The 54,360-nt window shown below is 69.5% G+C and carries 49 protein-coding genes, 10 pseudogenes and 1 other annotated feature (2 of these 60 only partly in view); of the genes and pseudogenes, 19 read left to right on the top strand and 40 right to left on the bottom strand.

The annotated features are described in order from the left end of the window. On the bottom strand, positions 1–68 hold the start of the coding sequence (locus ACQ86J_RS08750) for a hypothetical protein (protein WP_431270808.1). 232 nt of this gene lie to the left of the window's left edge; only the first 68 of its 300 coding nucleotides appear in the window; its start codon is at positions 66–68; its stop codon lies beyond the left edge, outside the window. A 2-nt stretch (positions 69–70) separates the two neighbouring features. Then, positions 71–286 (bottom strand): dodecin, encoded by a 216-nt coding sequence (locus ACQ86J_RS08745; RefSeq protein ID WP_431270807.1) that lies wholly within the window; start codon positions 284–286, stop codon positions 71–73. 140 nt (positions 287–426) lie between these two features. Here ACQ86J_RS08745 and glgX point away from each other — a divergent pair, with 140 nt between their 5' ends. After that, on the top strand, positions 427–2,667 hold the full coding sequence (glgX, locus tag ACQ86J_RS08740; RefSeq protein WP_431270806.1) for a glycogen debranching protein GlgX: 2,241 nt from the start codon (positions 427–429) through the stop codon (positions 2,665–2,667). A gap of 164 nt (positions 2,668–2,831) precedes the next feature. On the opposite strand, the pseudogene ACQ86J_RS08735 reads toward glgX, so the two are convergent. Beyond that, positions 2,832–3,980, bottom strand: a pseudogene (locus tag ACQ86J_RS08735) (ATP-binding protein); the annotation flags it as partial. Beyond that, on the bottom strand, positions 3,935–4,453 hold the full coding sequence (locus ACQ86J_RS08730) for a PAS domain-containing protein (RefSeq protein ID WP_431270805.1): 519 nt from the start codon (positions 4,451–4,453) through the stop codon (positions 3,935–3,937). The pseudogene ACQ86J_RS08735 and the gene ACQ86J_RS08730, both read right to left, overlap by 46 nt. A gap of 150 nt (positions 4,454–4,603) precedes the next feature. Between ACQ86J_RS08730 and ACQ86J_RS08725 the strand changes: the two genes are divergently transcribed. Next, positions 4,604–5,599, top strand: coding sequence for an MBL fold metallo-hydrolase (locus tag ACQ86J_RS08725; protein WP_431270804.1), 996 nt, complete (start codon positions 4,604–4,606; stop codon positions 5,597–5,599). A 93-nt stretch (positions 5,600–5,692) separates the two neighbouring features. After that, positions 5,693–6,667, top strand: a complete 975-nt coding sequence (locus ACQ86J_RS08720; RefSeq protein ID WP_431270803.1) for a Bug family tripartite tricarboxylate transporter substrate binding protein — start codon at positions 5,693–5,695, stop codon at positions 6,665–6,667. A 95-nt stretch (positions 6,668–6,762) separates the two neighbouring features. Here the strand turns inward: ACQ86J_RS08720 and ACQ86J_RS08715 are convergent, their stop codons facing one another. From ACQ86J_RS08715 to ACQ86J_RS08675, 9 genes and pseudogenes are all read right to left on the bottom strand, one after another. Further along, positions 6,763–7,845, bottom strand: coding sequence for a zinc-binding dehydrogenase (locus ACQ86J_RS08715; protein WP_431270802.1), 1,083 nt, complete (start codon positions 7,843–7,845; stop codon positions 6,763–6,765). 62 nt (positions 7,846–7,907) lie between these two features. Continuing rightward, positions 7,908–8,201, bottom strand: coding sequence for an FAD-dependent oxidoreductase (locus ACQ86J_RS08710; RefSeq protein ID WP_431270801.1), 294 nt, complete (start codon positions 8,199–8,201; stop codon positions 7,908–7,910). Next, positions 8,182–9,357: a glutamate synthase subunit beta gene (locus tag ACQ86J_RS08705; RefSeq protein WP_431270800.1), complete on the bottom strand. Its 1,176-nt coding sequence runs from the start codon at positions 9,355–9,357 to the stop codon at positions 8,182–8,184. The genes ACQ86J_RS08710 and ACQ86J_RS08705 overlap by 20 nt, the downstream gene beginning before the upstream one ends. 10 nt (positions 9,358–9,367) lie before the next feature. Further along, positions 9,368–12,550 (bottom strand): glutamate synthase large subunit, encoded by a 3,183-nt coding sequence (gene gltB / locus ACQ86J_RS08700; RefSeq protein ID WP_431272344.1) that lies wholly within the window; start codon positions 12,548–12,550, stop codon positions 9,368–9,370. Positions 12,551–12,737: 187 nt separating this feature from the next. Next, positions 12,738–14,012 (bottom strand): annotated as a pseudogene (locus tag ACQ86J_RS08695) (glutamate synthase large subunit); the annotation flags it as partial. Between the two features lie 225 nt (positions 14,013–14,237). After that, positions 14,238–15,428, bottom strand: coding sequence for a 3-hydroxybenzoate 6-monooxygenase (locus ACQ86J_RS08690; protein ID WP_431270799.1), 1,191 nt, complete (start codon positions 15,426–15,428; stop codon positions 14,238–14,240). An 82-nt stretch (positions 15,429–15,510) separates the two neighbouring features. Further along, positions 15,511–16,725, bottom strand: a complete 1,215-nt coding sequence (locus tag ACQ86J_RS08685) for an MFS transporter (RefSeq protein ID WP_431270798.1) — start codon at positions 16,723–16,725, stop codon at positions 15,511–15,513. Between the two features lie 107 nt (positions 16,726–16,832). Next, positions 16,833–17,174, bottom strand: coding sequence for a hypothetical protein (locus ACQ86J_RS08680; protein ID WP_431270797.1), 342 nt, complete (start codon positions 17,172–17,174; stop codon positions 16,833–16,835). A gap of 171 nt (positions 17,175–17,345) precedes the next feature. Further along, on the bottom strand, positions 17,346–18,152 hold the full coding sequence (locus ACQ86J_RS08675) for a hypothetical protein (RefSeq protein WP_431270796.1): 807 nt from the start codon (positions 18,150–18,152) through the stop codon (positions 17,346–17,348). Here ACQ86J_RS08675 and ACQ86J_RS08670 point away from each other — a divergent pair. Further along, positions 18,045–18,380 (top strand): annotated as a pseudogene (locus ACQ86J_RS08670) (PIG-L deacetylase family protein); the annotation flags it as partial. The gene ACQ86J_RS08675 and the pseudogene ACQ86J_RS08670 overlap by 108 nt on opposite strands. Positions 18,381–18,813: 433 nt before the next feature. After that, a complete protein-coding gene (locus ACQ86J_RS08665) occupies positions 18,814–19,419 on the top strand; it encodes an SAM-dependent methyltransferase (protein WP_431270795.1) in 606 nt (201 codons plus the stop codon). Here ACQ86J_RS08665 and ACQ86J_RS08660 read toward each other — a convergent pair. Next, positions 19,346–20,530 carry a glycosyltransferase gene (locus ACQ86J_RS08660; RefSeq protein WP_431270794.1) on the bottom strand — a complete coding sequence of 395 codons (1,185 nt, stop codon included), beginning with the start codon at positions 20,528–20,530 and terminating at the stop codon, positions 19,346–19,348. The genes ACQ86J_RS08665 and ACQ86J_RS08660 overlap by 74 nt on opposite strands. Before the next feature lie 160 nt (positions 20,531–20,690). Between ACQ86J_RS08660 and ACQ86J_RS08655 the strand changes: the two genes are divergently transcribed. Both ACQ86J_RS08655 and ACQ86J_RS08650 read left to right on the top strand, forming a co-directional pair. Continuing rightward, positions 20,691–21,626: a fumarylacetoacetate hydrolase family protein gene (locus ACQ86J_RS08655; RefSeq protein WP_431270793.1), complete on the top strand. Its 936-nt coding sequence runs from the start codon at positions 20,691–20,693 to the stop codon at positions 21,624–21,626. Beyond that, the gene (locus tag ACQ86J_RS08650; RefSeq protein WP_431270792.1) at positions 21,626–22,663 is read left to right on the top strand and encodes an amidohydrolase family protein; all 1,038 of its coding nucleotides are present in this window, start codon (positions 21,626–21,628) and stop codon (positions 22,661–22,663) included. The genes ACQ86J_RS08655 and ACQ86J_RS08650 overlap by 1 nt, the downstream gene beginning before the upstream one ends. A 5-nt stretch (positions 22,664–22,668) precedes the next feature. On the opposite strand, the gene ACQ86J_RS08645 is transcribed toward ACQ86J_RS08650, so the two are convergent. From ACQ86J_RS08645 to ACQ86J_RS08615, 7 genes and pseudogenes are all read right to left on the bottom strand, one after another. Then, positions 22,669–23,631 (bottom strand): Bug family tripartite tricarboxylate transporter substrate binding protein, encoded by a 963-nt coding sequence (locus tag ACQ86J_RS08645; protein WP_431270791.1) that lies wholly within the window; start codon positions 23,629–23,631, stop codon positions 22,669–22,671. Positions 23,632–23,633: 2 nt separating this feature from the next. Further along, positions 23,634–25,004: an LLM class flavin-dependent oxidoreductase gene (locus ACQ86J_RS08640; protein WP_431270790.1), complete on the bottom strand. Its 1,371-nt coding sequence runs from the start codon at positions 25,002–25,004 to the stop codon at positions 23,634–23,636. Between the two features lie 79 nt (positions 25,005–25,083). Continuing rightward, complete coding sequence (locus tag ACQ86J_RS08635) at positions 25,084–25,836, bottom strand: GntR family transcriptional regulator (RefSeq protein WP_431270789.1); 753 nt, start codon at positions 25,834–25,836, stop codon at positions 25,084–25,086. Between the two features lie 45 nt (positions 25,837–25,881). Next, positions 25,882–26,655, bottom strand: a complete 774-nt coding sequence (locus ACQ86J_RS08630; RefSeq protein WP_431270788.1) for a Bug family tripartite tricarboxylate transporter substrate binding protein — start codon at positions 26,653–26,655, stop codon at positions 25,882–25,884. A 185-nt stretch (positions 26,656–26,840) separates the two neighbouring features. Next, positions 26,841–27,566, bottom strand: coding sequence for a hypothetical protein (locus ACQ86J_RS08625; RefSeq protein WP_431272343.1), 726 nt, complete (start codon positions 27,564–27,566; stop codon positions 26,841–26,843). Then, a pseudogene (locus tag ACQ86J_RS08620) lies at positions 27,546–28,225 on the bottom strand (MmgE/PrpD family protein); the annotation flags it as partial. The gene ACQ86J_RS08625 and the pseudogene ACQ86J_RS08620, both read right to left, overlap by 21 nt. After that, positions 28,222–29,157, bottom strand: coding sequence for an NAD-dependent epimerase/dehydratase family protein (locus ACQ86J_RS08615; protein ID WP_431270787.1), 936 nt, complete (start codon positions 29,155–29,157; stop codon positions 28,222–28,224). The gene ACQ86J_RS08615 and the pseudogene ACQ86J_RS08620, both read right to left, overlap by 4 nt. 126 nt (positions 29,158–29,283) lie before the next feature. Here ACQ86J_RS08615 and ACQ86J_RS08610 point away from each other — a divergent pair. Beyond that, positions 29,284–29,865, top strand: a pseudogene (locus ACQ86J_RS08610) (diacylglycerol kinase family protein); the annotation flags it as partial. A gap of 61 nt (positions 29,866–29,926) precedes the next feature. On the opposite strand, the gene ACQ86J_RS08605 reads toward ACQ86J_RS08610, so the two are convergent. Continuing rightward, positions 29,927–31,585: an IS1595 family transposase gene (locus tag ACQ86J_RS08605; RefSeq protein ID WP_431270786.1), complete on the bottom strand. Its 1,659-nt coding sequence runs from the start codon at positions 31,583–31,585 to the stop codon at positions 29,927–29,929. Positions 31,586–31,941: 356 nt separating this feature from the next. Here ACQ86J_RS08605 and ACQ86J_RS08600 point away from each other — a divergent pair, with 356 nt between their 5' ends. From ACQ86J_RS08600 to ACQ86J_RS08590, 3 genes are all read left to right on the top strand, one after another. Continuing rightward, positions 31,942–32,322: a hypothetical protein gene (locus tag ACQ86J_RS08600; protein WP_431270785.1), complete on the top strand. Its 381-nt coding sequence runs from the start codon at positions 31,942–31,944 to the stop codon at positions 32,320–32,322. A gap of 560 nt (positions 32,323–32,882) precedes the next feature. Next, positions 32,883–33,071, top strand: coding sequence for a hypothetical protein (locus ACQ86J_RS08595; protein WP_431270784.1), 189 nt, complete (start codon positions 32,883–32,885; stop codon positions 33,069–33,071). Between the two features lie 39 nt (positions 33,072–33,110). Beyond that, positions 33,111–33,278: a hypothetical protein gene (locus tag ACQ86J_RS08590; protein ID WP_431270783.1), complete on the top strand. Its 168-nt coding sequence runs from the start codon at positions 33,111–33,113 to the stop codon at positions 33,276–33,278. 72 nt (positions 33,279–33,350) lie between these two features. Here the strand turns inward: ACQ86J_RS08590 and ACQ86J_RS08585 are convergent, their stop codons facing one another. The 5 genes and pseudogenes from ACQ86J_RS08585 to ACQ86J_RS08565 all read right to left on the bottom strand — a co-directional run bounded on the left by ACQ86J_RS08585 (position 33,351) and on the right by ACQ86J_RS08565 (position 37,773). Beyond that, the gene (locus tag ACQ86J_RS08585; RefSeq protein ID WP_431270782.1) at positions 33,351–33,512 is read right to left on the bottom strand and encodes a hypothetical protein; all 162 of its coding nucleotides are present in this window, start codon (positions 33,510–33,512) and stop codon (positions 33,351–33,353) included. Between the two features lie 688 nt (positions 33,513–34,200). After that, positions 34,201–34,446, bottom strand: coding sequence for a hypothetical protein (locus ACQ86J_RS08580; protein WP_431272342.1), 246 nt, complete (start codon positions 34,444–34,446; stop codon positions 34,201–34,203). Next, positions 34,371–34,919, bottom strand: coding sequence for a PAS domain S-box protein (locus tag ACQ86J_RS08575; protein ID WP_431270781.1), 549 nt, complete (start codon positions 34,917–34,919; stop codon positions 34,371–34,373). The genes ACQ86J_RS08580 and ACQ86J_RS08575 overlap by 76 nt, the downstream gene beginning before the upstream one ends. Positions 34,920–35,331: 412 nt before the next feature. After that, positions 35,332–35,784, bottom strand: a pseudogene (locus ACQ86J_RS08570) (PDC sensor domain-containing protein); the annotation flags it as partial. A 1,800-nt stretch (positions 35,785–37,584) separates the two neighbouring features. Next, positions 37,585–37,773, bottom strand: coding sequence for a hypothetical protein (locus ACQ86J_RS08565; protein WP_431270780.1), 189 nt, complete (start codon positions 37,771–37,773; stop codon positions 37,585–37,587). Between the two features lie 1,628 nt (positions 37,774–39,401). Between ACQ86J_RS08565 and ACQ86J_RS08560 the strand changes: the two genes are divergently transcribed. Beyond that, on the top strand, positions 39,402–39,965 hold the full coding sequence (locus ACQ86J_RS08560) for a hypothetical protein (RefSeq protein WP_431270779.1): 564 nt from the start codon (positions 39,402–39,404) through the stop codon (positions 39,963–39,965). Between the two features lie 110 nt (positions 39,966–40,075). Here ACQ86J_RS08560 and ACQ86J_RS08555 read toward each other — a convergent pair whose 3' ends face one another. The 3 genes from ACQ86J_RS08555 to ACQ86J_RS08545 all read right to left on the bottom strand — a co-directional run bounded on the left by ACQ86J_RS08555 (position 40,076) and on the right by ACQ86J_RS08545 (position 42,496). Continuing rightward, positions 40,076–40,525: a response regulator gene (locus ACQ86J_RS08555; RefSeq protein ID WP_431272341.1), complete on the bottom strand. Its 450-nt coding sequence runs from the start codon at positions 40,523–40,525 to the stop codon at positions 40,076–40,078. 340 nt (positions 40,526–40,865) lie between these two features. Next, positions 40,866–41,632 (bottom strand): IS5 family transposase gene (locus tag ACQ86J_RS08550; protein ID WP_431272340.1). Its coding sequence is split into 2 segments (ribosomal slippage): positions 40,866–41,314 and positions 41,314–41,632, totalling 768 coding nucleotides; the frame shifts between segments, so codons are not numbered across the junction. Between the two features lie 22 nt (positions 41,633–41,654). Continuing rightward, positions 41,655–42,496, bottom strand: a protein-coding gene (locus ACQ86J_RS08545) for an IS5 family transposase (protein ID WP_431270778.1) whose coding sequence is annotated in 2 segments (ribosomal slippage) — positions 41,655–42,115 and positions 42,115–42,496 — 843 coding nt in all. Because the reading frame shifts where the segments join, the coding sequence is not laid out codon by codon here. Positions 42,497–42,865: 369 nt separating this feature from the next. Here ACQ86J_RS08545 and ACQ86J_RS08540 point away from each other — a divergent pair. After that, positions 42,866–44,094 (top strand): IS3 family transposase gene (locus ACQ86J_RS08540; RefSeq protein ID WP_431270273.1). Its coding sequence is split into 2 segments (ribosomal slippage): positions 42,866–43,157 and positions 43,157–44,094, totalling 1,230 coding nucleotides; the frame shifts between segments, so codons are not numbered across the junction. Then, positions 43,150–43,266, top strand: a sequence feature (AL1L pseudoknot). It overlaps the preceding gene by 117 nt. Before the next feature lie 88 nt (positions 44,095–44,182). On the opposite strand, the gene ACQ86J_RS08535 is transcribed toward ACQ86J_RS08540, so the two are convergent. Next, positions 44,183–44,425 (bottom strand): hypothetical protein, encoded by a 243-nt coding sequence (locus tag ACQ86J_RS08535; protein ID WP_431272810.1) that lies wholly within the window; start codon positions 44,423–44,425, stop codon positions 44,183–44,185. A 47-nt stretch (positions 44,426–44,472) separates the two neighbouring features. Further along, positions 44,473–44,583: pseudogene (locus ACQ86J_RS08530) on the bottom strand (hypothetical protein); the annotation flags it as partial. Between the two features lie 232 nt (positions 44,584–44,815). On the opposite strand from ACQ86J_RS08530, the pseudogene ACQ86J_RS08525 reads away from it, so the two are divergent. Continuing rightward, a pseudogene (locus tag ACQ86J_RS08525) lies at positions 44,816–45,664 on the top strand (Bug family tripartite tricarboxylate transporter substrate binding protein); the annotation flags it as partial. A gap of 231 nt (positions 45,665–45,895) precedes the next feature. Here ACQ86J_RS08525 and ACQ86J_RS08520 read toward each other — a convergent pair. Genes ACQ86J_RS08520 through ACQ86J_RS08505 form a run of 4 tightly spaced genes read right to left on the bottom strand, consistent with a single transcriptional unit; the run spans position 45,896 to position 48,317 of the window. After that, positions 45,896–46,444 carry an SDR family NAD(P)-dependent oxidoreductase gene (locus ACQ86J_RS08520; RefSeq protein ID WP_431272339.1) on the bottom strand — a complete coding sequence of 183 codons (549 nt, stop codon included), beginning with the start codon at positions 46,442–46,444 and terminating at the stop codon, positions 45,896–45,898. Further along, on the bottom strand, positions 46,342–46,668 hold the full coding sequence (locus tag ACQ86J_RS08515; protein WP_431270777.1) for an SDR family NAD(P)-dependent oxidoreductase: 327 nt from the start codon (positions 46,666–46,668) through the stop codon (positions 46,342–46,344). The genes ACQ86J_RS08520 and ACQ86J_RS08515 overlap by 103 nt, the downstream gene beginning before the upstream one ends. Then, complete coding sequence (locus tag ACQ86J_RS08510; protein WP_431270776.1) at positions 46,665–47,345, bottom strand: cyclase family protein; 681 nt, start codon at positions 47,343–47,345, stop codon at positions 46,665–46,667. Before ACQ86J_RS08510 ends, ACQ86J_RS08515 begins: the two co-directional genes overlap by 4 nt. 3 nt (positions 47,346–47,348) lie before the next feature. Beyond that, positions 47,349–48,317 carry a tripartite tricarboxylate transporter substrate binding protein gene (locus ACQ86J_RS08505; RefSeq protein WP_431270775.1) on the bottom strand — a complete coding sequence of 323 codons (969 nt, stop codon included), beginning with the start codon at positions 48,315–48,317 and terminating at the stop codon, positions 47,349–47,351. A gap of 110 nt (positions 48,318–48,427) precedes the next feature. Between ACQ86J_RS08505 and ACQ86J_RS08500 the strand changes: the two genes are divergently transcribed. Together ACQ86J_RS08500 and ACQ86J_RS08495 are read left to right on the top strand one after the other, a co-directional pair. Continuing rightward, a complete protein-coding gene (locus ACQ86J_RS08500; protein WP_431270774.1) occupies positions 48,428–48,898 on the top strand; it encodes a hypothetical protein in 471 nt (156 codons plus the stop codon). Beyond that, positions 48,829–49,185 (top strand): DUF2161 family putative PD-(D/E)XK-type phosphodiesterase, encoded by a 357-nt coding sequence (locus ACQ86J_RS08495; protein WP_431272338.1) that lies wholly within the window; start codon positions 48,829–48,831, stop codon positions 49,183–49,185. Before ACQ86J_RS08500 ends, ACQ86J_RS08495 begins: the two co-directional genes overlap by 70 nt. 40 nt (positions 49,186–49,225) lie before the next feature. On the opposite strand, the gene ACQ86J_RS08490 is transcribed toward ACQ86J_RS08495, so the two are convergent. Beyond that, complete coding sequence (locus ACQ86J_RS08490) at positions 49,226–49,591, bottom strand: hypothetical protein (RefSeq protein WP_431270773.1); 366 nt, start codon at positions 49,589–49,591, stop codon at positions 49,226–49,228. A gap of 434 nt (positions 49,592–50,025) precedes the next feature. On the opposite strand from ACQ86J_RS08490, the gene ACQ86J_RS08485 reads away from it, so the two are divergent. Together ACQ86J_RS08485 and ACQ86J_RS08480 are read left to right on the top strand one after the other, a co-directional pair. Next, positions 50,026–51,024, top strand: coding sequence for an NtaA/DmoA family FMN-dependent monooxygenase (locus tag ACQ86J_RS08485; protein WP_431270772.1), 999 nt, complete (start codon positions 50,026–50,028; stop codon positions 51,022–51,024). After that, positions 50,990–51,283, top strand: a complete 294-nt coding sequence (locus ACQ86J_RS08480) for a hypothetical protein (RefSeq protein WP_431272809.1) — start codon at positions 50,990–50,992, stop codon at positions 51,281–51,283. The genes ACQ86J_RS08485 and ACQ86J_RS08480 overlap by 35 nt, the downstream gene beginning before the upstream one ends. A gap of 144 nt (positions 51,284–51,427) precedes the next feature. On the opposite strand, the pseudogene ACQ86J_RS08475 reads toward ACQ86J_RS08480, so the two are convergent. The 3 genes and pseudogenes from ACQ86J_RS08475 to ACQ86J_RS08465 form a co-directional block, all read right to left on the bottom strand. Next, a pseudogene (locus tag ACQ86J_RS08475) lies at positions 51,428–51,619 on the bottom strand (tripartite tricarboxylate transporter substrate-binding protein); the annotation flags it as partial. Between the two features lie 34 nt (positions 51,620–51,653). Further along, positions 51,654–52,067, bottom strand: coding sequence for a Bug family tripartite tricarboxylate transporter substrate binding protein (locus tag ACQ86J_RS08470; RefSeq protein ID WP_431272337.1), 414 nt, complete (start codon positions 52,065–52,067; stop codon positions 51,654–51,656). A gap of 223 nt (positions 52,068–52,290) precedes the next feature. Next, positions 52,291–53,634, bottom strand: coding sequence for an LLM class flavin-dependent oxidoreductase (locus ACQ86J_RS08465; protein WP_431270771.1), 1,344 nt, complete (start codon positions 53,632–53,634; stop codon positions 52,291–52,293). Positions 53,635–54,008: 374 nt separating this feature from the next. Between ACQ86J_RS08465 and ACQ86J_RS08460 the strand changes: the two are divergent. Next, positions 54,009–54,360, top strand: a pseudogene (locus tag ACQ86J_RS08460) (ABC transporter substrate-binding protein); it runs 1,234 nt beyond the window's last position.

Genomic DNA, 54,360 nt, shown 5'->3' with positions numbered 1-54,360 from the left:
CGGATGAAACCCATGGCCTGCTGCCGGTTCACCGGCAGCACGTCGTAGGAAAAGCGGGCCAGGTACATGGCTACGCCTCCTCCAGCGTGAAGCCGGCCTTCAGCGTGACCTGCATGTGGTCCACCTTGCCATCCTCGCCGACCGCACCGCGGATCTGCGTCACCTCGAACCAGCGCAGGTGGCGCAGCGTGGCGCCGGCGCGGGTGATGGCGGTCTGGATGGCATCGTCGATCCCTTGTTTCGAGGATCCGACCAGTTCCACCACCTTGTAAACATGCTCGGGCATCGCGGGGTCCTCCGGACTTCCAGGCAGCCTCCCTGAAGCGCCACGGCGGCCGGCCGGTTTCCCACGCTTCTCTGCTGCACCGCGGAAACGAAAGCGCGGCAGCTTTGTTGTCACGCGGCAAGACGTGAGGGGCCCGGGCCATGGATGCGCGTATCGAGATCGAAAAGCCGAGGGTGATGCGCCGGTCACGCATCCGGGAAGGTTCGCCTTTTCCGTTGGGCGCCACCTGGGACGGGCTGGGAGTTAATTTCGCGCTGTTCTCGGCCAATGCCACCAAGGTCGAGCTCTGCCTGTTCGACGATGCCGGGGAGCGCGAGCTGGAGCGGGTCGAACTGCCCGAATACACCGACGAGGTCTGGCACGGCTACCTGCCGGAAGCCCGGCCCGGCACTATCTACGCCTACCGTGTGCACGGCCCCTATGCGCCGGAGGAAGGCCACCGCTTCAATCCGAACAAGCTGCTGCTCGACCCCTATGCCCGCGCCATCGTCGGCGAGCTGACCTGGGGGCCGGAGCTGTTCGGCTACAAGCTCGAGACCGGCGACGACCTGACCTTCGACACCCGCGACAGCAGCGACCGCATGCCGCGCTGCCGTGTCATCGACCCCGCCTTCACCTGGGGCCGGGAGCGCAGCCCCGCGGTGCCCTGGGAGCGGACGATCTTCTACGAGACTCATGTGAAGGGCTTCACCAAGCTGCATCCCGGCCTGCCGGAGGAGATGCGCGGCACCTATGACGGCCTCGCCTCGGCCGAGGTGGTGGCCTATCTGCGCGGGCTCGGTGTGACCTCGGTCGAACTGCTGCCAATCCACAGCTTCGTCAATGACAGCATGCTGCTGGACAAGGGGCTGACCAACTATTGGGGCTACAACACCCTGAGTTTCTTCGCCCCGGCCCGGCGCTATGCCCGCAATCAGGCCTTCGCCTTCTCCGAGTTCAAGGAGATGGTGGCGCGGCTGCACGATGCCGGGCTCGAGGTGATCCTCGACGTCGTCTACAACCATACCGCCGAGGGCAACGAGAAAGGCCCGACCCTGTCCTTCAAGGGCATCGACAATGCCAGCTACTACCGGCTGCTGCCTGACACGCCGCGCTACTACATCAACGACACCGGCACCGGGAATACCTTCAACCTCTCGCACCCGCGAGTACTGCAGCTGGTCACCGACAGCCTGCGCTACTGGGCGACGGAGATGCGGGTGGACGGCTTCCGCTTCGACCTTGCCACCATCCTCGGGCGCGAGACGCATGGCTTTGACGAGGGCGGCGGCTTCCTCGACACCTGCCGGCAGGACCCGGTGCTGTCGCGCGCCAAGCTGATCGCCGAGCCATGGGACATCGGCCCCGGCGGCTACCAGGTGGGCGGCTTCCCGCCGGGCTGGGCGGAATGGAACGATCGCTTCCGCGACACCGTGCGTGCCTTCTGGAAGGGCGACGAAGGCCAGGCGGCCGAGCTCGCCGCGCGCCTGACGGCTTCCGGCGACAAGTTCAACCGCCGCGGCCGCAAGCCCTGGGCCAGCGTGAACTTCATCGCCGCGCATGACGGCTTCACGCTGAACGACCTCGTCTCCTATGACGAGAAGCACAACGAGGCGAATGGCGAGGACAACCGCGACGGCCATTCGCACAACCTGTCCTGGAACCACGGCGTCGAAGGGCCGACCGACGACCCCGAAATCCAGGCGCTGCGCGAGCGGCAGAAGCGCAACATGCTGGCGACGCTGCTGCTGGCACAGGGGACGCCGATGCTGCTGGCCGGCGATGAATTCGGCCGCACGCAGAAGGGCAACAATAACACGTATTGCCAGGACAACGAGCTCAACTGGGTGGACTGGACCGGCATCGACGAGGCGGGACAGGGGTTGGCCGCCTTCGCCCGCAAGCTCATCGCGCTGCGCCAGGGTTTCGCCGTGCTGCGCCGCGCCCGCTTCCTGACCGGGGCGCATGACGAGGGCGCCGGGGTGAAGGACGCCACCTGGCTGACGCCCGACGGCATCGAGATGGATGCCGAGCATTGGGGCGACCCGAATACCCGCTGTTTCGGGCTGCTGCTGGATGGCCGCGCCCGCGCCACCGGCGTCCGTCGCCCCGCATCCGATGCCACCCTGCTGCAGGTGGTGAACGCGCATCACGACGTGGTGGAATTCGCATTGCCGGAGCCGCCCGCCGGCCAGCGCTGGCTGCTGCTCGTCGACACCAACCGGCCGGAGCTGGACGAGCCGGAGCCCTTCGAGTTCGGCCACCCCTACATGGTCACCGGAAGGTCGCTGCTGCTGTTCGTGCTGCGGCCGGAGCGCGGCGGCGGTGCCATCCTGGCAGCGGCGCGGGCGGCCCTGCTGGCCGGCACCGCGCCACCGCCGCTGCCGGGCGCCGAGGCCTGATCCGCGAGGGGCGACGCGTCAGCGCCGCCCCGCCGCCTGCCGCGCCGCGACCAGGGCGCGGCGCAATCCTCCAGCGAATAGGGCTTCCGCAGCAGCGGCAGCCCGGCTGCGGCCACCCGGGCGGGCGCGCCGCCATAGCCGCTGTAGAGCAGGATCGGCAGGCCGGGATGCGCCTCGGCGAGTTGCTGCGCCAGCCCGAGCCCGTCCTGGCCGCCGGTCATCACCACGTCGGTGAGCACGAGGTCGACCGTGAGTCCTTCGGCCAGCGCACGGACCGCTGCCGGCGCACTGGCGAGGCGAGTGACGGTATGGCCGAGATGCCGCAGCGTCTCCGCCGTCAGCTCGGCCACCGCATCGTCGTCCTCGACCAGCAGCAGGTGCAGCGGCCCGCTCTCCTCGGCCGGCAGCGGCTGCGGCGGCACTGCCGGCGGGCCGGCCGGCAGTGTCGGCGCGGCGCGCGGCAGCAGCAGGGTAACGGTGGTGCCCTCGCCGAGCCGGCTGGACACCCGCGCAGCGCCGCCACTCTGCCGGGCGAAGCCATAGACCTGGGCCAAGCCGAGGCCAGTGCCCTGGCCGACATCCTTGGTGGAGAAGAAGGGCTCGAAGACCCGGGCCAGTACCTCGGGCGCCATGCCGGTGCCGGTGTCGCGGACCGACAGCCGGGTGAAGCTGCCGCCCAGCCGGTCCGGGTCGGTCAGCGCGTCCAATTCGACATTGCTGGCGGTCAGCCGCAGTACGCCACCCTGCGGCATGGCGTCCCGCGCATTCACGCCCAGGTTGAGCACCGCCAGTTCCAGCTCCGCCGGGTCCACCCGCGCCCACCAGAGATCCGGCGCGGCCTTGATCTCGATCGCGATATCGCCGCGCAGGGCGCGCGCCAGCAGCTCCCGCATGTCCTCGAGCCATGCGCGAAGGTCGAGCGGCTCCGGCCGCAGTGCTTGCCGCCGGGCGAAGCTCAGCAACCGCCGGGTCAGGTCGGCGCCGCGATGCGCCGCCTTCTCCATGGCATCCAGCAGCCGCTCGCGCCGTGGCGTCTCGGCGCCGCGCTTCAGCAGCGCCACGCCATTGGTGATGACGGAGAGCAGGTTGTTGAAGTCATGCGCCACTCCGCCGGTAAGCTGGCCGAGCGCTTCCAGCTTCAGCGTCTGGAACAGCCGCGCCTGGGCCGCCTCCCGTGCCCGCGCCTCCTCATCCACTTCCTGCCGCAGGGTGGCGTTCGCCGCGGCGACCGCCAACTCGGCGCGCTTGCGGTCGGTGATGTCGAGGGTCAGGCCAACCAGCCGCTGCGGCTCGCCCCGCGGATCGCCGACCATTTGGCCGCGTGCGGCCAACCAGCGCTCGCCGCCTTCGGGGGGCGGATCCGGTACTCCACCCGGTAATCCGGGCTCGACCGGTCGAGGCAATCCTGCAGCGCGGCCTCCACCCCGGCGCGGTCCTCCGGCGCGATCGCATCGACCCAGGCGGCGCGGCTTGGCACGACCCGATCGGGCTGCAGCCCGTGCAGGGCGAAGCATTCTGGCGACCAGCTGAGCGCGCCGGTGCCGAGGTCACAGTCCCAGAAGCCTACCCCAGCATGACGCTGGGCTAGGCGCATCCGCTCCTCGCTGTCGCGCAGCTGCCGGTCAAGCCTGGCCAGGATGGCGCGGTGCTCGGCCAGTTGCGCCTCCAGCGCCGCCTTGGCCGCTTCGAGGGATGCGGCACGCTGGCGCAGCGCCGCCAGGGCACGCGGCCGCGCGTGCCGCATCTCTCCGGCGTTGGCCCGTCCGCCCGGCGCTGGCTCATCCATGGCGCGGGTCTGCCTGCAACGTCCTGTCCCATCACTCATCGCGGGGTCAACGGGCCGTCGCCTGCGGCGTTCGCCAGGATACCGCGTTTTCGTTCGCTCGTTGCGGCCTCGACCGCGACGCTCCGGCTATGGCACTTCCACCGCATGGGCATGACCTTGCATCCCCGCCTGCTGAACGGGCGGACCGGCGATCCCGGCCTCTGGATCGAGGCGCGGCACCAGCCGGAGGCCATCCTGCTCGATTGCGGCGACCTCTCGACCCTGGCACCGCGGCAGCTGCTGCGGGTCGGACTGGTCGCCGTCTCGCATGCGCATATGGACCATTGGGCCGGCTTTGACCGGCTGCTGCGGCTGCTGATCGGGCGGCAACGGCGCGTCCAGGTCGTCGGGCCGGCGGGCTTCGCCGGGCGGCTGTTCCACCGGCTGCAGGCCTATACCTGGAACCTGGTCGACCGCATCCCCGCCGAGCTGGCCTTCGAGGTGACCGAGATCGCGCCCGGTGCGCATTGGGCGCGCACGCGCTTCCGACTGGCCGAGGGCTTCCGCGCCGTGCCGCTGCCGTCGCAGCCTGCCGTGGCTGATGGCACGGTGCTGCAGCTTGGGGCCTTACGGCTGCGTGCCGCGGTGCTCGACCACGGCACGCCCAGCCTTGGCTTCGCGGTCGAGGAAGCGGCGCATGTGAATGTCTGGCGCAGCCGGCTGGACGCGCGCGGCCTGCCGACCGGCCCGTGGCTGGCGGCGCTGAAGGCGGCGGTGCTGGCCGGCGCGCCGGACGGGACGCCGATCCCGCTGCCGACCGGCGCCCCGCCGCAGCCCCTCGGCGCGCTGCGCGAGCTGGTCGAGGTCACGCCGGGCGAGCGCCTCGCCTACCTGACCGATCTGGCCGATACCGCGGCGAACCGCGCCGTCGCGATCGCCCTGGCGCGGGATGCCGACATCCTGTTCATCGAGGCGCCCTTCGCCGCGGCGGATGCGGCGCATGCGCTCGACCGCCGACACCTGACCACGCGCGCCGCCGGCGAGATCGCCCGCGATGCCGGCGCGCGGCATATCGAGCCCTTCCATTTCTCGCCCCGCTACGAGGATGCCGAGGCACGATTGTTCTCCGAGGTCTTCGCCGCCGCCGGCCGCCCGCTGCCGCATTGACAGCGCGGCGCCGCGCGCCGCAGCCTGACCGGGTCCAAAAAGCCGCCGTCCCGTGCAGGACGGATCGTGGCAACGAAGACCGGGGAGGGACCCATGCACCTGCCACGCCGCGCCCTGCTGCGCGCCTCGGGCGCGCTGCTCGCCGCGCCTGCCGTCGCCCGTGCGGCCCTTCCGCAGGGGACGGTCCGCATCCTGGTCGGCTTTCCGCCCGGCGGCGGCACCGATGTCATGGGACGGGCGATCGCCGAGACGCTCCGCCGGCGCGGCAGGCTGAAGAACATCGTCATCGAGAACCGCGCTGGCGCCAGCGGCACGGTGGCCTGCGAGGCGCTGAAATACGCGACGCCCGACGGCACCACGCTGATGTTCGCTCCCAGCGCCTCGACCGTGCAGCCGGTGCTGACCTTCCGCAAGCTGCCCTTCGACCCGCGCACCGATTTTGCCCCGGTGACCATGACCGGCACGGTGCAGACCTGCTTCGTGCTGGCGCCGAGCCTGCCTTTCACCAGCTTCCTCGACTACGTCGCCTGGGTGAAGCAGGACCCGAAGCGCGGCAGCTTCGGCAGCACCGCGCTGGGCTCCTCCACGCATTTCTTCGGCCTGCAGCTCGGCGGCGCCTTCGGGGTGGAACTGGAACCGGTGGGCTATCGCGGCGCGGCGCCGGTGATCGCCGACCTGGCGGCCGGGCATATCAAGGCGGGCTGCGGCGGCGTGTCCGACTTCCTGACCCACCACAAGGATGGCGCCCTGCGGATCGTCGTCACCTCCGGCTCCAAGCGCGGGGCGACGACGCCGGACATCCCGACCATCGCCGATCTCGGCCATCCGGACCAGGCGAGCTTCGGCTTCTACGCCTTCTATGCCCCGGCCGGCACGCCGGCGGCGGTGGTGGCGGCATTGCGCGACGAGCTGGCGGAGACGACGATGGAGCCGGAGGTGAAGGCGCAGCTCCTGACGATCGGGCTGGAGCCCGAGGTCTCCACTCCGGCCGAGCTGGGCCGCATCCTCGCCGAGGATATCGAGCGCTGGCGGCCGGTGGTGGAGAAAAGCGGCTTCAAGGTGGACTGATCAACTGGATTGGCATGCCCTGGCGGCGTCGGGGCAATGCCGGTCCGGACTCCGTCAAGCAGGCCCTGAGTGTCTCCGCTCGGGACGATCGCCGGTCAGCGCCAGGGCTCGACCAGCACCTTGGCGTGACGCTCCGGGCTGGCCAGGTCCTGGAAGGCCTGGCGCACGCCGTCGAGCCCGACCCGGCCAGTGATCAGCGGCGCAACGTCGATCCGCCCGGCACCGATATGGTCAAGCGTCGCGGCGAATCCCGTCGCGGTGTAGCCCAGCACGAATTGCACGTTGAGCTGCTTCAGGATGCCGAAGAAGGGTTCGAAGCGGTCGGCTTCCATGCAGACGCCGACGATGACGATGCGGGCACCGGCCGGCGCCTGCTCGAAGATCTGCGCCATGACGCCGGGCATGCCGACGCATTCGAAGATCACCGCCGGGCGGCGCGCCGGCGACAGGCCGAGCAGCTGCGCATAGCGGCTGGCATCGTACCCGGCCGGGGTCGCCGCCTGCTCCAGCGCCGCGTAGGGCGAGGCAGCGGCGGGATCGACGACGATGTCGGCGCCCATGCGTCGTGCCAGGTCCCGCCGCGCCGGAGAGAGGTCCGAGGCGATCACCGGGCCGGTGCCCTGCAGCTTCAGCGCGGCGATCACCGCGAGCCCGATCGGGCCGCAGCCGATCACCAGCGCCACGTCGTCCGGCGTGGTGCGGGCGAAGGCCACGGCATGCACGCCGACCGCCAGCGGCTCGACCAGCGCGGCATGGTCGGGATCCATTCCGGCCGGCAGCGGCAGCAGCATGCGCTCGGCCAGCGGCAGGTATTCGGCGAAGGCGCCAGGGACATCCGGGTTGTAGCCGACACCCTGCACCGTCCTTCCGGCAATGGTCAGCGGCATCGAGGTGACGAGCGTGCCCGGCGCGAAACGGCCCTCGGTGCCCGGGCCGTTCGCCACGACCTCGCCGACGAACTCATGGCCGAAGACAATGTCGCGGTCGCGCGTCATGCCGAAGCGGCCGCCCGAGCGCTGCGACAGCTCGGCGAAGGAGTCGGCGTACTTCGCCGCGTGCAGGTCGGAGCCGCAGATGCCGCAGGCGCGGGTGCGGACCAGCACCTGGCCCTCGGCGAGGACGGGATCGGGGATCGTGTCGACGACGAAGTCGCCCTGGCGGAAGACGGCGGCGCGCATGCTGGTTCCCTCCGGTTTGACTGGAGGTTAGGCCGGGATGCGCGCCGCAGGAAACCGGCCCGTCAGCGCGGCAGCGTGCTGGTGCCCATCAGGAACTCGTCCACCGCACGGGCGCATTGCCGGCCCTCGCGGATCGCCCAGACCACCAGGGACTGGCCGCGCCGCATGTCGCCGGCGGCGAACACGCGGGGGACGGAGGTGGCATAGCCCTCGGTGTCGGCCTGCACGTTGCCGCGGCCATCCAGCGCCACCGCGGCGCTTTCCAGCAGTCCGGCGCGCTGCGGGCCGAGAAAGCCCATGGCGAGCAAGACAAGATCGGCCTTGAGGGTAAAGCCGCTATCCGCGACCTCCCGCATCTGCATCCGGCCGCCGTCGCGCACCCAGTCGACGCGCACGCAGTCGAGCGCGGCGACGCGCCCGGCCTTCCCGATGGCGCGTTTGGTCAGCACCGCCCAGTCGCGGGCGCAGCCTTCCAGGTGGGCCGGCGCGGTGCGCAGCTTGTTCGGCCAATCTCGGCCAGGACAGCGCCTTGTCCTCCCGCTCGGGCGGCTTCGGCATGATCTCGATCTGGGTGATCGAGGCGGCGCCCTGCCGCGCCGCGGTGCCGATGCAGTCCGCGCCGGTGTCGCCGCCGCCGATGACAACCACATGCTTGCCGCGTGCGGAGATGGTGCCGCGCGGCGCTGCCTGCTCCTCCGGCGCGCCGTGGACGCGGCGGTTCTGCTGCACCAGGTAGTCCATGGCGTAGTGGATGCCGTCCAGCGCGCGGCCCTCGACCTCAAGGTCGCGCGGCCATTCGGCGCCGCCCGAGAGCACCACCGCGTCGTGCTCGGCCAGCAGCGCCTCGACCGGCAGCGCGGTGCCGACCTCGACGCCGGTGCGGAACTCCACGCCCTCGGCTGCCATCTGCTCGACCCGGCGGTCGATCAGGTGCTTCTCCATCTTGAAGTCGGGGATGCCGTAGCGCAGCAGGCCGCCGATGCGCTCGTTCTTCTCGAACAGCGTCACCGCATGCCCGGCGCGCGCCAGCTGTTGCGCCGCCGCCATGCCGGCGGGACCAGAACCGACGACCGCGACGCGCTTGCCGCTGCGCCGCGGTGGCATTTGCGGCCGGATCCAGCCTTCCTGCCAGCCGCGATCGACGATGGCGCATTCGATCGACTTGATGGTGACAGGGCTGTCCTGAATGTTCAGCGTGCAGCTTGCCTCGCAGGGGGCGGGGCAGATGCGGCCGGTGAATTCCGGGAAGTTGTTGGTGGAATGCAACGTGGCGAGCGCCGTCTGCCACTGATCCCGGTAGACCAGGTCGTTCCAGTCGGGGATCATGTTGTTCACCGGACAGCCGTTGTGGCAGTACGGGATGCCGCAATCCATGCAACGCGCCGCCTGCTGGCCGAGCGTCGCCGCCGGCAGCGGCTGGACGTATTCGCGCCAGGTCTTCACCCGGGATTCCGGTGCCTCGTAGCCCCGGTCGCGCCGGTCGATCTCGAGGAACCCTGTCGGCTTGCCCATGGTCGTGTCCTTACTCGGCCGCCGCGGCCGGGGCCGCGGTCTCCGCCTGGAGGTCGATCAGCGCGCGGCGGTAGTCGGCCGGCATCACCTTCACGAACCGCGCCAGGGCGGTGTCCCAATCCTCCAGCAGCGCACGGGCGCGCGCGCTGCCGGTCAGCAGCAGGTGACGCTCCACCAGCACACGCAGCCGTTCGGCGTCGTAGCGCAGCATGTCGCCCATGCCGCTGTCCTCGGCCGAGACCGAGCGCTGGCGCGGCCGGCCGGGCGCATCCGCCGCCGCAGGCTCGGCCGGCGCGATGCCTTCCAGCGCGACCATCGACAGGTTGCAGCGGTCGCGGAAGGCGCCGTCCGGGTCGTAGACATAGGCGATGCCGCCGGACATGCCAGCGGCGAAGTTGCGCCCGGTCTCGCCCAGCACCGCCACCACGCCGCCGGTCATGTATTCGCAGCCATGGTCGCCGCAGCCCTCGACCACCGCGACGGCGCCCGAGTTGCGCACCGCGAAGCGCTCGCCGGCGACGCCCTCGAAATAGGCCTCGCCAGAGATCGCGCCGTACAGCACCGTGTTGCCGACGATGATGTTGGCGGCCGGGTCGCGCGAAAGGCCCGCCGGCGGCTTCACCGCGATGCGGCCGCCCGACAGCCCCTTGCCGACATAGTCGTTGGCGTCGCCGGTCAGCTCCAGCGTCACGCCGCGCGCCAGGAAGGCGCCGAAGGACTGGCCCGCATGGCCGGTGAAGGCGATGTGGATGGTGTCCTCCGGCAGGCCAGCATTGCCGAAGCGCCGCGCCACCTCGCCGGACAGCATGGCGCCGACGGTGCGGTGCAGGTTGCCGATCTCGCGGGTGATGCGCACCGGCATGGCGCCTTCCAGCGCCGGCATCGCCTCGGCGATCAGGCCGCGATCCATCGCGCGGTCGAGCCCGTGGTCCTGCGCCTCGGCATGGCGGATCGCCACGCCGTCGCGCGCCGGCGGCTGATACAGCAGGCGGGAGAGGTCGACGCCCTTAGCCTTCCAGTGGTCGAGCGCGGCGCGCATGTCGAGCCTATCGACCCGGCCGACCATCTCCTCGACCGTGCGGAAGCCGAGCTGCGCCATGATCTCGCGCATCTCCTCCGCGACGAAGAAGAAGAAGTTGATCACGTGCTCCGGCAGGCCGGTGAAGCGGGCGCGCAGCACCGGGTCCTGCGTGGCGACGCCGACCGGGCAGGTGTTCAGGTGGCACTTGCGCATCATGACGCAGCCGGCGGCGATCAGCGGCGCGGTGGCGAAGCCGAACTCGTCGGCGCCGAGCAGCGCGCCGATCACGACATCCCGCCCGGTGCGCAGCCCGCCATCGACCTGCACGGCGATGCGGCCGCGGAGGCCATTCAGCACCAGCGTCTGCTGCGTCTCGGCCAGGCCGATCTCCCACGGCGACCCGGCATGGGTGAGGGAGGTGAGCGGGCTCGCCCCCGTGCCGCCCTCGTAGCCCGAGATGGTCACGTGGTCGGCGCGCGCCTTGGAGACGCCGGCAGCGACCGTGCCGACGCCGATCTCGGAGACCAGCTTGACCGAGATGCGGGCGCGCTCGTTCACGTTCTTCAAATCGTGAATGAGCTGCGCCAGGTCCTCGATCGAGTAGATGTCGTGGTGCGGCGGCGGGCTGATGAGGCCCACGCCCGGCGTCGAGTGCCGCACCTTGGCGATGTTCTTGTCCACCTTGTGGCCGGGCAGCTGGCCGCCCTCGCCGGGCTTGGCGCCCTGCGCCATCTTGATCTGGATGTCGTCGGCATTGACCAGGTACTCGGTGGTCACGCCGAAGCGGCCGCTGGCCACCTGCTTGATCGCCGAGCGCATGGAATCGCCGTTCGACATCGGTTGGAAGCGGTCGGGCTCCTCGCCGCCCTCGCCGGTGTTGGAACGGCCGCCGATGCGGTTCATCGCGATCGCCAGCGTGGTATGCGCCTCGCGGCTGATCGAGCCGAAGCTCATCGCCCCGGTGGCGAAGCGGCGGACGATGTAGGCCGCCGGCTCCACCTCCTCCAGCGGCACTGGCGCCTCGGCCGGCCTGAACTCCATCAGCCCGCGCAAGGTCAGCAGCCGGCGGCTCTGGTCGTTGATGCCGGCGGCATAGGCGCGGTACTCGTCGCGCGAGTTGCCGCGCACCGCATGCTGCAGACGGGACACGCTCTCGGGCGTCCAGGCATGGTCCTCGCCGCGCAGCCGGAAGGCATAGTCGCCGCCGACATCCAGCAACTCGCGGTAGACCGGGTCGTCGCCGAAGGCGTTGCGGTGACGCTCCACGGCTTCCGCGGCAATCTCGGCGATGCCGGCGCCCTCGATCACGCTCTGCGTGCCGGTGAAATACTTCTCGACGAATCCGGTCGAAAGCCCGACCGCGTCGAAAATCTGCGCGCCGCAATAGGACTGGTAGGTGGAGATGCCCATCTTGGACATCACCTTCATCACCCCCTTGCCGATCGCCTTGAGGAAATTCTTCTGCACCTCATAGGACTTCAGCGGCAGCTTGCTGCGCTGGCGCAGCGTCTCCAGCGTCTCGAAGGCGAGGTAGGGGTTCACCGCCTCGGCGCCATAGCCCGCGAGGACGCAGAAATGGTGCACCTGGCGCGCCTCGCCGGTCTCCACCACCAGGCCGGTCTGGGTGCGCAGGCCCTGCCGGATCAGGTGGTGGTGGACCGCGGCGGTGGCCAGCGGCGCCGGGATCGGGATGCGCGCGGCGGAGACGGCGCGGTCCGAGATCACCAGGATGTTGTGGCCTTCCAGAACGGCATTGGTCGCCGCGTTGCACAGCCGCTCGACCGCCGGCGCCAGGCCCTCGGCACCCTCGGCGGCGGCCCAGGTGGCGTCCAGCGTCGCGGTGCGGAAGGCGTCGCCCGCCAGCTTGGCGATGCTGCGGATCTTCGCCAGGTCGGCATTGGTCAGCACCGGCTGCGCCACTTCCAGCCGATAATGCGTGCCGGCATGGTGGCCCAGCAGGTTCGGCCGCGGCCCGATCATGGAGACCAGCGACATCACCAGCTCCTCGCGGATCGGGTCGATCGGCGGGTTGGTGACCTGGGCGAAGTTCTGCTTGAAGTAGTTGTACAGCAGCTTCGGCCGGCGGCTCAGCACCGCCAGCGGCGTGTCGGTGCCCATCGAGCCGATCGGGTCGTCGCCCTGCGCCGCCATCGGCTCGAGGAAGAAGGCCAGGTCCTCCTGCGTATAGCCGAAGGCCTGCTGACCGCGCAGCAGCGCGGCGTCGTCGTTCGGCAGCGCCGGCTCGGCCGCGGCCGGCGCCTCCGGCAGCTTCCTCCAGCTTGAACTGGGTCGCCTTCAGCCATTCGGCATAAGGGTGCTCGGCGGACAGGCGCTGCTTGATCTCGGCATCGTCGATGATCCGCCCGGCCTCGAGGTCGAGCAGCAGCATGCGGCCCGGCTGCAGCCGCCACTTGCGGCGGATGCGCTCCTCCGGCACCGGCAGCACGCCGGCCTCCGAGGCCAGGATCACCCGGTCGTCGTCGGTGACGACGTAGCGCGCCGGGCGCAGCCCATTGCGGTCGAGTGTCGCGCCGATCTGCCGCCCATCGGTGAAGGCGATCGCCGCCGGCCCGTCCCAGGGCTCCATCAGCGCCGCGTTGTATTCGTAGAAGGCGCGGCGTTCGGGGTCCATCTGCGGGTTGCCGGCCCAGGCTTCCGGAATCAGCATCATCATCGCATGCGCCAGCGAATAGCCGCCGGCCAGCAGCACCTCGAGCGCGTTGTCGAGGCAGGCGGTGTCCGACTGGCCGTGCGGGATCAGCGGCCACATCTTGTCGAGGTCGGGGCCGAGCAGCGGCGAGGACATCCCGCCGCGCCGCGCGTACATCCAGTTGACGTTGCCGCGGACCGTGTTGATCTCGCCGTTATGGGCGAGGAACCGGTAGGGATGCGCCAGCTTCCAGGACGGGAAGGTATTGGTCGAGAAGCGCTGGTGAACCAGCGCCAGCGCGGATCTGCACAGCGGGTCGCGCAGGTCCACGTAGAAGCTGCCGACCTGCCCGGCCAGCAGCAGCCCCTTGTAGACCACCGTGCGGGTGGAGAAGGACGGCATGTAGAGATCGGCGCCGCGCGGCAGGCCGGCCTCGTCCGCCATGGTGCGGAACTTGTTCAGGGCCTGCTTGCGGATGGTCAGGATCTTGCGCTCGAAGGCGTCCTGGTCCGGGACGGCGGCGCTGGCGCCGAGGATCGCCTGGCGGATCACCGGCATCGCCTCGATCACCGCGGCGCCGAGGCCGTTGGTGTCCACCGGCACGTCGCGCCAGCCGATCAGCGTCTGGCCCTCGGCGGCGATGAAGCGTTCCAGGCTGGCCACCGCGAAGTCGCGCGCCCGGGCATCCTGCGGCAGGAAGCACATGGCCACCGCGTAGCGTCCAGGCGGCGGCAGGGTCAGGCCCTGGCCCTCGGCCCAGTGGCGCAGCAGGCGGTCCGGCATCTGGATCAGGCAGCCGGCGCCGTCGCCCATCAGCGGGTCCGCCCCGACCGCGCCGCGATGGTCGAGATTCACCAGGATCCGCAATCCTTGGGCAATAATGTCGTGCGATTTCCGGCCCTTGATGTCCGCGATGAAGCCGACGCCGCAGGCGTCGTGCTCGTTCCGCGGATCATACAGGCCTTGCTTCTCGGGCGTTCCCATACGGCTACTCTTCGGGCAATGGCGCGTTCAGGCGCGTGGAGGCAGGCGGACCGGCGTGGATCGTCAGCTTGCGGCGATCGATAACACTATCGGGAATGCCGCTGCCCGCCCATACCAAATGCCCGGGCCGCGCCATAGCCCCCTTGCGACTCGGGCCTACCCCGTCCGGTTGATCTGCCTCTCAGCCCTACCCTGTGTGGGCGAGGCGCCATGCCCGGCTACCGCTCATGCCGGATCGAGCCCGGTGCCGCCATAGAGCCAGGCAACCGTCTCGTACCAATCCTCCGAGCTCCTGGCCGACATGATGGCGTTGCGCAGCAGCGCATGCGCGCCGGCCGGGTGGTAGACATGCTCGCCCATGGCGCGCGACATCAGCTGCACCCGGGTGGTGCGCAGGACGCGTTGCGCCCGGTAGGCCTCCAGCGCCGGCGCGATGCCGCCTGCATGCGTGGCCAGCCTGTGCGACAGGCAGACCGCGTCCTCCATCGCCATGCAGGCGCCCTGGGCCATGTATTGCAGCATCGGATGCGCCGCATCGCCGAGCAGCGCGACGCGGCCATCCACCCAGCGCTCCACCGGGTCGCGGTCGCAGAGCACCCATTTCCGCCACTCGCTGCCGTGGCGGATGATTGCCTGCGCACGCGGATGGATGTGCTCGAAGCCGCGCATCACCTCCTCGAAGGAAGCCGGCTGGCCGGCCACCGGCGCGGGCGCGTCGTTGTGGTAGGTGACGACCAGGTTGAACAGCTTCCAGCCCTGCAAGGGGTAGTGGACGATGTGGCATTTCGGTCCGGCCCAGAGCGTCGCCGCGTTCCAGCGCAGCGCCTCAGGCATCCGCTCGGTCGGGATGACGGAACGGTAGGTGGTGTGGCCGGAGACGCGCGGCACGCCGTCGCCGACGACGCGCCGCCGGATCCGGGACCAAAGCCCGTCGGCACCGACCAGCGCCGCGCCCGCCAGGCGCTCGCCATGCGCCAGATGCGCCGTGACGCCGCCGCGATCCTGCGCATAGTCCACCACCTCGCTGCCGGTGCGGAGCGTGACCAGCGGGCTCTCTCGGCAGGCCTTGAGGAAGACGCCGTGCAGGTCGCCGCGATGGATCACCGCATAGGGGTTGCCGAAGCGCCGGCGGAATCCCTCGCCGAGGTCGATATGGGTGATCTCCTCGCCGGTCATCGCATCCATCAACCGGAGCTGGTCGATATAGACTGCCATGGCGCGCGCGGTGTCGCCGACGCCGAGATGGTCGAAGGCGTGGAAGGCATTGGGGCCGAGCTGGATGCCGGCGCCTATCTCGCCGAACGCCGCAGCCTTCTCCAGCACGCTGCAGCGAATGCCGCGGCGGGCGAGGCCGAGCGCGAGCGCCAAGCCGCCGATGCCGCCGCCGGCGATCAGGATGGGGGCCGGTTCCGACATCTGCGTCTTCTCCTGCGCGCGGGGAGGACCCTGGCGGCGCAGCGCGAGCCTAAACCCTCCGCTGGGATGATCCCTAAAGGGATTATTTCTGCCCGCTTGGCAGTCGTAGCGCGAGGGGCACGGCCAGCGCGCACAGCGCCGCCATGGCCCAGAAGCCGCCCGACCCGAACCGTTCATAGAGCGTGCCGGAAGCCAGCAGCAGCACCGCGGTGAACAGGCCGGTGCCGAGCGAGGCGAGCAGCGCCTGGGCGGTGCCGCCCAGCCGGTCCGGCGCCAGCCGCGCCAGCACCGCCATCGCCGCCATGTGCTGCGCCGCGAAGGTCAGCCCGTGCAGCAGTTGCATCGGCACCAGCATCGCCACCGAGGCGTCGAGCGCCATGATCGACCAGCGCAGCAGCCCCGCCGCGGCCGCAAGCGCGCAGGTGCCGCCCACCCCCAGCCAGCCCAGCAGCCTTCGCCCGAGCAGGAAGAAGACAAGCACCTCGGCCGCGACCGACAGTGACCAGAGCAGGCCGATGCTGCCTGGCCCAATCCCCGCCGCCTGCCAGCCCAGCACCGCGAAGCCGGCATAGAAGGCATGGCTGCCCTGGATCAGGCCAGAAACCAGTACCAAGCGGCGGAATTCCGGCAGGAACAGAAGCGCCCGCACCGGCCCGGTGCCGCGCGCGACCTCCGGCCGTGGGACCCGCAGCACCGCTGGCTGCGGCAGCAGCAGAGCCGCCCCGGCAGCCAGGCCGAAGCAGCCGGCATTCAGCCACAGCACGATCAGCGGCGACCCGGCCGCGGCCACGGCCAGCCCGGCCGCCGTGCTGGCTGCTATAAAGGCGGCCGCCCCGGTCCCTCGCACCAGCCCGTAATCGATGCGCCCGGGCCGTGCTTCGGCCGCCGCGCGCACCGCCAGCGCATCGGGTAGCGGCCCGACCGGGGCGGTTGCCAACGCATGGAGGACGCCAACCAGCAGCAGCATGGCGCCGCCACCGGCCAAGCCGTAGCAGAGCACGGCCAGGGCCGCGCCGAGCAGCGCCAGGGCCAGCACTTGGCGTGGCGCGCCGGTGCGGTCGGCGACCGCACCGGCCACCGGCATGGCCACCAGCCGCAGCGCCGTCCCCATCCCGAGGAGCAGCCCCACCTCGGCCGCCGAGGCACCCTGTAGCGCCAGCACCGCCGGCAGGAAGGGGCTCAGCACGCCCCAGCCGAGGAAGATCAGCGCGAAGAGCAGCAGGTAGCGCGGCAGCGCCGCCGGTCCACCCTGGTCGCCAGACGTCGCGGCCAGCCCGATGGGGCGCGTTTCAGCCATGCCTGGGAATAGCCCGCCGAAGCCGTACGGTTGCGTGCGGGTGACTGGAGGTCACGCAGGCCTGAGCGAAAGCGGCGGGGGTGCATCTTTCACGCCGCCGCTCCGTTTCACGCCGAGCCCCGCATGCCGCGCCGGCCGCCCCGAGGACCACCGCCATTTTCATGACCCGCCCGGCTGCGCCCGGCGCCGCCCTGCCCGACCTCCTGGCCGCCCTGCGCCTGCGCCTGCCCGGCATCGCCGAAGCGGCCGCGACCGAGGATGTGGAAGGCGCCTTCCCTGCTGGCTCGATCATCGCGCTCGGCGAGGCCGGGCTGCTGCGCGCGCCGCTGCGCCGGGCCCTGGGGGGCGGCGGCTGGGGGATCGAACCTGCGGGGGCGATGCCGCTCGCCAGGGCCCTGCGCCTGGTCGGCCGCGCCAGCCTGCCGCTCGGCCGGCTGTATGAGGGGCATGTGAACGCGCTGCGTCTGGTGCAGCGCCACGGCACCGCGGCGCAGGCGGCGGCGGCGGCGCACGACGCGGCGGCGGGGATGCTCTTCGCCGTCTGGAACACCGATGCGCCGGGCGAGCCGGCGCTGGCGATCCGCCCCGATGGCAGGCTGGCGGGGCGGAAGGTGCTCTGCTCAGGCGCTGGCTTCGCCACGCGGGCGCTGGTCACCGCCCGCCCGCAGGCCACGCCCGAGGCGCCCCCACGGATGCTGCTGGTGCCGCTCGCGCCGGGAGAGCGCGCCGACCTCTCCGGCTGGACCGCCCAGGGCATGCGTGCCTCGGCGACCGGCGCGGTGGATCTCACTGGCCTCGCGGTGGACCGGGACATGCTCGTTGGGCACCCGGGCGACTACCTGCGGCAGCCGGATTTCTCCGCTGGCGCCTGGCGCTTCGCCGCCGTCCAGTGCGGCGGGCTGGAAGCGGTACTGGGCGCGCTGCGCGAGCATCTCCGCCGCACTGGCCGCGGCGGCGACCCGCACCAGGCGGCTCGGCTCGGCCAAGCGGCTCTGGCGGCAGAGACGGCGCGGCTCTGGGTGCATGCCGCCGCCCTGCGGGCCGAGGCCGAGGTCGCCGCCGACGATGCCGCGACCTATGCCAACCTCGCCCGGACGGCGGTGGAGCGGGCGGCGCTCGACGTGCTGGAACTGGCGCAGCGCTCTGTCGGCCTGGCGGCCTTCCTGCGGCCAAACCCGCTGGAGCGGCTCAGCCGAGACCTCGCCACCTATCTGCGCCAGCCGGCCGCCGGACCGCGCCCTGGGCGTCGCCGCCGCCGACATCCTGGCAGCCGATGCGGTGCCGGGCGACCTGTGGGACATGCCGTGACCGCGGCGGGCATCCCGGCCGGCGCCTGGCTGCGGCGGGCGGAGCGCGACCTGCCGCTGGTCGATGACCTGGCCGCGCTGCTCGGGCCGGAGGGCGGCGCTCTGGTCGTCGCGCCGCATCCCGACGACGAGAGCCTTGGGTGTGGCGGGCTGCTGGCGGCCTGCGCCGAAGCCGGCCGGCCGGCACGTGTGGTGGTGGTCAGCGACGGCGCGGGCTCGCATCCCAACTCCCGCGCCTGGCCACGCGAAAGGCTGGTGGCGCAGCGCCAGGCCGAGGCGCGGGCAGCGGCCGGCGAGCTCGGGCTCGACCCGGCGCGCGACATCGGCTTCCTCGGCCTGCCGGATACCGCGGTGCCGCTGGCGGGGGCCGGCTTCGATGCTGCCGTGGCGGCGCTGGTGCGCGCGGCGGGCCCGGCCCCGGCAGCCTCTTCGCGCCCTGGCAGCACGATCCGCATCGCGACCACACGGCCAGCTTCGCCATCGCCGCGGCGGCGCTGCGGGACCTGCCGCGGGGCACGCGGCTCTTCGCCTATCCGGTCTGGGGCCTGGCCTTCGCGCATCCCATCCCCGGCTTCCCGCTGCCGCCCGAGCCATCCTTGCCGGCCCCGCCGCGCGGCCTGCGGCTGGATGTCGCGCGCCACCTGCCGGCCAAGCGGCGGGCGGTCGCGGCGCATGAATCGCAGGTCTCCGGCTTGGTCGAGGACGACCCGGGCGGCTTCCGCCTGCCGGCGGCCGCGCTGGACCTCGCCTTCCGTCCCTTCGAACTGTTCCTGGAAGCCGGATGACCCGCCCGACCCACTCCCTCCCGCCCGCGTATTTCGAGGCAATCTACACCCGCGACCCCGACCCCTGGGACTTCGCCGAGAGCGTCTACGAACGGGCGAAATACGACGCGACCCTCGCTGCCTTGGCCCGGCCGCATTACGGCCGGGCGCTGGAGGTCGGCTGCTCGATTGGCGTGCTGACCCGCGACCTGGCGCCGCGCTGCGGCGCGCTCCTGGCGGTCGACGCCGCCGCGGCGCCGCTGGAGGCCGCCCGCATGCGCTGCGCCGGCCTGCCGCAGGTCGCCTTCGGGCAGATGCACGTGCCGCAGGACTGGCCGGCGGCGGCGCCCTTCGACCTGATCCTGCTGTCGGAAGTGGTCTACTACCTCGACCCCTCCGATGTCGCCCGGCTCGCCGAAAGGGTGGGGGCCTCGCTGGCGCCGGGCGCGGAGGTGCTGCTGGTGCACTGGACCGGCGCAACCGACTATCCTCTGTCGGGCGATGCTGCGACGGAAATCTTCCTGCGCAGATCCGCCCCCTTCGCCCGCCCTACGCGGCAGTCGCGCGCCGAGCGCTACCGGCTGGACCGGCTGCACGCCATTCCGGCAGCCGCCGCGGGCTGAGCACGGCCCGGGCGCCACGCAGGGCGCCGAGCAGGGTCGTGGCGCGGCCGATCTCGGCGCCGACCTCCCCGGCCCGCAGCCGCCGGCGGTGGCGCAGCGGCAGGGCGCGGGCCTGCAATTCTTCCCAGGCCGACCAGAAGCGCGGAAGTCGGGTGATCTCCGCCAACGCCGCCGGCGCCAGCCCGAGCGCCAGGGCGAGCCGCACCGGATCACCCACGCGCGGCAGCCCGGCCCGCAGGCGGCGCAGCGCCCGCCGGCAGCGCAGCCGCAGCAGCGCGTCCAGCGCCGGTTCCAGGCTGTCATCCAACGGCGCCGCCTCGGCTTCGGCGAGCCGCCGCCGTAGCGTATCCGCCATGCCGCCTGCCGCCCGCCCGTCCAGCCGGCAGGACACGACGACGCGTGCCGCCGGGCAATGCCGCACCCGCATGTCGGCGCGGATCAGCGCCTCGAACAGCGCGCGGTCCTCGCCGACCGGCACGGCGGGCAGGCCGCCAACGTGGCGATAGGCGGCCAACGTCAAGGCGATGGATGCGCCGGAATGTGCCGCGTGCCGTGGCCAGGGGTCGTGCGGGTCGGGATCGACCAGCGAGGCCATCTCGTCCAGCAGCGCGGCGTAGCGGGCCTCCTGCGCCTCCCGCCGGCGCAGGCTACTCGGCAGCAGCGCCGCCTCGGCCGGGTCCGGCGCGATGGCGCCGGCCACCGCATCGGCGCCCGCCGCCAGGGCGGCGAGGTTGGCGCCAAGCCAGCCGGGCTCGGCCCGGCCATCGGCATCGGTGCTGAGCAGTGCGGCATGGCGCGGATCGGCCTCGGCCGCGAGCAGGTCGGCCGCCGCCTCCATCGCCGCGCGGCGGGCACCGCCAGCATGCGACAGGGCCAGGGGGAGCGACGCCTCCCGCACCTCGAGCCGGAAGGGCAGGCCGGGGGCCAAGGCGCGGGCGAGGGCGGCGGTGTCGTCGCGGCAGTTGTTCGCCAGCACCAGCACGGCGATGCCGTCGAGGTCGGGCTGCCGGGCGAGGGCGGCCAGGCAGTCGGGCAGGCGCGCCGCCTCGTCCCGCGCCGGGATGGCGATCGCCGCGCGCAGGCGGCGGGTACGGCGGCCTTGCGGGGCCACCGGTGGGGGAGGGTCGTGTCTGGCGGGCTGCATGGGTCGCCGTTGCAACGAGCGAAAGGCGTTGCCGTTCCCGCCCAGGGTGGTTGCCGGCGCTGCCGGATGGGTGCCCAATCCGCCCCGGGAAGAACCGGCGCTCCCGAGGGCGCCCTGGGGAAATGCCATGAAGCTGCTGTTCGTCGAGGATTTCCGGCTCTGCGTGCTGCGCGGGGAGGATGCCGCGGTCGATGTCTCCGCCGTCGTGCGGGACATCCCGCATACCGGGCCGCACGACCTGATCAACGGGCTGATCGCCCGCTTCGACGCCTACCGGCCGAAGCTGGAGGCGGCCGCCGCGGCCGGGCCGGCGATGCCGCTGGCCGGCCTGCGCATCCGCCCGCCGCTGCCGAAGCCGGGCAACATCGTCTGCATGGCGGTGAACTACATGGAGGACGGGACGCTGCCCGCCCCGGCGCCGATCAACGCTTTCCACAAGGCGCCGACCGCGATCATCGGCCCGGGTGACACCATGGTGCTGCCCGACGTGCCGGCGACGATCTTCGAGGGCGAGGCGGAGATGGCGCTGGTTATCGGTAAGCGCGCCCACCAGGTGCCGGCGGCCGAGGCGATGGACTACGTCTTCGGCTACGTGAACTTCATCGACGGCTCGGCGCGCGGGCTGAAGCCGGCCGGCAACAGCTTCTTCCAGATGAAGTCGCGCGACACCTTCGCGCCGATCGGGCCCTATCTGGTCACCAAGGACGAGATCAAGGATCCGCAGAACCTGCGGGTGCGGCTGACCAACAACAGCACCGTCATGCAGGACTTCAACACCAGCGACATGGCGCACAAGATCGCCCGCTGCATAGAATGGGTGACCTCGATCCACACGCTCGAGCCCGGCGACATCCTGGCCACCGGCACCAACCATCGCGGCCTGAATTCCTTCATGGATGGCGACCGGATCGAGCTGGAGGTCGAGGGGCTCGGCGTGCTGCGCTTCGGCGTGCGGGACGAGCTGAAGCGCACCTGGAAGCGGGAGACGCGGCTCGAACGCCAGAAGCAGGGCTTCGACACGCCGACGCCGCAGACCGGCGGCAAGTACGCGCAGGCCGAATAATGCGGACCATCCCGCAGCCGACGCGCTACGGGCGGATCTTCCCGCCCGATGCTGCCTGGCTGGCCCGGCGCCCGGCGGAGCCGGCGCTGGAGCCCGACCTGCCGATCGTCGATGCGCACCACCACCTGTGGCACCGGCCGGACCAGCGCTACCTGCTGCCGGAATTCCTCGCCGACCTCGATTGCGGCCATCGCATCGAGGCCACGGTCTTCATCCAGTGCCACGCGATGTACCGCGTGGCGGGGCCCGAGGCGATGCGCCCGGTCGGCGAGACCGAATTCGTCGCCGGCATCGCGGCGATGAGCGACAGCGGCGGCTATGGCCCGACGCGGATCGCCGCCGGCATCGTCGGCTTTGCCGACCTGACGCTGGGCGAGGCGGTGGAGCCGGTGCTCGAGGCGCATATCCGTGCCGGCGGCGGGCGGTTCCGCGGGGTGCGGCATTCCGCCGCCTGGGATGCCGAGCCCGTCATCGGCAACGGCCATCCGGCGCCCGGCCTGCTGGCGCGCGATGACTTCCGCGCCGGGCTGCGGCGGCTGACGGCGGTGGGCCTCGCCTTCGACCTCTGGGTCTTCCACACCCAGCTGGCGGAGGCGCTTGACCTGGTACGGTCCTGCCCGGACACGACCTTCATCCTCGGCCATTGCGGCGGGCCGCTGGGCTACGGCCCCTATGCCGGTCAGCGCGACGCGGTCTTCGCGCAGTGGCGGGCGGGGATGGCGGCGCTGGCGGCCTGCCCCAATGTCGTGGTCAAGCTCGGCGGCATGATGATGCGGCTGGCGGCCTATGACTACGGCACGCTGGCGATGCCGCCCAGCTCCGCCGAGCTGGCCGAGCATTGGAAGCCCTACATCCACACCTGCATCGAGCTGTTCGGCGCCGGGCGCTGCCTGTTCGAGAGCAACTTCCCCGTGGAGAAGATGGGCATCGGCTACGGCGAGATCTGGAACGCCTTCAAGCGTCTCGCGGCCGGGGCCTCAATGGACGAGAAGCAGGCGCTTTTCGCCGGGACGGCGGCGCGGGTCTACCGGCTGTAGGCGGTTCAGCGCGGCGCCTCCGTCCCGCCGCGCAGCAGGCCGTCCCAGCGGGCGACCTCCGCCAGATAATGCCGCTGCGCCTCGGCCTGCGCATTGCCGGGAATGCGCTCGGCGCCGAGATCGGTCAGGCGCTGCCGCAGCACGGGGTCGGCCAGCGCCTCGACCACCGCGGCATGGATGCGGGCCATGACCGCATCCGGCGTCGAGGCCGGCGCCATCAGCATCTGCCAGATCGAGAAGGTGGCGCCGGGCAGGCCGGCTTCCGCCACGGTCGGAACCTCGGGCATCACCGTGCTGCGCTCCGCGCTAGAGACGGCGAGGATCCGCGCGCGGTCGGCGCGCACCGCGGCGAAGCCGGCGATGCCGGAATCGAACAGCATGTCCAGAGACCCGGCCGCCAGGTCCAGCTGCGCCTGGCCGGAGCCGCGATAGGCAACCTCAGTCATCTGCACCCCGGCGGCGCGGAGAAACTGCAGCGAGACCAGCTGCAGCGCGCCGCCGCCGCCAGAGGAGCCATAGGTCAGCCGACCCGGCTGGCGGCGCGCGGCGTCGAGCAATTCCTGCATGGTGCTGTAGGGACTGGCGGGCGGCACCAGCAGCGCCATCGGCCCTTCGGTGACGGTAGTGACGGCGCGCAGCTCTGTCTCCGGGTCGTAGTCGAGCTTCGGAAAGAGCGCCTTGGTCGCGGCCTGGCCGACATTCGTGAAGAGCAGCAGACTGCCGTCCGCCGGTCCCTTCGCCACCGCCGCGGCGGCGAGGTTGCCGCCGGCCCCCGTCCGGTTCTCCACCACCGCCCGCTGCGGCAGCATCTGCGACAATCGGTCGGCCAGCAGCCGCGCGGCGACATCGGTCGAGCCGCCGGTGCCATAGGGCACCAGAATGCGAACCGGCCGGGTCGGCCAGTCCGCCTGCGCCCGCGCCGCCCAGGGGACGAGCAGGCCGAGCAGCGCGGCGCGGCGCGGCAGCATGGTCAGCGCGCGGCCAGCCGGCGCGCCTCGGCGGCGCTCGGCTTCGGCAGGCCAAGATTCCCGCGCAACGTATTGCCGCTGTAATCCCTCTGGAACAGGCCGCGCCGCTGCAGCTCCGGCACCACCAGCCGGGCGAAATCCTCGTAGGCACCGGGCATGTGGGTGGCGGCCATGACGAAGCCGTCGCAGGCGCGGCCGGCGAACCATTCCTCCATCTGGTCGGCCACCATCTTCGGCGTGCCGACGAAGGCATGGTGTTCCTTGATGGTGCCGCGGCCGGAGAAATGCACGAAGTCGGCGACGCTCGGGTTGCGCTTGCCGCTCAGCGCGATGACGCGGTCGCGGAAGCCGTGCCAGGAGAGCGAGGCCAGCTTGTCGTCGGTCAGCGGTTCCTCATAAGGCTTGCGCGCCAGGTCGTAGTTCAGCACCTCGGAGAGCAGGGTCAGCCCGTCGATCGGCCTGGGCAGGGTGTCCAGCATCGCCTTCTTCTCGCGGGCGACCGCCTCGGTCTCGCCGCAGACGACGTAGCAGGCCGGGGCGACATGCACCTGGTCGGGGTCGCGGCCCTCGGCGGCGATGGCCGCCTTGAGTTCCGCATATTGCTTCTGCCCGGCGGCGAGCGAGGGATAGACGACGAAGACCACCTCCGCCCAGCGCCCGGCGAACTGCCGGCCCCGGCCGGACTGCCCGGCCTGCAGCAGCACCGGATGGCCCTGCGGCGAGCGCGGCACGGAGAAGGGGCCGCGCGACTTGAAGTAGGTGCCCTCATGGTTCAGCCGGTGCACCTTGCCGCCGTCGGCGAAGCGGCCGCTTGCCTTGTCGAGGATCAGCGCGTCGTCGTCCCAGGCGCCCCAGTGGCCCATGACCACCTGCATGAACTCCTCCGCCCGGTCGTAGCGCAGGTCGTGCTCCAGGTGCTCGGTCTTGCCCATGTTCAGCGCCTCGCTGTCGTTCAGCGAGGTGACGATGTTCCAGGCGGAGCGGCCGCGGGTCATCAGGTCCAGCGTGGCGAAGGTGCGGGCGACGTGGAACGGCTCGTAATAGGTGGTCGAGTAGGTGGCGCCGAGGCCGAGCTTCGTCGTCGCGCAGCCCATTGCGGTGACGATGGAGATCAGGTCCATCTTCACCGCGCGCACGCCGTTCTCGACCGTGTTGCGGTAATCATTCGAATAGATATCGGGCATCGCCAGGCGGTCGTCGAAGAACGCCATGTGGAACTTGCCGTCTTCCAGCACGCGGCCGATGCGCTGGTAGTAGTCGGGGGTCAGGAAGTCGGTGGCGGAGGCCGGGTGGCGCCAGCTGGCCGGCAGGTTCGAGCAATTCTGCGCCTGCAGGAAGGCGATCATCGTCATCTGGCGCGGCTTGGCGGCCATCGGGTTTCCTCCAAGGATCTGCTGTCACGCATAGTCGTGTATACACGGGCGTGCAGTCAAGCGACGGGCCTATCCGCGGTCAGTCTGGCCCGCGTGTCCGGCGATCGGCCGGGCCGGTCGGCAGCGGGCGGGCGGAGCGGCGGCGCGAGGCGGCGCGCACATCCTCCGTCACCACCAGCATGCGGTTCTCCAGCGCGTTGCGGATGTGCAGCCGCGCAGCTTCCTCAGCCCGGGCCGCGTCGCGCGCCAGGATGGCGGCGACGATCGCCTGGTGCTCGGCCAGCGCGGTGGCGACGCGGCCGGGCGCGTTGTAGGTGGTGCGGCCCAGCAGCGGCACGAAGTTCAGCAACGCGCGCAGACTCTTCAGCAGGAAGCGGTTGTGCGCCGCGTGGTAGATGTGGTCGTGGAAGGCCTCGTTCTCGCGTGCGTGGGCGCGCGGGTCGTCGGGCAGCGCCTGCATCCCGTCCATAATGGCGCGCAGGATGCCGAGCTCGGTCGCGTCCGCATGGCGCGCCGCGAGCGCCGCCGCCGTGCCTTCGAGCGATCCCGCATGGCGTAGAACTCGGCGATCGCCCGCAGGTCGTAGACCACGACGGCGAGGCCACCACCCGCCGCGTGGTTCCAGCAGCCCTTCCGCCTGCAGCCGCCGCAGCGCCTCCCGCACCGGGGTGCGGCTGACCCGCAGCCAAGCGGAGATCTCGGTTTCCATCACCCGCTGGCCCGGCTCGATCGCGCCCTCGCGGATCGCCTCGTGCAGGCGCTCATAGGCCCATTGATTGCGCCCGCGGGAGGCGGGGCCCTCCAGATCCTCGGCCAGGTCGTCGGTGCTCATGCCGGGCTCCTAGCCTGGATCACGGCAGGGCGTCATGGCGGAGGATCATTGCGGCTCGATGCCGGCGAGCTTCACCCGCTGCCCCCACAGCGCCAGCTGCCGCTGCAGGAAAAGCCCGAACTCGGCGGCGGTCATCCGCATCGGCGCCAGGCCATGGCCGGTAAGCTTCGCCGCAAAGTCTCGGTCGGTCAGTACCCGGCCCAGCGCCGCCTCGAGCTGCGTCAGCACCGGCGGCGGCACCGCCGCCTGGGCGACCATGGAGAACCAGACGCTGGCATCGAAACCCGGCAGGCTGTTCGCCATCGGCGGCACGTTCGGCGACAGCGGGAAGGGGTGGCCGAGGCTCTGCGCCAGGGCGCGTATCCGCCCGGCTTCCGCCTGCTGCATCCCCATGCCGAAATCGGCGAAGGTGACGTCGAGCCGACCTGTGGAGACGTCCGTCAGCGCTTCCGTGCTGCCGCGATACGGCACCAGGGTCAGCTTCAGCCCGGCCATGTCGGCCAGCATCGCACCCATGATCTGGCCGCCGGCATTGCCGTAGCCGAGACCGAGATCGCGCCCGCGCGCGGCGCGCAGCCAGCCGGCGAAATCCTCGCCCGGCGCATCGGGCGGCACCGCCAGCACATAGGGCGTCTCGGCGATGGTGCCGATCGGCGCGAAGTCGCGGAGCGGGTCGTAGGGCGGGCGGCGCAGCGTGTGCGGATTGATGGCGGCGACCGAGGTGCCCATCATCAGCAGCGTGTAGCCATCGGCGGGCGCCTTCGCCACGACCTCGGCGCCGACCACACCATTGGCGCCGGGCCGGTTCTCGAGCACCACGGACTGGCCCAGGGCGCGGCCGAAGGGCTCGGCCAGCAGGCGGGCCAGGATGCTCGGTGCCGCTGCCAGGCGGGAAGGGCACGACGATGCGGATCGGCCGGTCCGGCCAGGCGGCCCGGGCCGGGCCGGCGGCGAGCAGCGCGGGCAGTGCCAGGGCGGCGCGGCGGCGGATGCGCGGAATCATCTCAGTTGCTCCCCAGGCGCCGCATGGTCTCACGCACCGGGTGCCGGTCGATCGCCAGCACCGCTTCCGCCGCCGCCTGGGCACGGTCGGGTGCCAGGTGCATCCCGGCCGCAAGGCCGTATTTCCGCAGCGCCCCGGTCCGGTCGAGCTGGCGCTCGCCGGCGCCGCTATTGACGCGCACATGGTGGCGCAGCTGGCGGCCGTCCTGCAGCTCCAGCTCGACGCCGCCGGAGAAGTAGTCGGGGTAGCCGGTCTCCGGGTCGGTCGCGCAGGTGGTGCGGTCGCAGAGCGTCAGGGTGCGCTCATCCGCCATCGCCTCGGGCCGCAACTCCGCCAAGCCGAAATGGCCAAGCCGCAGGCAGGTGGCGACGATGAAGGGGGCGCTGAACTTGGCGGCGTATTCGGTCTGCGGCCGGGCCTTGGCGGCGACCGGCTCGGCGACGATGGGCAGGGTCGGCGCCGGCAGCAGGATGCGGATGCTGCGGATGGCGTCGACATCCAGCCCTTCGGCATGCAGCGCGATGGCGGCGTCCGCCGCGCCATGGGCGAAGTGGCAGACCGGGTAGGGCTTGATGGCGGTCTCGGCCAGCTTCCAGTCGGTGCCGAGCCCGGCCGAGAGCTGCGTCAGGTCGGCATGCGGCAGTTGCGCCTGCAGATGCGACTGGAACAGGCCGAACTTGCCCTCGTAGGGCCGCGTCGGGCCGATGAAGCCGTGCCGCGCCAGCATCGCCGCGGTGATGCCGGCGACGGCGCCCCAGCCGGGATGGAAGCGCTTGGTCCAGGCGCCTTCCTCAAGGAAGACCTGGACGCCGGCGGCGGTGCTGGCGGCGATTCCTGCGCCGAGACCAGCTGCGCCGCGTCCAGCCCGAGCAGCCGGGCGGCGACGACCGTGCTGCTGAAATGTGCGATGACGCCGGTGCCATGAAAGCCGGCATGATGGAAGCCGCCTCGGGCGGCGAGGCCGACCCGAATGGCGACTTCCATTCCTGCGACATAGGCCGCCATCAGCGTCTCGCCATCGGCGTCGAGATGCTCGCCGAGCGCCAGGGCGCAGGGCAGGGTGGCAACGCTGGCATGGACGATGCTGGCGAGGTGCGTGTCGTCGAAGTCGAGCCCGTGCATCAGCACGCCATTGGCCAGCGCGGCGTCGCGCAGCGGCAGGCGTTCCGTGCGGCCGATGACGGTGCAGTCGCCGGGGCCGCCAAGCGCCACGATGCCGGCCATCGCCTTCGGGGCGAAGGGAAAGGCATTGGCGGCGAAGCCGACGCCGACGGCATCCAGCATCTGGATGCGGGCGCGCTCGCGCACCGCCTCGGGGATCGCCGCATAGCGCAGGCCGGCGGTAAATTCGGCGATGTCCGCGGCGTGGCCAGTCGGCTGGGTCATGCCGGTATCCTCTTGCCAGCGGGCTCATGCACATCGCGCCAGGCGATGTAGCGGGCGAGGCCTGCGCGCAGGTCGACCGCCGCCTTCCAGCCGATTTCCCGCCGCGCCTTCTCCGGGGAAAAGCCGAGATGCGTGCCGCCGGCCGACTTCACCGCGCGGTTGTCGGCGCGGTACTCCGGCTGCAGCCCGCTGGCGCCGCAGACCAGCAGCAGCGTCTCGACCAGCATGGCATGGGTGGTGTCGACGCCGGTGCAGAGGTTGAGCACCTGGCCGCCGCGGCCGTGCAGCATGGCCGCGATGCAGCCGGCGGCGACATCGGTGACGTGGACATAGTCGTGCACCTCCTGCCCATCGCCGACGATGACCGGCCTTTCGCCGCGCCGGATGCGGTCATGCGTCTCGGCAATGAAATTGGCGTTCACCGCGCGGGCATGCTGGCGTTCGCCATAGACCGAGGAGAAGCGCATCCCGCTGAACCCGATGCCGTGCCGCTGGGCATAGAGCAGGCCGAGTTGCTCGCCGAGCAGCTTGGTCGTGCCGTAGACCGCGGCGGCGGGGGAGACGCTGGCCATGGTGGTGGGGCATTCCTCGTCCAGCACCTCGGCTGCGGTATTGCCATAGGCGGCGACGGAGGAGGCGAAGACGACGTGGCGCGCGCCGGCGATCCGCGCCGCCTCCAGCGTGTTCACCACGCCGGTGGTGTTCACCGCGAGGCCGAGCGGCGGGTTCTGCGAGAAGGGCAGGGTTAGGAAGCCGGCCAGGGCGAAGATGGCGTCCGCGCCGGCGGTCGCGTCGATCAACTCGTTCAGCCGTAGGATGTCGCCCCGCACCAGGCGGATGCGCGGGTCGCCGACGAGATGGGCGATGGTCTCCGGCGTGCCGAGGGCGAAATTATCCAGCAGACGGACCTCCGCAGCGCCCTGGTCCAGCAATCGGTCAGCGATATGCGAACCGATGAGACTGGCCCCACCGGTGACAAGGTAGGCCTTCCCGGCGACGGTTGACGTCATCTGCATCCTCCCGCGCCGCCCGATTGGCTCGGCGGCCTCTTGCAGACCATGCTTCCATGGTGCGGCGGCGGCTGTCAACGCAGCCGCACACGCCTGTATGCAGCTGAGCCTGCCGGGCTTCGGCGGGTGGGGCGATGGTCGCGCGCGACGGCAGCTTCGGCCTTTGCCGGGTCGTCTGGCCTGGCACCGGTGGGCCCGATCGGCACGACGAGGTGGCCGGGCGGCGCGGCAGGCGCGGCGGATGGTGGTAGATGCCGTGGGGACCGCGGCGCCGCCTGGGGCCGGATCTCGCGTGCTGCTTTGCTGCAGCATGTGGCGCAGGTCGGCTTCGCCGGGCGTGAACCATTCATGACTCGGCGCCATCACCGATGGCATCCCGCAAGAGTCATCATGGAGGCGCCAAGCAGACATCCACATGCCATGCACGCGTGTCAGCAACGCCCGTGGATGATCATCGTCGTCAATCCGACTGCGGGCAACGCTCGCCGTGGGCGATTGCGGGCCGTTCTGGCAGCCCTCGCCCAACACCGGGTGGCTCCGACCGTGCTCGAGACGCACGCACCCGGCGATGCCGAGGCACTGGCTCGCAGGGCGGCGTGCAACAAGGCAATGCTTCTCGCCGCCGCCGGTGGCGACGGCACGATCGCCGAAGTGGCGCAGGGCATCCTCGACAGCCGGACGCGCCCGGCTTTCAGGTGGCGCTGTTCCAGGACCGGGGATGTGCCGGGCCATGCTCGCCGGCCTCGCCCTGCCTTTCGATCTCCTGCCGAGACTTCCTGGCATGACGCTGCACCCAGCATCGCGGTATTCGGTAGCAAACGCCACCAGAACGAAGGCTGAGATCGAGGTAGACTGAGCACGCCATTTGAGGGGTGCTGGATGTCTGCCGAAGCCGTCGCCGCCCTGCGCGCCAAGGGCGCCGAACTCGCCGCCGAGCGGGCGGCGCTGCTGCGCCGTGCAGAGGCGCTGGCAGCCGACATCGCCGCGCTTGAGCGCGCCGTCGCCATCCTCGACCCAGCGCAGGCAAGTGCTGCGACCACGGCACCCACCAGGAAGCGCCAGAAGGGCGCGTCCAGCCTGGACGGCCTCTACAGCAAGGGCGAGTTCCAGCGCGATGCGCTGGAAGGCCATCCGCACGGCCGCCGGGCCGGTCAGCGCGCACGGCATCGCCCGCGACTTGGCCGAACGGAAGGGCTTGGACCTCGGCACCTACGAAGTCCGCCGCGGCTTCGAGAAACGGGTCAGCGCCCTGCTGAGCGGCCTGAAGGCCCGCGGCGTGCTGGTGAACGGCACCGCCGACGCCGAAGGCCGCCAGACCTACACGGCGGCGGAGCTGAGGCCCCGCCGGGCGCCAGAGGAACTCGCCCGGCGGGTGATTGCCCTGCCAGTAGCCCTTCATCCAGCGGGAGACCGGGTGCGCCAGCGCCCGGCGCAGCAGGTCGCGGGTGAGCCAGCCGTTGTCCTTGCGGCGGAAGTCCTCCCGCCAGGCGAGTTCCGCCACGTACCAGTCGAGGTACTTCCCCGCCATACGGTGGTGCGTGCCCTTTTCGGCGCGCTTGATGCGGAGATGGAAGCCCTCGGCCAAGTTCGTGTTGTTCCCGTCCTCGTCCTGGTAGTGCTTGTCGTGGTCGACCTGGGTGTGCCGCCAGATAGCGCCGAGGTCGCCGTAGGCGGCATGCGCGTCGGTCAGGATGCGAGCGCCGCGCGCGACGTGCTGCCGGGCCAGGCCGATGGCCACTTCCTTGCTCTCGACCGTGGTGACGGCGGTGACGATGCGGCCGCTGCGCTGGCGGAGCGTGATGACGCAGCGACGCTTGCCCGTCTGGTTCTCCGGCTTCCGCGCGTCCTTCCGCTCGGCCTTCTTGTTCTCCTTCCGGCGGTGGCCGCCGATGTAGCAGCCGTCGATTTCGACCGTGTCCTCCAGCACGAGGTCGCGCCGCTCCACCGCAATGGCCTCGCGCAGCTTGGTCAGGAGCACGAAAGCGGTCTTCCACTGCACCCCAAGCTGGCGCGTCAGCAGCAGCGCTGCCTCGTTCTTGGCGGCGCTGGCGGCCAGCGCGATGGCCCCGAGCATCTGGCGGAAGGATAGCTTGTGGGAGGCGAAGGCCGTGCCGGAGGTGACGGTGAAGTCGCCCCGGCAGGCGGAGCAGCGGAAGCGCCGCCGGGCGGTTTCATAGAACCTCACCCCGGCGCCAACCACGCCGCAGCGCGGGCAGTGGTCAGGCTTGCCGTCCGTCCCCGGCCAGCGGGCACGGCGAAACTCGGCGTAGGCCGTGTCCTCGTGCATCCGCAGCACCTTGGCCACAGGCAGCGGGCGGGAGGCGGCGGAGAGCAGGAAGTGCTGCGCCACGGCTCAACACCCCCGCCCAGCGGCCACGGGGCAGGCTGGGCGGTATTTCCCAGCCCCCGGGCATTGTGCTCACGAGGCGGGCGGCGAGGCGGGCGATGGCAACCATGGGGGGCTCCGGACGGGCAAGCAGGCTGATGGCCTCGCGGTAGCGAGGTCAGAAAGGTCAGCGAGGGCTGCGTATCGTCCGGGTCATGACAGCCTCATACCGCACCCGGGCCGATTTGTCGATCGCAGGGGCGTGGGCGGGCGGATCGTCGTTCCGCCGAAAAGGTATGCGCTCTATGGTTGACGCCGTTTGGGGTGCTTCTCTGAACTAGACAAGGAAAGGCCCGGTTCGTAGCCGGGAGGAGAATGAGATGAGTGTTGAACTTGGCTTGGCCTTTGGAGCCGCCCTGGAGGCGCGCGACGCCAAGGCCGCGCTTACCCAGGCGAACGCCAACATCCACTATTTGAACGGAGTGGTGGACCAGCAGGCGGCCGAGAATGCGGCGCTCAAGGCCCGAATAGCGGCGCTGACCACGCAAATGGCGGTCCAGCAGGCTGACGTCGCGGGCCTCAGGGCGGTGGTGGGGACGTTCAAGCAGACCCACCCGAACAGCCATCTGCTCGCCGACACGGGGCGCCGTTTCAAGGACGGAGACGTGAAGAGCCAGGCCACCTTGGTTTACGAGAAGGCGTTCGACACGAAGGCCCGAGAACTCGGCATACAGAACCCGGAGCAGCATCGCGTGGACTGACCAGCCGCATAGAACTCCGCTGACGACGTCAGCTTCGAAATCGGAAAGCCTAAAATCCCTTCAAAGGCAGCAGCTTAGGCTTTGTTTGGTGGCGCTTGCTACCGAATACCGCAGCATCGCGGATCACGCTGCTGACCCCGGGGGTGCCGTGGCAGACGGACGGCGATGCCGCCGGTGCGGGCGGCGTGAGCATTGAGGAAGCTGGCATTATCCTGCCCATACGCGTGCCTTGATCCAGGGCAGAGGCCGCGCCATTGGCCGCGCGCTGGCCGGCAGATATTCGACGGCCTACCGGCCACTCTGACCGACACCGCTGCCCTTCGCCGCCTGTGAGGCTGCCCCAGTCACGATGGCGACCTTGCCGGTCAGACCTCCCGTGCTCGCTTCCCTCCCGATGCACGATACTGGTGAAGCATCTCGGCCCCGCCCCGCGCGGTGATGCACGGAAAGCACACGGGCCGCTGCGGTTGCGCCGCAATGCAGAAAATCAGAGCGTATATTTTCTACTTTTGGTAGAGGGACGTCTTGTAAGCCACTGCTTTGCCGATGGATGGACTCCCATGCTGATCGCCCAGGTCGTGACCAAAGCCGAATACGAGCAGGCGCTTGGCGAAATCCGCCGCCTTGTCGCCTTAGAGCCGGATCGTGGCACCCCCGTAGGGGAGCGGCTGGAAGCCTTGACCTCTCTTGCCGAGACATTCGAGGCGGAATGCCTCGTGCTGGACCTCGCCGACATCGAGGCGCGGTAGGCCGACATCGTCGCGCGGCGGCAGGCAGCGGCTTGCCCAATGGCCGAGGGCATCGTTGGCATGATTGAACGACCCAACTCGGTCCTGGTCAATCTCGATGCCCAGCATGCAGGATCGATTGATGCTGGCCGCGATCGCGCCAAGGCCGATCTGTGGACCGAGGCAAAGCGCATCTGGCTGGCGAAGTCCTGCCCGTCGAGCCAGTGATCTCATACGGGTGCTAGGCTGCCGCGGCCTCTCGCAAGCGGCGGGCCTCATAGGCGCCGGCATGACACCGTGCTAGCCGAAGGAGAGCGTGTGGACGCTCAGCTTCTCCGCTCGCTTCTCCATGTCGCCCAACACGTGCTCACCCTCCGTCGGGGCACGCCGCTCGAAGTCGCGGAGCATCGGAGCGGTGAACGGCGACACCACCTTCGTCACGAACCTGATGGCGATGTTCATGATTGCTGGGCGGGGTTCATCCCCGCATGCTGCGGCCAGCGCCCGGCTATTTGGCAAATCGCGCAAACACCGGATCCCGTCCGCCTGGGTTGGCAAGAATGTCGCCGATGCTCTCTCGCATCGGCCAAGTCGCAGCGGTAAGGGCAGCGAACCGTGGACAAGTGGGCTGACCTAGACCTGCGCGTAAGCCTGCTTACCAAGCACGAACTGACCAAGACGGTGGAGCTCGTCACCATTCTGGCGGAGCGGGTCGGGGGTGCAGACGGATGCTGACCCCGAGATTGACGTGATCAAAGAGGATGTGACCCCCGAGGCGGTGCTCCCTGAGTTCGAGACCAGCTAGGCCACCAGAATAGCTGCCGGCAATCATCGACGCGTGCCGACTTTACCCAGCGATCCTAGCCGCGACTCTATGGTGCTCAAGCGGCGCTCGCACGCCTCTCTGAAGTTGTGGTGGTCGCCGTGGATGCTTCGGCGCCGGCCAAGACTCGCGCCACCGGTACCGTGATCTTGACGGCGAGGCCGGTTGGCTCCCAGCGCCGCTCCACCGTTCCGCCAAGCTGGCCGCGTACCGTGGTGTCAACCACCCGTGTGCCAAACCCCCGACGAGCCGGCGTATCAGCGATGGGAGGCCCACCGCTTTCAGTCCAAAGCAGGCGCAGGAGCCCGTCTTCACCCGCCCTGCGGCCTATCGTCCAACGCACCTGGACCTTCCCATCGGGAGCGGAAAGCCCCCGTGCTTCGCTGCATTGGTGGCCAACTCGTGCAGCACCATGGCGAGCGGCTGCACCGCTGTCGGGGCGAGGGCGACCGCAGGCCCGTCGATGGACACCGCCAGGCCGGCTTCCGTGCCGTCGCCTACCGCGCTGTAGGCAGCCAACTCCCGCTCGACGACGGCGCGCAGGTCGGCACCTGACCAGCCACTTTCCGCCAGGAGCGAGTGGACGCGGGCGAGGCCGGCGACGCGCGTGTTTCGGCCGCCGCAAAGGCCCCCGGCTGGTCCCGCGGAGTGAGGCGCAAGACCGACTGCACAACGGCCAGGATGTTCTTCGCCCGGTGGTCCACCTCACGCACGAGGACGTCTTGTCGCGCCTCCGTCGCCTTTCGGGCGGAGATGTCGCGCATGATCAGGGTGAAGAACCGCTCGCCCGTGGCATCCCGCCAATCGGCGATTGAAAGGTCAAGCGGCAGCATAGTGGCATCTTGGCGCTTACCCTCAACTTCGCGCCCAACGCCGGTTGGCGTCCTCTCGCTGGTCTGCAAGTAGCCCGCGAGGCTGGCGTCTTGCTGGAGAGAGCCGTGGGTACAAATGAGCATCGCCACGTTCTGGCCGACGGCCTCTGAGCCGGCGTAGCCAAAGATTGCTTCGGCGGCGCGGTTGAGAGGAGAGCATCGTCCCGCCCTCATCCGTCACGACGATCGCGTCCGCTGCGGTGTCCAGGACGGCGCGAAGCCGCGCTTCTCCAACCGCTACGGCCTGCGCCCTTTCGCGGAGCGCGACATGCGCCTGCAACACCGCAGCACGCAGGCGCTCGAACTCCTGCACGCGCACTGGAGGCCCAACGGGCATGATCTCGGCGGCGCCGCCAGTCGACACGACGCGCTCCGCCTTCCGCGTCAGCCAATCGACCGGCCGGAGTACCCGCCGGCCGATCCAGACTGCGACGCCGAGCGCCAGGACCACCGCGCCCATGCCGCCGATCGCCAGCATGGCGAGCGGGCCGCGTAGGCTCGCATGGTAGGTGGACAACGGTTCGGCGACGGTGACGAACCACCCTGGCGCGCCGGGAATGCGTCGGAACGCCGTGACGATCTCGACTTCATTGCGGTTCGGGCCACGCAGTGTGCCGGCCTCTCCCTCCTGAGCGCCATCTGTCACCCATCCTCGCACTGTCTGGCCGACGTACCGCTCGGCATCGGTGGAACGGGCCACGATCCGCCCTTTCCCATCAACGAGCGATGCATAGCCGCCGTCGCGGAAGGTCTGCCCGGCCAGCATCCGTGAGATGCGGTCGGCCTCCAAGGCTGTACCGAGAATGCCGTAGACCTGCCCATTCCTGATGACCGGGACGTAGACCGGCGCGACCCACCGGCCGGTCACTCGACCGCTCAGGAGGTTGCCGATGGCTGGGAGGCGGGTTTCGACGACCTGCCGCACCAAGTCGATTGATCCGCTTTGCTGCCGGTCACCATAGTCGGCATCGGCTGGGAAAGTTGTGTGCAGCAGCAAGGAGCCGTTCGGCGCCACCAAATAGATGCGGGTGCCGAGCATGGCAGCGACTTGTCGCGCTCGCTCGTGGAACGAGGCCAGATCGCCTCCGGGGCCGAGGTCGCGGGCGGTGGCCAGAGTGGAGAGCGCGAGCGTGTGGGAGGCAATCTCCGTATCGACGGCGCTCGCAAGCGCCTTGACGGTGCCTGCAAGCCGGTCGTCGAAGGCTTGGCGATAGCTGTCGACCGCCGCCCAGACTGCGATGCCGCCGACTGCAAAGACTGGGAGGAGGGATGCAGCCACGAGTGCGACGATGTGCGCCCGAAGGCCGCCTAGTCTGGACCGCTTCCAAGAGACTGCAGGCAAGCCATTTTTCAATGATTGCATTGTATGCCAGATCATCTATCGGCGAGCTAATCATTGCAAGCGATGATGCGGTTCCGGAGCATTTGCGACCGGACTTGCCGGTGTCCTCTATTCCGGTCTGCCCGCGCGCACCGATCCGTCTGCACAAGTCACCCAGCCCATCGCCCCTGTTGGTTGATCCGGCCTCTGAACTGGCACCGGGTTGGGAGCGATCCTCAGGCGTGGCGAATCGGAGTCAGCTTTCTGCCGCCTCCGTCGTCCATGGCGCTTATGCAAGCGGTCAGACGTTCAGGAAGCCAAGACGCTCGATCTGGCAGTGCTGCCGCCACGCAACGGCTGCGGCTGAGGCCAGTCGCACAGCGAGAGCACGTCGCTTCGCCTCCGATTGCGGAACCCCTGGACGACCCAGGCCAGCGCCGTCTCGCCCGCGCTCAGCGTGTCCGTCGCAGTGCCCGCAGGAATTAGGCGAACCGAGCTACCCTTCAGGTCGGCGGTCATTTTGACCACCAGGATAAGGGCATGGTCGGACGTTGATCGGTCTACCAGTTGCTGACGCAGCAAGACAGCGAAATGGACCGCAGCGTCGCGTTCGGCCTGGTCTAGGCTTGGTACAGCGGGCGGAAGATGCCGGCGGCTGTACCCTGGGACGGGGAGAGCATCGAGGGGCATGTTTTAGGTTCCGGACTGGGGGTGTCCAAGCGACGAAGCGGCAACCCTGGGGGGGAGGACGGCCAACATTCGCTCGGTGCAGTATCCAGAAAAGTGGGCTTTTGCTTCAATAAATTAGCCGTGGGTTGCTGTGAGTTGTGGGCCGACACGACCGGGCCGGTGTCTCACGTGGGAGAGATGCCGGCTGTCACGTTACGCCGAGCGGTGATCACTGCCCTCGACGGCCCCGAGTGCCTGTCGCGCTTAGCCTCGGCTACGATGAGACCCGAAGCCCGTGCAGTTGTGGCCGAGGCCAAGATGCAACCAGAACGTGTGACGTCTGTTTTGAGCGGTGGAGATTTGGCAGGTGTCAGATGCCGCAACGGGAACGGTTCGATGTAGCATTCGCTGCTTATGGCTCGCCGACGGGCAGCGGAAGCCAACTTCTCGCAGCGAAGAAGAGCCCAACTGGTCGATCACGCGTTACACGCGACGCGGCCATTCATGCCGCGCGCAAGCTCTACGCTGGAATGACGACCTACCAAGCTGCAAAGGACATGAAGCGCGATCTAGGCTCCTACCTATCGCGGTGTTGGCCACGTGAAAGGTATCTCGACGAGATTGCCGGTCGGGGTGAGTGAACTTCGCGCCGCGCTGCACCGGCTTGCCTGCGCGAATGACGGAAGAGAGCTTTGTTGGCGCCGCATCTACGACATCCTCAGCAGCGGCTTCACCCGGCGCGCGGTAAATGGGTGGGGCCAGCGTTCACTGCCGAGCGCACAGACATCGCTTCCAAGCTTTAGTGCCTGGGCGGGATGGCGGCCGCGGCGGGTCTTCGCCCTCTGGAGATCAAATGCGCTCCTTGTTCTTCGCCCGGTCTGTGCGACTCTCCGTGACGTCGCCCCGATCACGTCGGCGATCCAGGTTGCCCGACGCGGCTGTGCGCGGGTTGAGGTCGGCATCGCCGTGCGAGCTATCGATGCGCAGCCCAAGGCGCGCGTTATGCCCGGCGCATCGAGCCCGCACCAGGAAGTCCACGTTGCGTCCGGTCTCAACGAGCCTGTCGCCAAATCAGCCGCCCGGCCCATTTGCTGTTTCGAGAAAATCATTCGATTCAACATCAACTCATCGGTTTGTCAGGTGACGCGGCGCGCTCGGTTCGGCTTCATCCGGTTCGACCCGTGTGGCAGCGGCAAGTGGCTCGTATTGCAGCACGGGCGGCTTCTTTTCGATGGTTTAAAGCGTCAGGTAGTCACGGATGCATGCGTTGGAACGGACTGCACCAACAGCGGACGACACTCCGCTCGATGCATGGTTGCGCCAAGCGCTGCATCAGTCCTTCGGTGCAGCCCTTTCCGAGCCGTTGCCGGCCGACCTGCTGGCCTTGGCCGCTGGTGAGCCACAGTCACGCGGCTCGCAGGTCGTGGGCAGGATTGAGCGATGGCTCAGTCGACCAGTGGAGATGCGCGACGGCAGATAGTTCAGCCCCGCTCTCAGCTACTCTCCGCCACGGAACGGGTAATCGGCACAGCAGTCCGGAACGCCTGTCATGAAACCGTCGAGCGGGCCAATCTCTGAAGCGGCGAGGATGTCGTCCATGGGCGTCTTTGGTGCGAGGTTCTGGCCCCCTGCCGCTTTCGAATGTGCACGCGGCTTCCGTTACGACTGGGTCAGCTGGCGTCCGGCAGACGCAACGAGGGCGATCTCAGGACAGTCACGACCGATGAGGTTGTCGATCCGCGCATTTGTAAACGCTGCCGCGAAGCAATGCAGATTTCTGCAGTCATCAGGGGTGAGGCACTGCGGTAGCGGGAACGGGAGGGCCAGGTCACGACATATGATGCGCTTCGATATCTCGGCGCATCACAAACAGTTCGCATTCTGAGACATATTCAATCATTGAGATATTTTTCTGTATATCAAATCATCCTCTCTGCGTCGCATCAGATTCGGTTCCATGACCGAAGGATTTGAGGGGCATCGCCGAACAAAATGTCTCAGGGGTGAGGCAATAGCAGCCAGGAGCGCTGCCCGACGCGAGGTGAGCAGTCGATAAAGCAGCTTCGCAACTTCCGTACAAAATTCCAAATCAAGGCAAAATTTCGTGTTGCGAGGCTCATCGTATACACTTATACGGGATCTACCGCCGAGGGGAAGTCGGCGGCCCGACTGGACGGTGAGGTCAAGCCGGGGGCGCAGCCCTTGCCGACCAGAGTCTCTGAGCGATTCTGTCAGGCCGACCATATTGCTCACGCGTTTCACGCCCCCTGCTGGCAGCTTGTCGGCAGGGGAATGAACGCGCCGCGACGCCTATTACGGCCTGCTGGTCTCGACCGGCACCGTTGTCGCTTTCAGGGGGCGTAGGGTCTTTCCACTAACTCGTTTTGCTTTGCCCTGCACGGAAGTCTTCATCGCGGCTCGCGAAGGGCTAAGCACGAGCAGTGGACATGGCATAACGCGGGCCTGTCCACCGATCCCGGCGCTCCGTGCGGCTCTTGCAGGTTCGCCTGCGCATGCGCCTGACGCCCGGGGTTCGGGATTGGGACATTTCGGCGCAACACACCGTTAAGCTCTGATGGCCTAAGTTCGCGCATGAACGGCATAGCGCCAAACACCCGCGCCTTCGCCCAGCTGGGACTGTTCAACCCGCCAAACCCTGATCGCTGATGGGCGGGGAGACCAGCGCCGCCCATCCGCTACGCCTGCCGCCAGCCGACGAGTGCGTCCCATCGCTGGTGCTCACAGCAATTCATGCGGATAAGATAGAGGCAGCCGGACAGACCCATCCGGCGCCGCCGCCTGACACCGTCGTGACTCCGCGGCTGCAGGGCATCCATGCCCAGGATCAAGGGCAAGGCTCTGCTACCCTGAACCACGACGCGCAGGCGGCCGAGATGGCCCGACTGACCCAGGCGCTCCATGACGCGAAGGAGGTGCATGCCGCAGACATTGAGCGCCTACGCGTTCAGCATGCCGCGGAAATGCAGAGGTTGGTCGAAGCTCTCTGGCAGGCGCAAGACACAGCGCGGGCTGCATCGGCGCTGCCTAAGCGAGCCAAAGAAACGCCAGCGCTGGAAGCTCGACCAACGTCCAACGTTCAGCCTAAAGCCTTGCCAGCGTGGCAGGCCCGATTCATGGGTTGGGGCGAAGTCTCATTATTCGGTCGGGCCTGCGCTGCCTTGAAGCAGATCGGCCAGCGATGGGCGGCGGCCTTCCGGGCGTGGGGTTAGAACTCAGCGTCGCAGCTTGGCAGAAGGCAAGTTCCGAACCGCCTGCCTTTGATCGCTGAGGGGCACTGTCAGCCGCGATACTCGACCCTGCTCCCTCGACGTCACTTGCGTCAACCACCAGTCCAGTTTGGCGCCCCGCCGCGCGGCCCGGCGTTCGCCACACGCCAACTCTGGCTACCCACATGCGGCATCCCCGCCGCGCCTATTCGGCGGCCGCTTGCGAAGCCGTGTGCCTTACCTCGCGCAGCGCCGTCAGGAGGGCTTGGTAGTCCACCGGCTTCTGCAATAGGACGAGGCGAACCATGGCCGCCGCCACCCTTTTGCAGCGCCTCCGCCCCGCCGGGTGGCGGCGACCCGGTGACCACCACAATGGGCAGGCCGGGCCGCTCAGCACGCAGGTCTTGGATCAGCGCTTCGCCGCCGAGGTGCGGCATATTCAGATCGGTGACGAGGACGTCGAGAGCCGGGCCCAGGCGACGGGCCGCCGCCAGCGCCGCGACGCCGTCAAAGGCCAATCCAACCTCGTGCCCGTCCGCTTCGAGTAGATCGAGTAGAGACATGGCGACCAGTGCCTCATCTTCGGCGACTAGAATCCGGAGTGGCATCATTGAATGCTCCGCGCGACAGCCCCGATCTGCACATGCCTCTGCATGCAACTCCAAGTCCCTTCTTGCCATGGGAGACACAACTCGCAAACTCGTGTCGAAATCCCATCATCTGCCAGTGACAACAATGACATCAAACAGGTGATGGGACGGAGGGTATACACGCCAGCCTCCACGTTCCGGCATGACAACCAGCGGGGTACAAAGCCGCTTCCAGCGCCGGCATGCTTCAGACAGATGTCTGAGGCAATGCGTCGGCTGGCAGCACTCCGGCCTGCGGGTGGCCTAGGCCCCGTTAGCGCCTGAGCCAGTCGGCGGTGGCGGCGAGGCAGAGCACGCCGAGGAAGGATGCGGCGGTCTTCTCGTAGCGGGTGGCGACGGCGCGCCACTCTTTCAGCCTCGCCCAGAGGCGCTCGACGCGGTTGCGGTTGACGTAGACGGGCGCCGGGCAGGCGACGGTCACCTCGTTGATCTTCGGCGGGATGGCGGGCCGCGCCCCGAGGTCCCAGAGGTGCTGGCGGAAGGCGCGGCTGCTGTAGCCTCGGTCGGCCACTACCCAGACCGGCACGCCGGGAAGGCGCGCGAGCAGCAGGATGGCATGGGGCAGTTCGTGCGCCTGGCCGGGTGCAAGAGCAAAGGCAACCGCGCGGCCTGTCCCGTCGGCGATCACGCAGGCCTTGGTGCCATAGCCGCCGCGAGAACGGCCAAGCGCCTCACCTGCGCCCCGCTGCGCCGAAGTGTCGGCTTTTTGGCCGCCCCTGCCGCCTTCTGGTGAGCGCGGATCGAGGTGCCGTCGAGGAAGGCCATGCCGAGTTCGACGCCGCGTGCCTGCGCCACGGCGAGCAGTCGCTCCCACACGCCAAGGCGCGACCAGCGAATGAAGGTCTGCGCCGCCATCCACCACGGCCCGAACGCCTCAGGCACGGCGCGCCACTTCGCCCCGTTCGTGTGCCGCCCGATGATGGCCGAGAGTGTCCGCCGCAGGTTGCTCGGCGGGACCTTCGCGTGCGGGCGGCACGCCTCCACCAGCGGCTCCAGCACAGCCCATTGCTCATCTGTCAGAGCCCATCCGGGAAGTTTGGGTTCATGCTGAGGGCTTTGTTGCCAGCCGTCGAAGCATGATGCGGATCATGGCCATGCGGACGAAGGCGGCGGCGATGCGGCAATGCCGCTCGAAGTCGCGGGCCAGCCGCCGGTTGCGGCTGATCCAGCCGATGGTGCGCTCGACGATCCAGCGCTTCGGCAGCACGACGAAGCGGTGCCTATCGCAGCGTCGCACGATCTCCATCTTCCATGTACCGGTGCGGGCGACGGCGGCGGCCATCTTCGGCCCCTGATAGCCTGCATCGCCGATGATGCGCTCGACAAAGGGGAACAGCCTGCGCGCCTGGCGCAGCAGCGGCTCGGCGCCATCGCGGTCCTGCACGTTGGCGGGATGCACGATGACCGCGAGTAGCATGCCGATGGTATCGGTCAGCAGGTGGCGCTTGCGGCCGACGACCTTCTTGCCCGCGTCGTAGCCGGACGGGTCGAGCGTAGAGCCCCCTTTTGCGCGCCCTTCGCCGTCTGGCTGTCGATGATCGCGGTCGTCGGGCTGGCCTCACGCCCGGCACCCTCGCGCACCGCGACGTAGAGCGCGTGGTGGATGCGCTCGATGGTGCCTTCCCATTCCCAGCGCGAGAAGTAATCCCAAACCGTGCTCTTCGGCGGCAGGTCCTTCGGCAGCGCGCTCCATTGGCAGCCGGCGGAGAGCACGTAGAACACCGCGTTCAACACCTCGCGCACGTCCACCTTGCGGGGCCTGCCGCCGTGCTTCGCTGGCCGGATCAGTGGCGCAACCAGCGCCCACTCGGCATCCGTCAAATCTGAGGGATAGCGCAGCCCCCGCCGGTCCGCCGCACGCCGATGTTCCGCCGTCCATGCCATCCGTCTCCTCCCGCAGATCGCCCGCAGGAACAGCGAGATCACATCCGATTCAGGCGATTCAATTCCTTTCCGGATGGGCTCTTAGATTGCTCGAAATCTTGCTCGACCTTTCCTCGACGACCACGCCCTCGCTTGGCTGAAACGCGACTGGTGTCGTACGGCGCGTGCAGATGACGCGCGGAGAAGGGAGACCGGTCTGAGCGCCGACCCGCGGATCCGGCCGCAGCCCTTGGCCGTCTTCGGCGCGACAGACCGCTGTTTCCGGTGCATGGGGCACAGGCAGCACTGGAAAGGCACAGGCCGCGAGCCGTAGAACCAGTGAACCGTCCCGGGTTTGCCGGAGGCCTCAATCGTTGAGAGGATGGGGCAATGACCAAGAAGACGTCGAACCGCTATTCGCCTGAAGTCCGGCAGCGTGCGGTGCGGATGGTGCTGGACCATGGGGGCGACCACGCCTCTCAGTGGGCCGCGATTGGGTCGATCGCGGCCAAGATCGGCTGCACGGCCGAGGCGCTGCGGAAGTGGGTGCGGCAGGCCGAGCGCGATGCGGGCCAGAGGTCCGGAGCGTCGACGGAGGAGCGAGAGCGCATCAAGGGGCTGGAGCGCGAGGTCCGCGAGCTGCGGCAGGCCAATGAGATCCTACGCAAGGCTTCGGCGTATTTTGCGATGGCGGAGCTCGACCGCCGGTCGAAGCCATGATCACCTTCATCGACGATCACCGCGAGGTCTACGGTGTCGAGCCGATCTGCAGGATGCTGCGGATCGCTCCGTCGACCTACCATGCCCATGTCGCGCAGCGTGCTGATCCGACGCGGGCCTCGCCTCGAGCTCGGCAGGACCTGGTGCTCATGGCGCAGATCCGGCGGGTGCATGCGGCCAACTTCGGGGTCTACGGCGCCCGCAAGGTCTGGCGGCAGTTAGGCCGGGATGGCACCGCGATAGCCCGCTGCACGGTGGAACGCCTGATGCGGCGGATGGGGCTCTGTGGCGTTGTCCGCGGCAAAGAGACCAGGACCACGATCGCCGACAAGGCCTCGCCTTGCCCAGCGGACAAGGTGAACCGCCAGTTCCGGGCGCCGCACCCGAACGCCCTATGGGTGTCGGATTTCACCTACGTGGCGATCTGGCAGGGCTTCGTTTATGTGGCCTTCGTCATCGATGTGTTCGCCCGCCGCATCGTCGGCTGGCGGGTGTCGAGGACGGCACATGCGGACTTCGTCCTCGATGCCCTTGAGCAGGCGCTGCACGACCGCCGGCCGCTGAAGGGCGGGCTCATTCATCACAGCGACAGGGGCAGCCAATACGTTGCGATCCGCTACACCGAGCGCCTGCTCGAGGCCGGTATTGAACCCTCCGTCGGCAGCGTCGGCGACAGCTACGACAACGCGCTCGCCGAGACCGTCATCGGCCTGTTCAAGGCCGAGGTGATCCGCCGACGCGGCCCGTGGCACAACCTGGAGGCCGTCGAGTACGCCACCCTCGAGTGGGTGGACTGGTTCAACCACCGCCGTCTCCTCGAGCCGATCGGCAACATCCCGCCCGCCGAGGCCGAGGCGCGTTACTATGCCCGCCAGCAGGAGATTGCGGTGGCGGCCTGACTCAAGCTCATCGGCCTCCGGCAAACCCGGGACGGTTCAGTCGGGCCCGCGGCCAGCCAGACGCTCACCCCCGGCGGCGGTCCCGGGATCACCCGCGCAGCGCCGCCAGCACCCGCCGCAGGGCGACCAGGCTGACCTCATCCCCGACCCGCACCCGGATGCCGTCGGGCAGCTCGATCTCGATCGCCGCAGCTTTCCGGGATGAGGGTGGCGGCGCAGGTTCCAGTTCGGGCAGCACCTCGTCCTGACGATCGGCGACGGCAACGCGGACCGGCACGAACTCCGGGGTCGGCTCGGCCGCCAGCAGGCCATCCCGGGCTGGCGCCGCCACTGGAACACCAGGCTGCGGTAGATGCCGTGTCGAGCCGCCACCTCTGCCACTTGCACACCGGGCGCATCGCATTCGGCGAGAATGCGGAGCTTGTCGGCCACGCTCCAACGGCGCCGCCGCTCCGGCCCGGTGATGATCTCAACCGTCCCGCTGCCCATAACCTTACAGCTGACCTTACGCCCGCCGTTAAGGCCGCCAGCCTCAACAGACGTCAACGGCCAGGGAAGGCGCCCGAGGCCGGACGCTTACCGTTCACCCCAACCGAGTGTGCCATCTACTTTGCCGCCGCAGGCTACGATGCAGACTAATCGGAAAACGCTTTAGGTCGGTTGATTGCTGCTGCGCGTTACAAGACGATTGCTACCGCGCAGCCACGCCGGAGGTACGAGGATGATCAGCCGACGCGTTTTGATTGGGGGTACTGCCCTTGCCCTTCCGGGTCTCTCGGCTGCCCAGAGCCAGGCCCCTGACTTCCCCACGCGCCCGGTTCGCATCGTTGTGCCTTTTGCGCCGGGCGGCGCCGTGGATCTCACCGGCCGCTTCCTGGCCGAGCGGCTCCAGACCACACTCGGGCAGAATGTGCTGGTGGAAAATCGCGGCGGGGCTGGTGGCAACCTTGGTGCCGATGTCGTCGCCAAGGGAGAAAAGGACGGATACACGCTGCTGCTCGGCTCGGCTTCGATCCTGTGCGCCAACAAGTTCCTGTACCGCCGCTCGATGCCGCTGGACCCAGCGCGTGATTTGGCGCCGGTCACGCGGGTGACCACCGGGACGGTGCTGCTGATCGTGAACTCGGACCGGCCCTGGAAGACCTTCGGCGAGCTCATCGCAGCCGCGAAGCGCGACCCAGGCAAGCTTAACATGGGCTCATCCGGCACCGGCACGGTCAGTCACCTGGCGATCGAGTCGCTGAAGCGCGCGGCGGAGGTGGACATCACCCACGTGCCCTATCGCGGCGGCGGTCCGGCCTTTCAGGACCTGTATGCGGGGAACATCGACATGATGTTCGATGTGATCCCGGCCGCGATGCCGAACGTGCGCGAGGGCAAGTTCCGTCCCTTGGCAGTCGGCAGCGCCGAGCGCATCACCTATGTCCCCGAGCTGCGCAACGTGCCGGGGATGCGCGAGCTGCTGCCGGATTCCGGCATCGATATGCAGAGCTGGTACGCGATCAACGCGCCGGCCGGTACGCCTGAGGGCCGCATCGGCCTCCTGCATCGCGCCATCACTCAGATCGTCCGGTCGGATGAATTCCGGAAGCGCATGGAGCCGATCGGCTTCACGCCGATCGCGGATGACCTCGCCCGCAGCCTTCGGCGCGTATATGCGCGAGCAGGAGCAGGTCTGGCAGAAGCTCGTGGAGATCTCTGGGGCGACACTCGACTGACGTTGGCCCGCCCCCGGTCTAGGCGCCTGTGCGCATCCCCAGGTGCTCGGCCGCCCTGGCCGGGTCACCGTGCAGGTCGGGCCTCATGGCCCGTCGGCGGGATCGTAGAGCACTCCGGCGGCAGCGAAACCGCCATCCACGTTCAGCACGTGGCCGGTGACGAAGCCGGATTCCTCGGAACACAGGAAAGCCACGGCTGCCGCGATCTCCGCCGGGGTCGCGTAGCGTTGCAAGGCCATGTGGTTGAGGAAGGCTGCCCGCTGCCTCGGGTCATGCGCGGTGCGGGCGACCTGGGTTGGGCCGGGCGCGACGCAGTTGACCAGGATACCGTGCGGCGCGAGTTCCATCGCCAGTACCTGGGTCAGGTTGATGATGCCGGCCTTGCTCGCGCCATAGGCCACCCGCCCTGTTCCCGCGAACTGGCCTGAGACCGAGGATGTGGTGACGATGCGTCCTCCCTGGGCATGCCGTACCATGGCCCGGGCCGCGGCCTGGGCGGTCACGAAGCACCCTGTGAGATTGGTACGGATTACCCGCTCGAAGGCCGCGCGCGACATCTCGAGCGCCGGCACGCGGTCGGTGATGCCGGCATTGCACACCGCCAGCCGCAGCGGGCCGAAGCGGGCCTCCACCTCGGCCAGTGCGGCGGCGGCCTGGTCCTCCTCCACCACGTCGAGTGTGAAGGGGCGGCGCGCAACCCGGTGGCCGTGATCTCCGCGGCCACGCGCTGCGCCCGGTCCGGCAGCAGGTCGGCGACCAGCACGGCCGCACCATCGCGCGCCAGGCGATGCGCGATGGCCTCGCCGATGCCGGCGCCTCCGCCGGTCACCAGGGCTACGTCACCGGCGAGCCTCATGCCGCGTCCTCCTCGATGGCAATGACCCGGGCGGGGGCACCATCGCTGTCCGGCAGCTTGACCGGCAGGGCGACCACGAGGCTGCGTGGCGCCCGCAAGGCCCCGGTGTTGCGCAGGTACTCGAACATGATCACGCCCCGCTGCAGCAGGTGGTAGTGCGTGACGTGCTCGGGCAGTGGTGGGCGCGCCTCGCCGGTCAGGAAGAACCGGATGCAGTAGTCCTGCGGGAAGTCGAACCCGATCGCCTTGATGCCGGCCTCGCGCAGCCGGATCGCGGCCTCCGCCGTCATCCATGGCGCGCGGGCCCAGAAATTGGGCGTAGCGATGTCGGCCCGCTCGTCCCAGCGGGTCTTCAGGATGGCGATGTCGCCAGGCCGGAGATGCGCCCCGGCCGCCGCGATCCGCTCGCCGGTGATGGCCGTGTTCTCCGGCACGTCGGAGAGGTCGAGGATCGCCGCGTCGCCCACCGTCATGTCGAGCGAGATGGCATCGGTGGTAAAGCCTTCCGGGTCCACGTGGCGCGGGCTGTCCATATGGGTGAAGCCGTGCACGATCCAGCCGGCCCAGGTCGCCTGTCCGGCACCCTCGGCGTGCGACTTGTGCAGCCGGCGCTCGACCGGCCAGCGGAAATGCCCGGTGGTGACCGGGGTCGAGAGGTCAATCAGGCGGCGTGTCATGGGTCAGTCCTTCCAGGGCCGGTCCCGCCAGAGAAGGCGAAGGCGCTCGGCTTCCTCCTCCACCAGGCGGGTGAAGCCGGCGCCGTCCATGCGGCGCAACGGCTGGTACAGCCGGCCAGCCTCGGCCTGCCAGGCGGGATCGTCCATGGTGGCGAGCAGCGCCGCCTCGAGCCGGGCGCGGAGGGGTGCCGGCGTGCCCGCCGGGACCGCCAGCCCGCGCACGACGCCGCCAGTCAGGTCGAAGCCCTGCTCGCGGAAGGTGGGGATGTCCGGGGCCAACGTGGTTCGCGCCGGCGCGGCCTGGGCCAGCGGGCGGACCTGACCCTGTTTCACGAGTTCCAAGCTTTCCCCGATGTTCATCGCCGCCACCGTGATGTGGCGCCCGAGCAGCGCGGTGATGGTCGGCGCCTGGCCGGCGAAGGGGACATGCACGAGTCGGGTGCCGATCAGTCGTTCGAAGCCCAGCATCAGCAGGTGGTCGTCGGAGCCGATGCCGGCGGTGCCGACCGCGACCTTGTCCGGGTTGGCACGCGCGTGGTCGGCGAGTTCGGCGAGGCCGCGCAGCGGGCTGTCGGGTGCGACGAAGAAACCGCCGGGATCGTCCACGACGCTGCCGAGGAAGGCGAAGTCCTGCCGCCGGTAGCGCGGCGTGCGCTCGATGGTGATCGTCTGCAGGCTCGGGACGATAACGACGCCGACGGTGAGGCCATCGGGTGGGGCGCCGGCCAGCGCGGTGTAGCCGATCTCGGCGCCGGCCCCCGGACGGTTCAGCACGACGAAGCGTGCTCCGGGCAAGTACCGCTCGAGATAAGGCACCATCGCTCGGGCCATCACGTCGGTGCCGCCGCCGGGCGGGAAGGGTACGATGAAGCTGATGGGCCGTTCGCCCGGCCAGCTGCCCTGCCCGAGGGCCACGAGCGGCGCGCCTGCCAAGCCAGCCGCGACTAGGCTCCGGCGGGTGATGCTGGGCATGAGCAGCCGTTCCTCCCCATTTATGATCAGCCTAGCCAGCCCGCCGCGACTCGCCTAGCCAAGAGCGTGTTGGCGCGCTGTGCTGTCGGACCACCGATCGGGAAGCCGAAATGTCGAGCACTAAACCTGGCCGCACGCTGGAGACCTCGCTCTATGCCGCGGTCAAGGCACATCTTGAGCGGCTCGGCTACGAGGCGAAGGGCGAGGTCTGCGGCTGCGACATCGTTGCCGTCCGGCCCGGTGAACCGCCCTTCCTGGTCATTACCGAGCTCAAGCTCGGACTTACGCTGGAACTGATCCTGCAAGGGGTCGACCGCCTGGCCGCGGCTGACGAGGTCTGGCTCGCGGTGCGGGCCACCCGCCGTGGACGCGACCGCGATGGCCGCGCGCACAAGCTCTGCCGGCTGCTCGGCTTCGGCCTCCTCGCGGTCGACCCGGCGCGGCGCTTGGTCGAGGTGCTAGCCGAGCCCGGCCCTACCGGCCGCGGACAAACGCCGAGCGCCGGTCTCTCCTGCTCAGCGAACACCAGCGCAGGCGCGGCGATCCGGCCGTCGGAGGCTCGTCGCGGCAGCCCGTCATGACGGCCTACCGCCAGCGCGTCCTGGACTGCGCAGGGGCACTATGCGCAGGTCCGAAGCGGCCGCGCGACCTGCGGGAGGTCGCACCTGATGCTGCTGCGATCTTGCTCAGGAACGTCTACGGCTGGTTCGAGCGGGAAGCCCGTGGCGTGTACCGACTTTCACCGGCCGGCTCGGCGGGCCTCCTCCGTTGGGCAACGGCTGAAGCCAGCAGCAGGGTCAACGCTGCGCACTCGTCATCCGCTGAAGCCGCCATCCTAGCGGCCCCGGTCGCGGCAGCAGGTAGCTGACGCCGCACCGCCGCGCGAGGCCGGCACTACTGAGACTAGCTCACCGACCGCGGTCGGGCGCGGTGCCGAGCATAAGGGCCAGCAGGCCGCCCGGTGGTACCGCAGCAAGCCGCGCCAGCCGATTGGCCTTGATCTGCGCAAGATGGTGCGGGTGGTCGTAACGGAGATGGCAACGCTGGCACCACGCCCGCAGCTTGTCCGGTGAGACGTTCTCGAGCCGGTGGTCCAGATGGGCGGCGCCGAGGATGACTGTCGAGCCTGAGGCCGGGTGCGGCTTGCCCTGCTCAGCGCCAAAGGCCTCGCAGCGGTACCCGGCGCGGGTGATCACCCAGCGGCTGATCCGTTTCCAGTTCCGGGGATAGCGGGCGCGCAAGGCGCGGCGGTAGGCCCTCGCTTCCGGGCTCATGCGCGGCGCTCCGCCGAGCGACGCGCGGCGGCTGGTGTCATGGCTGAGATCTCCTAGACCGCCCCCGGCCGTCGGTGCCCGTCACTGGCCAGAGCCCCGCCGGCAGGACCGGACGGGGTAGCGCGAGGAAATGCCGCCGAGGCGCGCGAGGATCTCCTCAGAGGTGCGCCCGTGCCAAGCCAGAAGGGCGGGACTTCCCCAGCAGTTCAGCGCGTGAGAGTCACTCGGAGTGATCTGACGATGCTGTTGACGGCGCCCCGTGTACCATGCTGCGCTCAAACACGGCGATCGCAGGCTGATAGCGAAATAGGTGCATGGCCTTGAGCGATCACATGCTGAAGCCGCTTCCCGGATAAGCTGGAGGAATAGTGCTGAACGGCATGCCTAAGCGCGAAATGCACCTTCTGGCGTACCTGAAGACAGGCCCTACGGGCATGCATGTCGGGGCTTGGCGTCATCCCGACAGCAGGCTCGACAACATCCTAGAGCCTAGCCGTTACGAGCACATCGCCCGGGTCCTCGAGGCCGGAAGGTTCGACGGCTGCTTCTTCGCCGACCTGTTCGGCCTCTACGACATCCACCAGGGCGGTTTCGACACCTACATCCAGCGTGGCGGGCAGATCAGCTTCCTCGACCCCATGGTCGTGCTGCCGCTAATGGCGCGGGTGACGGAGCATCTCGGCCTTGGCGCCACGCTCTCCACCAGCTTCCACAGCGCCTACCACTTGGCCCGCCTGCTCGGCTCGCTTGACGTGCTGAGCAAGGGCCGCGTCGCCTGGAACGTGGTGACCTCCGCCACTGACCTCGAAGCACGCAATTTCGGCATCGATGCTTTGCCGCCGAAGGACCTGCGCTACGACATCGCCGACGAGGTGCTTGAGGCCTGTTTCGCCCTTTGGGATTGCTGGGAGAACGGCGTCTTCGTCCTCGACAAGGAGCGCGGGGTTTTCGGCGACCCGGGCCGCATCCGCTACGCCAACTATGCTGGCCAGCACGTGCGCAGCCGCGGTCCGCTGTCGATCCCGCGCTCGCCGCAGGGCCGCCCGGTGATCATGCAGGCCGGCGCTTCGGAGCGCGGCCGCGATTTCGCCGCGCGCTGGGCCGAGGCGATCTTCGCCGCGCAGAACAGCCAGGCGGCCATGACCGAGTTCTACGGCGACGTGAAGGGCCGCATGGCGACGCGCGGCCGGGCGCCCGAGGAATGCCTCATCCTGCAGGGCCTGACCGTCGTGCTCGGGGAGACCGAGGCTATCGCCCGGGAAAAGGCCGACCACCTCGATTCCCTGATCGATCCCGAGATCGGCTCTCGCCGCAAGCTCCAGCGGATTGGCCGTCGACCTCGCCAGGGTCGGGAAGGAGGGTGTGGCCGAGGCGCGGGGCAACCAGGGCATGGACGGGATGCAGCAGCGGATCGAGCAGCAGATGCGGGATGAGGGCCTGACCTTCGACCAGGCGGTCCGCCGCGGCAGCCGCTTCACGCTGGTCGGCACGCCGGCTATGGTCGCCGACCGAATGCAGGCCCTGTTCGAGGCGAAGGCCTGCGACGGATTCGTGGTCGCGCCGACCGTATTCCCCGGCATCTTCGAGGAGGTCGCCGCCACCCTGGTGCCGGAGTTGCAGCGGCGCGGCGTGTTTCGCCAGGCCTACACCGGCCGCACGCTCCGCGAGAACTTGCTCGGCACCCCTGGGTGATGCCGCGCGGCTGCTTCCCGCCGCGCCACAACTATTCGCGCTCGATGCCGGCCAGCCGCACGACCTCGGCCCAGCGCGCGCGTCGGCCGCCAGCAGGCGGTCCATATCCTCCGGCGGCCCGCCGACCGGCTCGGCTCCCCAGGTCGCAAGGCGGTCGCGGATGTCGCGGCGCAGGAGCAGACGGTCGATTTCGGCGGCGATGCTGCGGCGGATCTCCATCGGCGTGCCGGCCGGCGCGGCATAGCCCAGCCAAGCCGCGGCCTCGTAGCCGGGAATGCCAGCTTCCTGCATGGTCGGCACATCTGGCAGCAGAGCGAAGCGGCGGGTGCCGCCCACTGCCAGCGGCCGCAGCGTACCGGCGCGGAAATCCTCAAGGAAGGAGGGCGCCTGTTCGATGACGCAGCTGGATGCGGCCCGCCAGCAGGTCAGTGCGGGCTGGTGCGCCGCCGCGATACTGCACCATCTCCATCTCGACGCCGCCTGCCAGCGTGCGGAACATCTCGACCGTCAGCCGCGACGCCATGCCGGATGTGGCGAAGTTCACGCTGCCCCGGCGGCTGCGGGCGAGTGCCAGGAATTCCTGCACCGTGCCAACGCCGAGCGAGGCTGGCACAACCATCACGTAGGGGATCGTCGCCACCATCGAGACGCCGACGAGGTCGCGTTCCGGGCTGTAGGGCAGCGTCTTGTAGACGAAGGGGTTCACCGCCATCGGGCCGGGGCTGCCGGCCAGAAGCGTGTAGCCGTCGGGCGGGGCCTTCGCCACCGCGTCGGCGCCGAGTATGCCGAATGCCCCGGCGCGGTTCTCGACAGCGACCGGCTGACCGAGGGGGCGGCCAGATTATCGGCAATCAGCCGCGCGATCAGGTCGGTGGCGCCGCCCGGCGCGAAGGGAACGACGACCCGCAGCGGGCGCAGCGGCCAGGCCTGCGCCCAGGCTTCGGTTGCAATCCGGCCCGGCCCGGCGGCGGCGAGTAGTGCGAGGACCGCGCGGCGCGAAGGCGACATCAGCCTGCCACCACAGGGAAGAAGCGGTTGCTTGGCCGCGCGAGGCCAAGATTTTCGCGCAGCGTGCGGCCCTCATACTCCCGGCGGAACAGGCCACGGCGGCGAAGCTCCGGCAGGACCAAGCGGATGAAGCGCTCGAGCCCGGTCGGCACGACGGGTGCGGCGATCATGAAGCCGTCGCAGGCTTGGGTCCTGAACCATTCCTCCATCACATCGGCCACCTGCAGGGCGCTGCCCTTAAACCAATTGCCCGCCATCTGCGGCAGAATACGCTTGTAGGTCTGCCGCACCGTGAGGTTCTCGGCCGCCGCCATGGCGATGATGGCGCGGCCGATGCCGGTGGGGCCGACATGTTCGGCGGCGAAGACTGGCATAGGTCCGTCCAGCGGGTATTCGGCCATCCGCGCACCGACCATCTTCGAGAGATAGTCGAGCCCGACCGCCGGCGAGACGAGGTCTTCCAGCTCCTGGAACAAGGCCTCGGCCTCGGCCTCGGTCTCGCCGGTGAAGATGGTCACGCCGCTCAGCACCTTCAGGCTGTCCGCGGTGCGGCCGTACCGCGGCAGGCGCGACTTCAGGTCGGCATAGAGCCGGCGGGCATTGTCAATCGTACCCTCGATGGCGAAGACGCAGTCGGCTGTCGCGGCCGAAAGCTCCTTTCCGGTCTCCGACTGCCCGGCCGAGAAGATCACGGGGTGGCCTTGTGGCGGCCGCGGCGCGTTCAAAGGCCCGGCCACCTGGAAATGCTTGCCGCGATGGTTCAGCGCGTGCACGCGCGATGGATCGAGAAAGCGGCCGCTTGCCTTGTCCTGCGGGAAAGCGTCGTCTGCCCAACTGTCCCACAGCCCCTTCACCACACCGGCAAATTCCGCCGCACGTTCGTAGCGATCGTCGCGCGAGACATGCGCCTCGTGCGAGAAGTTCAACGCATCACCGGGATTGGAGGTGGTGACTAGGTTCCAGCCGGCACGGCCCTTGCTGAGGTGGTCGAGTGAGGCGAAGCGGCGCGCCACCGCGAAGGGCTCGTCATAGGTCGTCGTCGTGGTGGCGACGAGGCCGATATGCTGCGTCACCATCGCCAGCGCCGAGAGCAGCGTCACCGGCTCGAAGACCCCTGGCCGGTCCGAGGGGCTCGTGGCGGCGAAGAGGTCCGGCTTGTCGAGGTTGCGCACGCCATTGCCGTCGGCGAGGAAGAGCAGGTCGAACTTGCCGGCTTCTGCAATGCGGGCGAGGCGCACGGCATTCTCGAGATTGCTTGCCGGCCGGTCCCAGGCATCGGGGTGGCGCCACTCGCCGACATGGGAGCCCTGGGCATTGGCATTGGCGGCGAGGATCATCGGCATACCGGCGGCTCTCCTAGGCGTGTCGGCCCATGGTCGCGCGATGGCGCATCGGGTGGCAACCATCGAAGTGCCGGTCGTTGGGGCTGGTCGAGCAGCAGGGACGACCGCTTCCCGTCGCTGTGTGCGGCCAGCAGACCCGCCGCCGCTGGTCGAAGCTGAAGGAATGGCTCGCCCAGAGGTAGCACTTCGGCCAAAGCACCACGGCCGGAGCAAGAAGCCCAGGTCGATGCTGACCGTTGTCAACGTCCTCGGTTCGTGGTCGCCTCGTCATATCCTAGAATTGCGTGCCTCAGCCCAGGCGACCGCAGGCATGCCCTGCCGTGGGTATCAAGTTCGCTTTTGCCGCCAGCCATCGTTTAGGAGATCCAGCCCTCATGCGACGCCGCAGCTTTCTCCAAGTCGGGCTGACTGCCTCAATTGCAGCTCCTACCATCGCGCGAGGCCAGGGCGCGAAGGTGCTCAAGTTCGTGCCGCAAGCCGACCTCGCCGTGCTGGACCCGGTCTACGCGACGGCCTACGTGACCCGCAACCATGCCTTCCTTGTCTATGACACGCTGTATGGGCTGGACGAGAACTACCAGCCACATCCGCAGATGGTGGAGGGCCATGTCGTCGAAGATGACGGCAAGCTGTGGACGCTGACCCTGCGAGACGGGCTGATGTTCCACGATGGAAGCAAGGTCCTCGCGCGCGACGCGGTGGCCAGCATCCGCCGTTGGGCAGCGC

The sequence above is a fragment of the Dankookia sp. P2 genome, from assembly GCF_050632255.1.
GTDB lineage: Bacteria > Pseudomonadota > Alphaproteobacteria > Acetobacterales > Acetobacteraceae > Paracraurococcus.
Note: the sequence above shows the minus strand (reverse complement) of the source record. Positions and strands in the feature narration are given on the sequence as shown.

What these genes read in the sequence shown, in the direction of transcription:
- ACQ86J_RS08665 (WP_431270795.1), top strand. Translation starts at nt 18,814, where the DNA reads ATGACCCGCCCGACCCACTCCCTCCCGCCCGCGTATTTCGAGGCAATC.
- ACQ86J_RS08725 (WP_431270804.1), top strand. Translation starts at nt 4,604, where the DNA reads ATGACCTTGCATCCCCGCCTGCTGAACGGGCGGACCGGCGATCCCGGC.
- ACQ86J_RS08600 (WP_431270785.1), top strand. Translation starts at nt 31,942, where the DNA reads ATGAGTGTTGAACTTGGCTTGGCCTTTGGAGCCGCCCTGGAGGCGCGC.
- ACQ86J_RS08555 (WP_431272341.1), bottom strand. Translation starts at nt 40,525, where the DNA reads ATGTCTCTACTCGATCTACTCGAAGCGGACGGGCACGAGGTTGGATTG.
- ACQ86J_RS08690 (WP_431270799.1), bottom strand. Translation starts at nt 15,428, where the DNA reads ATGTCGGAACCGGCCCCCATCCTGATCGCCGGCGGCGGCATCGGCGGC.
- ACQ86J_RS08635 (WP_431270789.1), bottom strand. Translation starts at nt 25,836, where the DNA reads ATGAGCACCGACGACCTGGCCGAGGATCTGGAGGGCCCCGCCTCCCGC.
- ACQ86J_RS08465 (WP_431270771.1), bottom strand. Translation starts at nt 53,634, where the DNA reads ATGCCGATGATCCTCGCCGCCAATGCCAATGCCCAGGGCTCCCATGTC.
- ACQ86J_RS08625 (WP_431272343.1), bottom strand. Translation starts at nt 27,566, where the DNA reads ATGCTGGCGCGGCACGGCTTCATCGGCCCGACGCGGCCCTACGAGGGC.
- ACQ86J_RS08715 (WP_431270802.1), bottom strand. Translation starts at nt 7,845, where the DNA reads ATGCGCGCCGCCGTCTTCCGCCAGGGCGACTTCGTCGTCGACACGATC.
- ACQ86J_RS08585 (WP_431270782.1), bottom strand. Translation starts at nt 33,512, where the DNA reads ATGAACATCGCCATCAGGTTCGTGACGAAGGTGGTGTCGCCGTTCACC.
- ACQ86J_RS08590 (WP_431270783.1), top strand. Translation starts at nt 33,111, where the DNA reads ATGGCCGAGGGCATCGTTGGCATGATTGAACGACCCAACTCGGTCCTG.
- ACQ86J_RS08680 (WP_431270797.1), bottom strand. Translation starts at nt 17,174, where the DNA reads ATGCCCCTCATACAGCCGGCCGAGCGGCAGGCTGGCGCGGCCGACCAG.
- ACQ86J_RS08480 (WP_431272809.1), top strand. Translation starts at nt 50,990, where the DNA reads ATGCAGCAGCGGATCGAGCAGCAGATGCGGGATGAGGGCCTGACCTTC.
- ACQ86J_RS08650 (WP_431270792.1), top strand. Translation starts at nt 21,626, where the DNA reads ATGCGGACCATCCCGCAGCCGACGCGCTACGGGCGGATCTTCCCGCCC.
- ACQ86J_RS08685 (WP_431270798.1), bottom strand. Translation starts at nt 16,725, where the DNA reads ATGGCTGAAACGCGCCCCATCGGGCTGGCCGCGACGTCTGGCGACCAG.
- ACQ86J_RS08675 (WP_431270796.1), bottom strand. Translation starts at nt 18,152, where the DNA reads ATGCGGCGCGACGACCAGAGCGCCGCCCTCCGGCCCGAGCAGCGCGGC.
- ACQ86J_RS08730 (WP_431270805.1), bottom strand. Translation starts at nt 4,453, where the DNA reads ATGGATGAGCCAGCGCCGGGCGGACGGGCCAACGCCGGAGAGATGCGG.
- ACQ86J_RS08560 (WP_431270779.1), top strand. Translation starts at nt 39,402, where the DNA reads ATGGGCGGGGAGACCAGCGCCGCCCATCCGCTACGCCTGCCGCCAGCC.
- ACQ86J_RS08640 (WP_431270790.1), bottom strand. Translation starts at nt 25,004, where the DNA reads ATGGCCGCCAAGCCGCGCCAGATGACGATGATCGCCTTCCTGCAGGCG.
- ACQ86J_RS08575 (WP_431270781.1), bottom strand. Translation starts at nt 34,919, where the DNA reads ATGAGGGCGGGACGATGCTCTCCTCTCAACCGCGCCGCCGAAGCAATC.
- ACQ86J_RS08485 (WP_431270772.1), top strand. Translation starts at nt 50,026, where the DNA reads ATGCATGTCGGGGCTTGGCGTCATCCCGACAGCAGGCTCGACAACATC.
- ACQ86J_RS08515 (WP_431270777.1), bottom strand. Translation starts at nt 46,668, where the DNA reads ATGAGGCTCGCCGGTGACGTAGCCCTGGTGACCGGCGGAGGCGCCGGC.
- glgX (WP_431270806.1), top strand. Translation starts at nt 427, where the DNA reads ATGGATGCGCGTATCGAGATCGAAAAGCCGAGGGTGATGCGCCGGTCA.
- ACQ86J_RS08505 (WP_431270775.1), bottom strand. Translation starts at nt 48,317, where the DNA reads ATGCCCAGCATCACCCGCCGGAGCCTAGTCGCGGCTGGCTTGGCAGGC.
- ACQ86J_RS08745 (WP_431270807.1), bottom strand. Translation starts at nt 286, where the DNA reads ATGCCCGAGCATGTTTACAAGGTGGTGGAACTGGTCGGATCCTCGAAA.
- ACQ86J_RS08490 (WP_431270773.1), bottom strand. Translation starts at nt 49,591, where the DNA reads ATGAGCCCGGAAGCGAGGGCCTACCGCCGCGCCTTGCGCGCCCGCTAT.
- ACQ86J_RS08595 (WP_431270784.1), top strand. Translation starts at nt 32,883, where the DNA reads ATGCTGATCGCCCAGGTCGTGACCAAAGCCGAATACGAGCAGGCGCTT.
- ACQ86J_RS08655 (WP_431270793.1), top strand. Translation starts at nt 20,691, where the DNA reads ATGAAGCTGCTGTTCGTCGAGGATTTCCGGCTCTGCGTGCTGCGCGGG.
- ACQ86J_RS08705 (WP_431270800.1), bottom strand. Translation starts at nt 9,357, where the DNA reads ATGGGCAAGCCGACAGGGTTCCTCGAGATCGACCGGCGCGACCGGGGC.
- ACQ86J_RS08510 (WP_431270776.1), bottom strand. Translation starts at nt 47,345, where the DNA reads ATGACACGCCGCCTGATTGACCTCTCGACCCCGGTCACCACCGGGCAT.
- ACQ86J_RS08720 (WP_431270803.1), top strand. Translation starts at nt 5,693, where the DNA reads ATGCACCTGCCACGCCGCGCCCTGCTGCGCGCCTCGGGCGCGCTGCTC.
- ACQ86J_RS08645 (WP_431270791.1), bottom strand. Translation starts at nt 23,631, where the DNA reads ATGCTGCCGCGCCGCGCCGCGCTGCTCGGCCTGCTCGTCCCCTGGGCG.
- ACQ86J_RS08710 (WP_431270801.1), bottom strand. Translation starts at nt 8,201, where the DNA reads ATGCGGGAGGTCGCGGATAGCGGCTTTACCCTCAAGGCCGATCTTGTC.
- ACQ86J_RS08500 (WP_431270774.1), top strand. Translation starts at nt 48,428, where the DNA reads ATGTCGAGCACTAAACCTGGCCGCACGCTGGAGACCTCGCTCTATGCC.